Source organism: Bradyrhizobium sp. i1.15.2, from assembly GCF_040548425.1.
GTDB lineage: Bacteria > Pseudomonadota > Alphaproteobacteria > Rhizobiales > Xanthobacteraceae > Bradyrhizobium > Bradyrhizobium canariense.
In genome coordinates, this window is the sequence record NZ_JBEPRQ010000005.1 from 1 (window position 1) to 53,925 (window position 53,925).

At 63.7% G+C, this 53,925-nt stretch carries 58 protein-coding genes (1 of these 58 only partly in view); 30 read left to right on the forward strand and 28 right to left on the reverse strand.

Features of this window, described 5'->3' with window-relative positions:
- Positions 1-269: 269 nt before the first annotated feature.
- Positions 270-677, reverse strand: a complete 408-nt coding sequence (locus tag ABIB80_RS11650; protein ID WP_007593543.1) for a DUF4332 domain-containing protein — start codon at positions 675-677, stop codon at positions 270-272.
- Between the two features lie 26 nt (positions 678-703).
- The gene (locus tag ABIB80_RS11655) at positions 704-1,069 is read right to left on the reverse strand and encodes a hypothetical protein (protein WP_007593542.1); all 366 of its coding nucleotides are present in this window, start codon (positions 1,067-1,069) and stop codon (positions 704-706) included.
- Positions 1,070-1,414: 345 nt separating this feature from the next.
- On the opposite strand from ABIB80_RS11655, the gene ABIB80_RS11660 reads away from it, so the two are divergent.
- The 3 genes from ABIB80_RS11660 (at position 1,415) to ABIB80_RS11670 (ending at position 5,948) form a co-directional block, all read left to right on the forward strand.
- Entirely contained in the window at positions 1,415-3,037 is a 1,623-nt protein-coding gene (locus ABIB80_RS11660; protein ID WP_007593540.1) for a helicase HerA-like domain-containing protein, read from the forward strand.
- Positions 3,038-3,170: 133 nt separating this feature from the next.
- Positions 3,171-4,499 carry a glycosyltransferase family 87 protein gene (locus tag ABIB80_RS11665; protein ID WP_354127448.1) on the forward strand — a complete coding sequence of 443 codons (1,329 nt, stop codon included), beginning with the start codon at positions 3,171-3,173 and terminating at the stop codon, positions 4,497-4,499.
- 54 nt (positions 4,500-4,553) lie between these two features.
- On the forward strand, positions 4,554-5,948 hold the full coding sequence (locus ABIB80_RS11670) for a M20/M25/M40 family metallo-hydrolase (RefSeq protein ID WP_219684872.1): 1,395 nt from the start codon (positions 4,554-4,556) through the stop codon (positions 5,946-5,948).
- A gap of 223 nt (positions 5,949-6,171) precedes the next feature.
- Here the strand turns inward: ABIB80_RS11670 and ABIB80_RS11675 are convergent, their stop codons facing one another.
- Both ABIB80_RS11675 and ABIB80_RS11680 read right to left on the reverse strand, forming a co-directional pair.
- The gene (locus ABIB80_RS11675; RefSeq protein ID WP_354127449.1) at positions 6,172-6,951 is read right to left on the reverse strand and encodes a class II aldolase/adducin family protein; all 780 of its coding nucleotides are present in this window, start codon (positions 6,949-6,951) and stop codon (positions 6,172-6,174) included.
- 180 nt (positions 6,952-7,131) lie between these two features.
- Positions 7,132-8,781 carry a glycosyltransferase family 39 protein gene (locus ABIB80_RS11680; protein ID WP_354127450.1) on the reverse strand — a complete coding sequence of 550 codons (1,650 nt, stop codon included), beginning with the start codon at positions 8,779-8,781 and terminating at the stop codon, positions 7,132-7,134.
- 312 nt (positions 8,782-9,093) lie between these two features.
- Here ABIB80_RS11680 and ABIB80_RS11685 point away from each other — a divergent pair, with 312 nt between their 5' ends.
- On the forward strand, positions 9,094-9,957 hold the full coding sequence (locus tag ABIB80_RS11685) for a DUF308 domain-containing protein (RefSeq protein WP_354127451.1): 864 nt from the start codon (positions 9,094-9,096) through the stop codon (positions 9,955-9,957).
- Positions 9,958-10,117: 160 nt separating this feature from the next.
- The gene (locus ABIB80_RS11690; RefSeq protein ID WP_007593528.1) at positions 10,118-10,534 is read left to right on the forward strand and encodes a Ros/MucR family transcriptional regulator; all 417 of its coding nucleotides are present in this window, start codon (positions 10,118-10,120) and stop codon (positions 10,532-10,534) included.
- A 5-nt stretch (positions 10,535-10,539) separates the two neighbouring features.
- Here the strand turns inward: ABIB80_RS11690 and ABIB80_RS11695 are convergent, their stop codons facing one another.
- Both ABIB80_RS11695 and ABIB80_RS11700 read right to left on the reverse strand, forming a co-directional pair.
- Positions 10,540-10,971 carry a SufE family protein gene (locus ABIB80_RS11695; RefSeq protein WP_007593527.1) on the reverse strand — a complete coding sequence of 144 codons (432 nt, stop codon included), beginning with the start codon at positions 10,969-10,971 and terminating at the stop codon, positions 10,540-10,542.
- A 67-nt stretch (positions 10,972-11,038) separates the two neighbouring features.
- Positions 11,039-11,464, reverse strand: a complete 426-nt coding sequence (locus tag ABIB80_RS11700; protein ID WP_007593526.1) for a DUF5330 domain-containing protein — start codon at positions 11,462-11,464, stop codon at positions 11,039-11,041.
- A 384-nt stretch (positions 11,465-11,848) separates the two neighbouring features.
- On the opposite strand from ABIB80_RS11700, the gene ABIB80_RS11705 reads away from it, so the two are divergent.
- From ABIB80_RS11705 to ABIB80_RS11715, 3 genes are read left to right on the forward strand one after another with little or no spacing between them, the layout of a single operon-like run.
- The gene (locus tag ABIB80_RS11705; protein WP_088940909.1) at positions 11,849-13,780 is read left to right on the forward strand and encodes a PAS domain-containing sensor histidine kinase; all 1,932 of its coding nucleotides are present in this window, start codon (positions 11,849-11,851) and stop codon (positions 13,778-13,780) included.
- A complete protein-coding gene (locus ABIB80_RS11710) occupies positions 13,773-14,483 on the forward strand; it encodes a peptidoglycan-binding domain-containing protein (RefSeq protein ID WP_007593524.1) in 711 nt (236 codons plus the stop codon). Before ABIB80_RS11705 ends, ABIB80_RS11710 begins: the two co-directional genes overlap by 8 nt.
- Positions 14,484-14,540: 57 nt before the next feature.
- Positions 14,541-14,885 carry a DUF1491 family protein gene (locus ABIB80_RS11715; RefSeq protein WP_007593522.1) on the forward strand — a complete coding sequence of 115 codons (345 nt, stop codon included), beginning with the start codon at positions 14,541-14,543 and terminating at the stop codon, positions 14,883-14,885.
- Here the strand turns inward: ABIB80_RS11715 and ABIB80_RS11720 are convergent.
- Positions 14,882-15,868, reverse strand: a complete 987-nt coding sequence (locus tag ABIB80_RS11720) for a DUF2336 domain-containing protein (protein ID WP_007593514.1) — start codon at positions 15,866-15,868, stop codon at positions 14,882-14,884. The genes ABIB80_RS11715 and ABIB80_RS11720 overlap by 4 nt on opposite strands.
- Before the next feature lie 253 nt (positions 15,869-16,121).
- On the opposite strand from ABIB80_RS11720, the gene ABIB80_RS11725 reads away from it, so the two are divergent.
- Together ABIB80_RS11725 and ABIB80_RS11730 are read left to right on the forward strand one after the other, a co-directional pair.
- Complete coding sequence (locus ABIB80_RS11725; protein WP_007593508.1) at positions 16,122-16,310, forward strand: hypothetical protein; 189 nt, start codon at positions 16,122-16,124, stop codon at positions 16,308-16,310.
- A 15-nt stretch (positions 16,311-16,325) separates the two neighbouring features.
- Positions 16,326-17,087, forward strand: a complete 762-nt coding sequence (locus ABIB80_RS11730; protein WP_354127452.1) for a hypothetical protein — start codon at positions 16,326-16,328, stop codon at positions 17,085-17,087.
- 111 nt (positions 17,088-17,198) lie between these two features.
- Here the strand turns inward: ABIB80_RS11730 and ABIB80_RS11735 are convergent, their stop codons facing one another.
- The 3 genes from ABIB80_RS11735 to ABIB80_RS11745 all read right to left on the reverse strand — a co-directional run bounded on the left by ABIB80_RS11735 (position 17,199) and on the right by ABIB80_RS11745 (position 19,471).
- On the reverse strand, positions 17,199-17,777 hold the full coding sequence (locus ABIB80_RS11735; RefSeq protein ID WP_354127453.1) for an amino acid synthesis family protein: 579 nt from the start codon (positions 17,775-17,777) through the stop codon (positions 17,199-17,201).
- 36 nt (positions 17,778-17,813) lie between these two features.
- Complete coding sequence (locus ABIB80_RS11740; RefSeq protein WP_219684864.1) at positions 17,814-18,677, reverse strand: fumarylacetoacetate hydrolase family protein; 864 nt, start codon at positions 18,675-18,677, stop codon at positions 17,814-17,816.
- A gap of 92 nt (positions 18,678-18,769) precedes the next feature.
- Complete coding sequence (locus ABIB80_RS11745) at positions 18,770-19,471, reverse strand: GntR family transcriptional regulator (RefSeq protein ID WP_035995051.1); 702 nt, start codon at positions 19,469-19,471, stop codon at positions 18,770-18,772.
- Positions 19,472-19,582: 111 nt separating this feature from the next.
- Here ABIB80_RS11745 and ABIB80_RS11750 point away from each other — a divergent pair, with 111 nt between their 5' ends.
- The 4 genes from ABIB80_RS11750 (at position 19,583) to ABIB80_RS11765 (ending at position 24,086) form a co-directional block, all read left to right on the forward strand.
- Positions 19,583-20,575, forward strand: coding sequence for a zinc-dependent alcohol dehydrogenase family protein (locus ABIB80_RS11750; RefSeq protein ID WP_354127454.1), 993 nt, complete (start codon positions 19,583-19,585; stop codon positions 20,573-20,575).
- 16 nt (positions 20,576-20,591) lie between these two features.
- A complete protein-coding gene (locus ABIB80_RS11755; RefSeq protein WP_354127455.1) occupies positions 20,592-21,497 on the forward strand; it encodes a VOC family protein in 906 nt (301 codons plus the stop codon).
- Positions 21,498-21,572: 75 nt separating this feature from the next.
- A complete protein-coding gene (locus ABIB80_RS11760) occupies positions 21,573-22,550 on the forward strand; it encodes a tripartite tricarboxylate transporter substrate binding protein (RefSeq protein WP_219684860.1) in 978 nt (325 codons plus the stop codon).
- A gap of 129 nt (positions 22,551-22,679) precedes the next feature.
- Positions 22,680-24,086: a carbohydrate porin gene (locus tag ABIB80_RS11765; protein WP_376707532.1), complete on the forward strand. Its 1,407-nt coding sequence runs from the start codon at positions 22,680-22,682 to the stop codon at positions 24,084-24,086.
- Positions 24,087-24,120: 34 nt separating this feature from the next.
- Here ABIB80_RS11765 and arsC read toward each other — a convergent pair whose 3' ends face one another.
- From arsC to ABIB80_RS11780, 3 genes are read right to left on the reverse strand one after another with little or no spacing between them, the layout of a single operon-like run.
- Positions 24,121-24,522, reverse strand: coding sequence for an arsenate reductase (glutaredoxin) (gene arsC / locus ABIB80_RS11770; RefSeq protein WP_007593493.1), 402 nt, complete (start codon positions 24,520-24,522; stop codon positions 24,121-24,123).
- Complete coding sequence (locus ABIB80_RS11775) at positions 24,519-25,223, reverse strand: aquaporin (RefSeq protein WP_354127456.1); 705 nt, start codon at positions 25,221-25,223, stop codon at positions 24,519-24,521. The genes arsC and ABIB80_RS11775 overlap by 4 nt, the downstream gene beginning before the upstream one ends.
- Positions 25,216-25,578: an ArsR/SmtB family transcription factor gene (locus tag ABIB80_RS11780; protein ID WP_354127457.1), complete on the reverse strand. Its 363-nt coding sequence runs from the start codon at positions 25,576-25,578 to the stop codon at positions 25,216-25,218. Before ABIB80_RS11780 ends, ABIB80_RS11775 begins: the two co-directional genes overlap by 8 nt.
- A 129-nt stretch (positions 25,579-25,707) precedes the next feature.
- On the opposite strand from ABIB80_RS11780, the gene ABIB80_RS11785 reads away from it, so the two are divergent.
- The 3 genes from ABIB80_RS11785 (at position 25,708) to ABIB80_RS11795 (ending at position 28,738) form a co-directional block, all read left to right on the forward strand.
- Complete coding sequence (locus ABIB80_RS11785; protein WP_007593490.1) at positions 25,708-26,025, forward strand: ArsR/SmtB family transcription factor; 318 nt, start codon at positions 25,708-25,710, stop codon at positions 26,023-26,025.
- 51 nt (positions 26,026-26,076) lie between these two features.
- Positions 26,077-27,444 (forward strand): NAD(P)-binding domain-containing protein, encoded by a 1,368-nt coding sequence (locus ABIB80_RS11790; RefSeq protein WP_354127458.1) that lies wholly within the window; start codon positions 26,077-26,079, stop codon positions 27,442-27,444.
- Positions 27,445-27,556: 112 nt separating this feature from the next.
- A complete protein-coding gene (locus ABIB80_RS11795) occupies positions 27,557-28,738 on the forward strand; it encodes an MFS transporter (protein WP_354127616.1) in 1,182 nt (393 codons plus the stop codon).
- A 12-nt stretch (positions 28,739-28,750) separates the two neighbouring features.
- Here ABIB80_RS11795 and ABIB80_RS11800 read toward each other — a convergent pair whose 3' ends face one another.
- Genes ABIB80_RS11800 through ABIB80_RS11810 form a run of 3 tightly spaced genes read right to left on the reverse strand, consistent with a single transcriptional unit; the run spans position 28,751 to position 31,182 of the window.
- A complete protein-coding gene (locus ABIB80_RS11800) occupies positions 28,751-29,551 on the reverse strand; it encodes an ABC transporter permease (protein ID WP_354127459.1) in 801 nt (266 codons plus the stop codon).
- Positions 29,548-30,144 carry an ABC transporter ATP-binding protein gene (locus ABIB80_RS11805; protein ID WP_354127460.1) on the reverse strand — a complete coding sequence of 199 codons (597 nt, stop codon included), beginning with the start codon at positions 30,142-30,144 and terminating at the stop codon, positions 29,548-29,550. Before ABIB80_RS11805 ends, ABIB80_RS11800 begins: the two co-directional genes overlap by 4 nt.
- 3 nt (positions 30,145-30,147) lie before the next feature.
- Positions 30,148-31,182: a Cj0069 family protein gene (locus ABIB80_RS11810; protein WP_354127461.1), complete on the reverse strand. Its 1,035-nt coding sequence runs from the start codon at positions 31,180-31,182 to the stop codon at positions 30,148-30,150.
- 479 nt (positions 31,183-31,661) lie between these two features.
- On the opposite strand from ABIB80_RS11810, the gene ABIB80_RS11815 reads away from it, so the two are divergent.
- Genes ABIB80_RS11815 through ABIB80_RS11830 form a run of 4 tightly spaced genes read left to right on the forward strand, consistent with a single transcriptional unit; the run spans position 31,662 to position 34,026 of the window.
- Positions 31,662-31,895 (forward strand): hypothetical protein, encoded by a 234-nt coding sequence (locus ABIB80_RS11815; protein ID WP_007593473.1) that lies wholly within the window; start codon positions 31,662-31,664, stop codon positions 31,893-31,895.
- A 17-nt stretch (positions 31,896-31,912) separates the two neighbouring features.
- Positions 31,913-32,821, forward strand: coding sequence for a DUF1259 domain-containing protein (locus ABIB80_RS11820; protein WP_007593472.1), 909 nt, complete (start codon positions 31,913-31,915; stop codon positions 32,819-32,821).
- Positions 32,822-32,836: 15 nt separating this feature from the next.
- Positions 32,837-33,496, forward strand: a complete 660-nt coding sequence (locus tag ABIB80_RS11825; RefSeq protein ID WP_157158569.1) for a hypothetical protein — start codon at positions 32,837-32,839, stop codon at positions 33,494-33,496.
- A 29-nt stretch (positions 33,497-33,525) separates the two neighbouring features.
- Positions 33,526-34,026 (forward strand): GlcG/HbpS family heme-binding protein, encoded by a 501-nt coding sequence (locus ABIB80_RS11830; protein ID WP_007593468.1) that lies wholly within the window; start codon positions 33,526-33,528, stop codon positions 34,024-34,026.
- 130 nt (positions 34,027-34,156) lie between these two features.
- On the opposite strand, the gene ABIB80_RS11835 is transcribed toward ABIB80_RS11830, so the two are convergent.
- On the reverse strand, positions 34,157-34,396 hold the full coding sequence (locus tag ABIB80_RS11835) for a YjiS-like domain-containing protein (RefSeq protein WP_007593466.1): 240 nt from the start codon (positions 34,394-34,396) through the stop codon (positions 34,157-34,159).
- Between ABIB80_RS11835 and ABIB80_RS11840 the strand changes: the two genes are divergently transcribed.
- On the forward strand, positions 34,308-34,595 hold the full coding sequence (locus ABIB80_RS11840) for a hypothetical protein (protein WP_198288337.1): 288 nt from the start codon (positions 34,308-34,310) through the stop codon (positions 34,593-34,595). The two genes, ABIB80_RS11835 and ABIB80_RS11840, sit on opposite strands and share 89 nt — an antisense overlap.
- The gene (locus tag ABIB80_RS11845; protein WP_354127463.1) at positions 34,582-34,929 is read left to right on the forward strand and encodes a hypothetical protein; all 348 of its coding nucleotides are present in this window, start codon (positions 34,582-34,584) and stop codon (positions 34,927-34,929) included. Before ABIB80_RS11840 ends, ABIB80_RS11845 begins: the two co-directional genes overlap by 14 nt.
- A 147-nt stretch (positions 34,930-35,076) precedes the next feature.
- Here ABIB80_RS11845 and ABIB80_RS11850 read toward each other — a convergent pair whose 3' ends face one another.
- Positions 35,077-35,352, reverse strand: a complete 276-nt coding sequence (locus tag ABIB80_RS11850; RefSeq protein ID WP_007593462.1) for a hypothetical protein — start codon at positions 35,350-35,352, stop codon at positions 35,077-35,079.
- Positions 35,353-35,846: 494 nt separating this feature from the next.
- On the opposite strand from ABIB80_RS11850, the gene ABIB80_RS11855 reads away from it, so the two are divergent.
- Positions 35,847-36,605, forward strand: a complete 759-nt coding sequence (locus ABIB80_RS11855) for an alpha/beta fold hydrolase (RefSeq protein ID WP_354127464.1) — start codon at positions 35,847-35,849, stop codon at positions 36,603-36,605.
- A 636-nt stretch (positions 36,606-37,241) separates the two neighbouring features.
- Here the strand turns inward: ABIB80_RS11855 and ABIB80_RS11860 are convergent.
- The 3 genes from ABIB80_RS11860 to ABIB80_RS11870 all read right to left on the reverse strand — a co-directional run bounded on the left by ABIB80_RS11860 (position 37,242) and on the right by ABIB80_RS11870 (position 38,675).
- Positions 37,242-37,436: a hypothetical protein gene (locus ABIB80_RS11860; RefSeq protein WP_354127465.1), complete on the reverse strand. Its 195-nt coding sequence runs from the start codon at positions 37,434-37,436 to the stop codon at positions 37,242-37,244.
- Positions 37,437-38,027: 591 nt separating this feature from the next.
- Positions 38,028-38,495 carry a hypothetical protein gene (locus ABIB80_RS11865; protein ID WP_007593451.1) on the reverse strand — a complete coding sequence of 156 codons (468 nt, stop codon included), beginning with the start codon at positions 38,493-38,495 and terminating at the stop codon, positions 38,028-38,030.
- Positions 38,496-38,510: 15 nt separating this feature from the next.
- On the reverse strand, positions 38,511-38,675 hold the full coding sequence (locus ABIB80_RS11870) for a DUF2933 domain-containing protein (protein ID WP_245286078.1): 165 nt from the start codon (positions 38,673-38,675) through the stop codon (positions 38,511-38,513).
- Between ABIB80_RS11870 and ABIB80_RS11875 the strand changes: the two genes are divergently transcribed.
- Together ABIB80_RS11875 and ABIB80_RS11880 are read left to right on the forward strand one after the other, a co-directional pair.
- On the forward strand, positions 38,613-38,828 hold the full coding sequence (locus ABIB80_RS11875) for a hypothetical protein (RefSeq protein WP_245286123.1): 216 nt from the start codon (positions 38,613-38,615) through the stop codon (positions 38,826-38,828). The two genes, ABIB80_RS11870 and ABIB80_RS11875, sit on opposite strands and share 63 nt — an antisense overlap.
- Positions 38,829-38,919: 91 nt before the next feature.
- Positions 38,920-39,090 carry a hypothetical protein gene (locus ABIB80_RS11880; protein ID WP_007593448.1) on the forward strand — a complete coding sequence of 57 codons (171 nt, stop codon included), beginning with the start codon at positions 38,920-38,922 and terminating at the stop codon, positions 39,088-39,090.
- A 322-nt stretch (positions 39,091-39,412) separates the two neighbouring features.
- Here ABIB80_RS11880 and ABIB80_RS11885 read toward each other — a convergent pair whose 3' ends face one another.
- Genes ABIB80_RS11885 through ABIB80_RS11895 form a run of 3 tightly spaced genes read right to left on the reverse strand, consistent with a single transcriptional unit; the run spans position 39,413 to position 42,886 of the window.
- Positions 39,413-39,997, reverse strand: a complete 585-nt coding sequence (locus ABIB80_RS11885; RefSeq protein ID WP_007593446.1) for a DUF1254 domain-containing protein — start codon at positions 39,995-39,997, stop codon at positions 39,413-39,415.
- The gene (locus tag ABIB80_RS11890) at positions 39,994-40,572 is read right to left on the reverse strand and encodes a DUF1214 domain-containing protein (RefSeq protein ID WP_007593444.1); all 579 of its coding nucleotides are present in this window, start codon (positions 40,570-40,572) and stop codon (positions 39,994-39,996) included. The genes ABIB80_RS11885 and ABIB80_RS11890 overlap by 4 nt, the downstream gene beginning before the upstream one ends.
- A gap of 25 nt (positions 40,573-40,597) precedes the next feature.
- Positions 40,598-42,886, reverse strand: a complete 2,289-nt coding sequence (locus ABIB80_RS11895) for a transglycosylase domain-containing protein (RefSeq protein ID WP_027516951.1) — start codon at positions 42,884-42,886, stop codon at positions 40,598-40,600.
- 294 nt (positions 42,887-43,180) lie between these two features.
- On the opposite strand from ABIB80_RS11895, the gene ABIB80_RS11900 reads away from it, so the two are divergent.
- Both ABIB80_RS11900 and ABIB80_RS11905 read left to right on the forward strand, forming a co-directional pair.
- Positions 43,181-43,696 (forward strand): YcgN family cysteine cluster protein, encoded by a 516-nt coding sequence (locus ABIB80_RS11900; RefSeq protein WP_007593435.1) that lies wholly within the window; start codon positions 43,181-43,183, stop codon positions 43,694-43,696.
- A 155-nt stretch (positions 43,697-43,851) separates the two neighbouring features.
- Entirely contained in the window at positions 43,852-45,432 is a 1,581-nt protein-coding gene (locus ABIB80_RS11905) for an MDR family MFS transporter (RefSeq protein ID WP_354127466.1), read from the forward strand.
- Positions 45,433-45,435: 3 nt separating this feature from the next.
- Here ABIB80_RS11905 and ABIB80_RS11910 read toward each other — a convergent pair whose 3' ends face one another.
- From ABIB80_RS11910 to ABIB80_RS11920, 3 genes are all read right to left on the reverse strand, one after another.
- A complete protein-coding gene (locus ABIB80_RS11910) occupies positions 45,436-47,073 on the reverse strand; it encodes an alpha/beta hydrolase (protein WP_354127617.1) in 1,638 nt (545 codons plus the stop codon).
- Positions 47,074-47,151: 78 nt separating this feature from the next.
- Complete coding sequence (locus ABIB80_RS11915; protein WP_354127467.1) at positions 47,152-49,653, reverse strand: GAF domain-containing sensor histidine kinase; 2,502 nt, start codon at positions 49,651-49,653, stop codon at positions 47,152-47,154.
- A 112-nt stretch (positions 49,654-49,765) separates the two neighbouring features.
- A complete protein-coding gene (locus tag ABIB80_RS11920) occupies positions 49,766-51,421 on the reverse strand; it encodes a thiamine pyrophosphate-requiring protein (RefSeq protein ID WP_354127618.1) in 1,656 nt (551 codons plus the stop codon).
- Between the two features lie 440 nt (positions 51,422-51,861).
- Between ABIB80_RS11920 and ABIB80_RS11925 the strand changes: the two genes are divergently transcribed.
- Positions 51,862-52,074 (forward strand): hypothetical protein, encoded by a 213-nt coding sequence (locus ABIB80_RS11925; RefSeq protein ID WP_157158568.1) that lies wholly within the window; start codon positions 51,862-51,864, stop codon positions 52,072-52,074.
- Positions 52,075-52,227: 153 nt separating this feature from the next.
- Positions 52,228-53,673 carry a hypothetical protein gene (locus ABIB80_RS11930; RefSeq protein ID WP_354127468.1) on the forward strand — a complete coding sequence of 482 codons (1,446 nt, stop codon included), beginning with the start codon at positions 52,228-52,230 and terminating at the stop codon, positions 53,671-53,673.
- Position 53,674: 1 nt separating this feature from the next.
- Here the strand turns inward: ABIB80_RS11930 and ABIB80_RS11935 are convergent, their stop codons facing one another.
- Positions 53,675-53,925: the 3' portion of a class I SAM-dependent methyltransferase gene (locus ABIB80_RS11935; RefSeq protein WP_007593418.1), read on the reverse strand. It continues 433 nt past the right edge of the window; only the last 251 of its 684 coding nucleotides appear in the window; its start codon lies beyond the right edge, outside the window; its stop codon occupies positions 53,675-53,677.

Genomic DNA, 53,925 nt, shown 5'->3' on the forward strand with positions numbered 1-53,925 from the left:
TCGCCAGTTGGCAGGTCGCATCAATCGACTTGACCAATGGCCAACCTGTCAGTGATGTGTCCGAACAAGCGTCAGCTATGTCTCCGGTCTAAACAGAAGGCGGGCAATCCAGTATTCCAGTGACGGCACCGCGATACGGAGGAGCCGCGGCGTACTGGATACCCCGCTTTCGCGGGGTATGACGGCAGAGTTGGGGGATGCATTGTTGCCCATCGGGCAAAACGATGCCGAGAGAGTAGCGCCCACTCCGTATGCGGAGAGGGGCAACCCTAATATGAAATCTTCGGGGGCAGCTTTTTCGCCTTGGCGATGATGTCGCCGACCGACTTCTCCGAGGGCAGGATGCGGAGCAGCTTTTTCTTCTCGTTGGCGTCCCGCATGCTCTGGGCGAGCCTTGCCGGATTTCGGTAGGCGAGCTCGCGCACGGTGGTGACGCCGGCAGCGCGGACCAGGCCGACCTTGGCCCTGCCCATGCCGGGAATGCGCATGTAGTCGGAGACGTTGGCCCATTCCAGCAGCAACTGCTCGCTGATGCCGGTCTTGGCGGAGAGCGCCTTGCGGCCCTTTACGGTCGAGGCCGCCTCGAGCAGCGCATCGGTGGTGCGGATACCGTGCGCCTTCAACTTGTTGGCGGCAAAGGCCGACAGGCCCTCAATCTCGGAGATCGGATATGTCATGATACTCGATGTGAAATGCGCAGGCGTCAGGCGAACTGGCTGAGGCCCGGGGTCCCCGCGATGATCTTGCCCATCTGATCCGCTCCGATTTTGTCTCGGCCGAAGCGAAAAAGTTCACGGGCGACGTTCTGAATCTCGGACATGCCGAGTCCCATGCCCATCAGGCGCGTGCCGACCGCCATCAGGCCGCCGCCCATCAGCCGCGACAGTCCTCCGCCGCTGCGGGATGCCTCGATTGCCGCTTCTGCACCTGGAATCTGGTCGATGAGTACCTGGACGCTGTCGGAAGGACCCTCGTTGCGGAGGAAGCCCAGAATAATGCCGACGGTCTTTTCAGCGACAGCACTATCTATGCTGGCGTTTGTCGCCAGCCGCCCGATTAGCTCGTCCATATGGCCGCCCCTCAGCCGGTTCACATGCCGGAGTATTGCTTTCGAAAATGATCTTGAGCCGGTGTGATGTGAAATACAAGCGATGAACGCCACCAACGTTCCGATTCAGTCTCGAACGCGCGAGAAGTGTTGCAGCGATGCAAGAGCGGAGATGAAATCGGCAAAAAAATGCCGCGGTGCGAATGCGTCGTTCCTACTTTCGGCGGATGTCACCCGCATGTTTCCGACGATGTCGCATGCCCGAGCGCGTTGAATGGTTTCAATCAGCGCGCGATATGCGTTAAACTACGGAACTGGTGCATTCGAGTTTCGATATGCGAAACAGGGCAGAGAGATCAGGGAATAATGACCGCACAGGACAGCAAGCTCGGTGATACCGACGACAAGATCTTCGTCGGTAAAGGAAACGAGCAGGCATGGCTGACGTTGGCATTCGCCAATCGCCATGGCCTCGTCACGGGTGCAACCGGAACCGGCAAGACGGTCTCGCTGCAAGTGATGGCGGAAGGATTTGCGCGCGCCGGTGTTCCGGTCTTCGCGGCCGATATCAAGGGCGACCTCTCGGGCATCTCGGAGGTCGGCGAAGCCAAAGATTTCATCGTCAAGCGCGCCACCGAGATGGGACTGACGTTCGAGCCCGACCAGTTCTCGACGGTGTTCTGGGACGTGTTCGGCGAGCAGGGCCACCCGGTGCGGGCGACCGTCACTGAAATGGGCCCGCTGCTGCTCGCACGTATGCTCGACCTGAACGACGTGCAGGAAGGCGTGCTCAACGTCGCCTTCCGCGTCGCCGACGACAACGGGCTGACGCTGATCGACATGAAGGATCTGCGCGCGCTGCTCGATGCCATCGTGCCCGATGCCGGCAAGAAGGGGGCGGATGCCGAGGAGAGTCCGCTTGCCGAGATCAAGAAGGCGGCGCAGGGTTTTGGCAACGTCACCAAGGCCACGGTCGGCACCATCCAGCGCCAGCTTCTGGTGCTGGAGAACCAGGGCGCCACCAAATTCTTCGGCGAACCGGCGCTGACGCTGAAAGATTTCATGAAGACCGACCGCGACGGCCGCGGCATGGTCAACATCCTCGTCGCCGACAAGCTGCTGCAGAGCCCACGGCTTTACGCGACATTCCTGCTGTGGATGCTGTCGGAATTGTTCGAGGAGCTGCCCGAGGCCGGTGACCTGCCCAAGCCGAAGCTGGTCTTCTTCTTTGACGAGGCGCATCTGTTGTTCAACGACGCGCCTAAGGCGCTGATGGACAAGATCGAGCAGGTGGTGCGCCTGATCCGCTCCAAAGGCGTCGGCGTCTATTTCGTGACGCAAAACCCGGTCGACGTACCCGACCGCGTGCTCGGACAATTGGGCAACCGGGTGCAGCACGCGCTCCGCGCCTTCACTCCGCGCGACCAGAAGGCGGTCGCCGCCGCGGCCCAGACCTTCCGTCCCAACCCGAAGCTCGACACCGCCCAGGTGATCATGGAGCTCGGCAAGGGCGAGGCGCTGGTGTCCTTTCTCGAAGGCAACGGCACGCCGGCGATGGTCGAGCGGGTGATGATCCGGCCGCCATCGGCCCGGATCGGACCGATCACGTCCGAAGAGCGCAAGGCGATCATGGATGCAAGCCCGGTGAAGGGCAAATACGATACCGCCGTCGATGCAGAGTCCGCCTACGAGATGATCCAGAAGCGCATTGCCGGCACGGCTGCGACTGCGGATGCTTCGGCGGGCGGCGGAGGCGGCGGCATCCTCGGCCAGATCGGCTCGATCGTCGGCACCATCTTTGGCACCAACGTCAAGCGCGGCCGCCTGTCGACGGGCCAGGTCATCGCGCGCGACATGACCCGATCGGTCACCAATCAGGTGATCGGGGGGATGGCCGCCAATATCGGCAAGTCGGTCGCCGGCCAGCTTGGTGGCTCGATCGGCCGCACGCTGGTCCGCGGCGCGCTCGGCGGCTTGCTGCGCAGGTAGGCAGAAAGCCTCGTTTGAGGCAATTCCTCCGCAAACCCGCCGCTTGTGCGCGGTGGGTACAAATTCGGGTGATCAGGACTCTCCAAGCGTCCGTCGGTCTGCTAGGTGCTATGGCCCCTGACTGGACCACACCGTGACCTCACCTGAATCTTTCGTTCGACCCGGCACATTCCGAAGACTGTCGCTACGTGCGCCGCTCGACCTGCTCTTCCTGCTCTGCTGCTTCATCCTGGCTGCCGATGTCCTTGGTCCCGAGATCTTCGGGCACGGCAAAACCAAGGACTACGGCCTGTGGTACTGGGCCGGGCAGCAGGTCTTGAAGGGTGGGCCGCTCTATCCCGGCGACATCCACCAGTACTTCGAGTTCATCTACCCACCGCTGCCGGCGATCCTGCTGGCAGTCCCGAGCTGGTTCGGCAAGATCGCGCTCTACAGCGTGCTGTCGGTCCTGAATATTGCGGCGTGGTGGTACACCGGGATGCTCTCCAATGCCATGACCGGTTCGGGCCGCACGCCTGGCCCCTGGCTGGAGGCACTACCAGCTGCCGTGACCGTGACCTTCGTGTTTGACATGTTCGATCTTGGACAGCCGAACCTCGTCCTGCTGGCGATCATGCTCTACGGCTTCTGGAGCTTGCAGCATCAGCGCTCCTGGCTCGCAGGCTTCATGTTCGCGCTCGCCACCGCCATCAAGGTGTTTCCCATTGCGGTGCTGCCCTATCTGGTCTGGCGGCGAAAGTGGGGAGCCGCCGTCGCTACGGTCGCCTTCACCGGGATACTTCTCTACATCGTGCCGGCTCCCATTCGCGGCTTCGAGCGCAACGCCGCCGAGGTCAAGACCTGGTATCAGGGCATGGTCGGGTCGAGCTCGGAAAAAGGATTTGGCCAGCGCGACGAGCAGAACTGGTCGTGGGTGAACCAGTCACTCATTGCTGTCACGCACCGGCTGGTCCGGCCAATCAACTACAATCAGGAGGATCCCAACAAGCCGCCGCGCACGATGAATGTCATCGACGTCGATTACAGGACGGCGAACTGGATCGTGCTGGCGCTGTCGGCGTTGCTCGGACTCGGCTTCGTCGCGGTCATGCCAGGGCAAGCGCGGCGTACGGCGCGCTCGGACGCCGAGGAGCTCGGCATCCTGTTCTGCCTGATGACGGTGGCATCGCCGCTGGCGCGACAATACTATTTCATGTGGCTGTTCTTCCCGATGACGGTGCTGATGCATCGTGCCGCCTTCGACGAGCGGGCGAACGTACGCCTGGGAACCTGGCTCGCCCTTGGCGCCGCCGGCATCCTCATGCTGCTGGCGCTGCCGTGGTTTCCCAATGTCTTCCAGGCCTGGGGCAATAACCTCGTCGCCACGGCGATCCTCGCAGCTAGTCTCGCATGGCACATCCGGCATCCGCCGGTTGCGGCTGGCCCCGACGCCGCGGCAGCGCTAAAAGCCGATAGTTCTTGAGAAGACATCTTTGAGTCCCGACGTCTTGGGATTCGAACGCAGGGAATACGACCAATGGCAAATGCGCAGCTTCAATCCGTGCTCGACCACATCGACAAGGAGTTCGACAACAGCCTGGAGCGTCTGTTCTCGCTGTTGCGGATCAAGTCGATCTCCGCCGATCCGGCCTTCGCGGCCGATTGCAAGGCGGCGGCCGAGCATCTTGCCAGGGACATCGCGAGCCTCGGCGTTGCGACTGAAGTGAGGCCGACCGCCGGCCATCCCGCGGTCGTCGGCAAGAGCGTCGCGGGCGGCCGGCCGCATGTGCTGTTCTACGGCCACTATGATGTGCAGCCGGTCGATCCGCTCGAACTCTGGCACCGTCCGCCATTCGAGCCTGTTGTCACCGACCATGCCGACGGCCGCAAGATCATCGTGGCGCGCGGCGCCGAGGACGACAAGGGCCAGGTCATGACCTTCGTCGAGGCCTGCCGCGCCTGGAAGAAAGTGACGGGGTCACTGCCGATCGACGTCACGTTCCTGATCGAAGGCGAGGAAGAAGTCGGCTCGAAGAACTTCGTGCCCTTCATCGAAGCCAACAAGGACGAGTTTAGGGCGGACTACGTGCTGGTCTGCGACACCGGCATGTGGGACCGCAACACGCCGGCGATCACGACCTCGCTGCGCGGTCTGCTCTATGAGGAGCTCAAGATCACCGCCGCCAATCGCGACCTGCATTCCGGCGTGTTCGGCGGCAGCGCGATGAACCCGATCCGGGTGCTGACCAAAATTCTCGGCGGGCTGTTCGACGACGACAATCGCATCACCATTCCGGGCTTCTACGATGGGGTAAAGGACACGCCGCCGGACATTCTCGCGCAGTGGAAGAAGCTCGACTTCACGCCGGACACGTTCCTCAAGCCCGTTGGGCTATCGATACCGGCCGGCGAGAAGGGCAGGCTCCTGGTCGAGCAGGCTTCCACGCGTCCGACCTGCGACGTCAACGGCATCTGGGGCGGCTATATCGGCGAAGGCTCAAAGACGGTGATCCCGTCGCATGCATCGGCCAAGGTCTCGTTCCGGCTGGTCGAAGGGCAGGATCCGCAAAAGATCCGCAAGGCTTTCCGTGAGTACGTGACGGCGCGCATTCCGGGAGACTGCAAGGTCGAGTTCGGCGATCACTCTGCCGGGCCTGCGATTGCGCTCGACTGGAACATGAAGCCGCTCGCCGCGGCCAAAACCGCGCTGACCGAGGAATGGGGCAAGGAGACCGTGCTGATGGGCTCGGGCGCCTCGATCCCGATCGTCGCCGACTTCAAGCGCGCGCTGGGGTTGGATTCGCTGCTCGTCGGTTTCGGCCTCGACGACGACAACATCCACTCGCCGAACGAGAAGTACGACCTCCGCAGCTTCCAGAAAGGCATCCGTTCCTGGGCGCGCATCCTCGCGGCGCTGGCGGAGGTGAAGTAGGGCGCTCTTTATCCTCGTCGTTGTGAGTGCGTAGGGCGGGCAAAGGCGCAAAGCGCCGTGCCCACCATCTGTCCCGGATCGCGATCGGCAATGGTGGGCACGCTTCGCTTTGCCCACCCTACGAGACCTTACAAATAAAAACGCCGCCCGGAATTGGGCGGCGTTTCATTCCAAAAGGCGTAGAGGTTCGTTGAACGCTACCCTACACCAAATCTCGAAAATTTCAAGACCGGTAGCCCGGCAGCTCGCGGTCCAGCTTGCGCAGCAGTGGCGGCCACACCAGGTTGGTGGCGCGCAACTCGGCGCGGTCGCGGTTGGCGAGCAGCTCGGTATTCTTGTCGATCGCGACATCGTCGACCGGATAGACCGGCGTGCCCAGCGCGCGCGTACGTACCTGCATCGAGCAGGCGCGCTCAAGGTGATACATGCGCTCGAAGGCCGAAGCCACCGAACGGCCGACCGTCATCGTGCCGTGGTTGCGCAGCAGCATGTGGTTGTGGTCGCCGAGGTCCTTCTGCAGCCGCGGCCGTTCGTCGTGGTCGAGCGCGATGCCTTCGTAGTCGTGATAGGCGAGGTCGTGGGTGACGAGCTGGGCGGTCTGGTTCAGCGGCAGCAGGCCTTCGGCGCTGCTCGATACCGCGGTGCCGTCGAGGGTGTGGAGATGCAGCACGCACATGGCGTCCTCGCGCACCTCGTGGATCGCCGAGTGGATGGTGAAGCCGGCGGGGTTGATGCTGTACTCGCTCTCGGAGAGCTGGTTGCCGTGCAGATCGACCTTGACCAGGCTCGACGCCGTGATCTCGTCGAACATCAGCCCGTAGGGGTTGATGAGGAAATGATGGTCAGGGCCGGGCACGCGCGCGGAGATATGGGTGTCGACCAAATCGTCCCAGCCGTAGAGCGAGACGAGACGATAGCATGCGGCGAGATTGATCCGTTGCTGCCACTCGGCCTCCGTCATGTTCGACGGCACTTCCTTCAGGCGCGCTTCCGCTGGCGACATGGTTGATCTCTCCGAACATCGTTGTTGCGGGGAGGGAGCGTAGTCCTGCCGCGAGCTGCCAGCAAGGCACGCAAAGCGCGGCAGTCCAGCGTAGCCCGCATGAGCGAAGCGACATGCGGGGCTGCCTGATAGGCCCCGGATGTCGTTGCGCTCATCCGGGCTACGGTCCGGAGGAATTTATTACGGCGCCGGGATCGAGAGCAGGCTCGAAATGCTGCTGCCGCGGATGTCGTAGACGCGGGCGAATACCACGTCGTCGCGCTTGATCTCGACCAGCACGGGCGCGGTGAGGCCCTTGCAGTAGAACTCGCCGAGCGTCATGGCGAAATCGGCGGCATTGGAATCCCAGCCGATGGTGAAGTCGGGCCCGAGCGCGACCTGGGCGGGGCGCTGCGGACCGCACACCGCGACCTTCCATTTGCGGTTTCGCGGCGGCACTTCCTGGCGTTCGACCAGCTGCTCGCGCAATTCGTCCGAGGCCTGCTTCAGCGCCAGACCCCAATAATCCAGCATGAAGCGGTCGTCGGCGCCGCGCACGGTGCCGGCGATGTGGTTGAAGTGGGTGTATTGATAGGGATGCAGGCGGATCATCTCGGCGAGCGAGAGCGCCAAGCCAAAGCAGAAGGTGGCGAGCACGACCGGCTGCCAGGTGCGGTGATTGGCGCGCAGGCGCTCCATGGCCCAGCCAAAGGCAACGCCGCCGAGCACCGCCATCGGCGGGATCACGAAGACGAAATGGCGGATGCCGTTGTACAGCGCCGGCCGCTTCACCATTGCGATCGCCAGCGGCAGCGTCGCGGCGAGCGTGAGCATCAGGAGAATGGCCTTGCGGCGGGCGGGAACCTCGCGGCGCGGCAGCAGTGCGAAGGTGCCGATCACGGCGCCGAACATCAGCACCAGCATCACCTCGGGCAACTGAAGCGCGAACAGCGTCGGCAGATAGGACCAGGGCATGTCGGGCACGGAAACGATCGCGCCGTCGAACATCTCCTTCCAGGGTTTCTCGAAGAAGTGCGAGAAGTAGGTCAGCGCCTCGAAGGGATTGCCGGGCTCCATGATCGACCACGGCCAGATCAGCCCCATCACGATGTAGCCGAGCACGAGGCCGGGCAACAGCACGTAGACGACATAAGCGAAGCGTCGGACCGATTCACGCAGGCCCTCGGTGCGCAGTTCCTCCAGGAACAGCGGCATGAAGCCGATCACGGCATAGACCAGCGCAAGGCCGCCGAGGATGCGGGTGCCGAGCGAGAGGCCGGCGCCAAGGCCGACGATCAGGATCGTGCGCGGCGACGGCTGCGGATATTCCTCGGCAAGGCGGACGAGGCCCAGCATCAGGATGATCATGGCCACCGCGAAGGGCGCATCCTTCGGGTTCATGAACATGTGGCCGTAGAAGATCGGGCAGAGCGCGAGCAGCAAGAGTGAGGCAAGTCCCGCAAGGGGACCACCGACACGGCGGCCAAGCCGCCACGTCACCGCAAGTCCGATCACGCCGACTACGGCGCCGAGCAGCCGGCGCGTCTCGAACAGCTCGAGCGGAATCACCTTGTGCAGGAGGGCCGCGACCATGTCGAAGCCGCCGCCATACATGTAGAGGTTGGCAAAGGAGAGGGCCGCGGTGTCCTTGAAACCGGAACCGAACATGCGCAGCAGCAGATCGGCGTATTCGGCGTGGGTGTAGTCGTCCCAGCCGAGCCCGTAGTCGCGGAAGGTCAAGCCTGCAATGACGGCGACCGCAGCCAGCACCAGCATGGCGAGATCGTCGCAAGTCCGTTCAACCGAGCGCCGCAGGGGCGTGTCGATCGCCGAAGTCGTGATGGATGTCATGGCTATTGGTGACCCGGAATCCCCTCTTGGCCCTGCTGGTGCGCGCGGGCCTGCTCCCCGGAATCCCTATAGCGCAGTTCCATTAGCAAGTAATTGGGCATTATGGCTAATTCCTGATGCGACGCAGCAAATCCGGCCAAACTTGAGAGCGGCCTAAAGTAGCGAGCCGTAGCTGAAGGGAATGTGAATAAGTCCCTGATTTCCTTTCCTTAAGGAACGCAGGTTATAATTCGACGTTGGCGTGGAACACCGGATGACGGTATCGTGGCGTGACGAGGGTCGCGTGTGGCTGCGCGGCCAGGGGTGAGTTCGATGGCGTTGGCATTGTTGATCGCGGGGATTTTCGCCGTTTTGGCGGGCCTCCTTGCGATCCTGTTCGGCTTCACCGTCAGGGAATTCAGTCTCGGCAGTACCCTCCTAATCGCCGGTACCATCGGCGTCTGCTCCGGAATGTTACTGGCCGGCCTCTACGTCGTGGTCGCGGAATTGAAGGGCATGGCCCGCCGGCTGGCTGGATCCATCGCACCGTCCGACGTTCGGGTCAGGCCCGTGCTGCCGGGTCTCGGGATGGCTGGAACGCCTGGCCCCGCGCCTGAGCCGGGCGCAGAGAAGATCGAGCCGGCGCCGCCATTGCCGGCCGCAGGACCGCCGCCCTGGCAGAACGAAGCAGCCGCGCGCGAGCGTCCGCGCGCCGAGCCTCCGCCACCGCCGGAAGCTCCGAGCCCGCCTGAGGTTCCGGAACCGCCGCGCCGCCGCAACCTGATGTTCGCATCGACCTCCCGCAAGGAGCGCGAGCGCGCGGAGGCGAAGACCGGCGAGGTGCTGCCGCATGCCGAGCTGTCGGCGGATACTGCCTCCCCGGAGACGCCGCCTGCGAGCTTTGACGACGCCTGGCCAAAGCCGGACCGTATGAGGCCTGCCGAGGCGCCGGCCGCCTCGCGGCGTCCGTCACCGCGCTCGCCGTCGACCTTCGCGGAGACTGCTCCGCCGCCCGCACCGGAGCCGGCGGCCGCGGCCGAACAGGCGCCCGTGACCGTGCTCAAATCCGGCATCGTCGACGGCATGGCCTATTCGCTCTACTCCGATGGCTCGATCGAAGCCCAGATGCCGGAAGGGATGATGCGCTTTGCCTCGATCGACGAGCTGCGCTCCCACCTCGACCAGCGTGGGGCTTGAGAGAGCTGGCGCAGGCAAGTAAAGCGCTGGCGTTCTTGTTGCTTCGTCAGTAAATCAGCCCATATTCCTCAGTCATTCCATTCAGTCGAACGTATTGTTGACACGGAATACTCTGACGTCGTCTCTCCCGTGAGACGCAAGGTGGAGAAAGGCGGGGCCGATGTCGGATGCCGGGGCTAAGAATTTCATTGAGCTGACGGCGGGCATCGTGTCGGCCTATCTCAGCAACAACCCGACGCCTGCAACTGAGATTCCGAACCTGATCAGCCAGGTGCATGGCGCGCTTGTGCGCGTTTCATCGGGTCGCACCGAGACGGTGCCGCTCGAGCCCGCGAAGCCGGCGGTCTCGCTGAAGAAGTCGATCGCGCCTGATTATCTGGTCTGTCTGGAAGACGGCAAGCGCTTCAAGTCGCTGAAGCGCCATCTGCACACCCGGTACAACATGACGCCGGAGCAATATCGCGAGAAATGGGGCCTGCCGGCCGACTATCCCATGGTCGCGCCGAACTATGCAGTGGCCCGCTCACAGCTTGCGAAGCAGATGGGACTGGGACAGCAGCAGCGCAAGCGGAAGTAGGATTTCTACGACGCTTCCGCGAGCGCTTCTTTCGCGTCGGTCTTGATGCGCTCGACCATCGAGCGCAGGCCGTTGGAACGCTGCGGCGTCAGATGGTCGCGAAAACCGAACTCGTCGAATACGGCAATGGCGTCGGTCGCAAGAATCTCCTGAGGCGTGCGGCCGGAGTAAAGCGACAGCACGATCGCGACCAGCCCGCGCACGATGTGGGCGTCACTGTCGCCGCGATATGTCAGGACCGGCGGCCCGCCATCGCGACGATCGATCAGCTTCTGAAGCCAGACCTGGCTGACGCAGCCATTCACCTTGTTCTCGGCCGAATGCTCGGCCTCGGACATCGGTTCCAGGGTGCGGCCGAGCTCGATGACGTACCGATAGCGGTCGTCCCATTCGTCCAGAATCTCGAAATTATCCCTGATTTCGTCGATCGTCGTCATGCTGGCCCAAGTTCCCGTTCAGGCCAATATAGGGACGCAAAGCGCCGAAATCGATAGGGTTTGGGCGCTAATTCGCCGTCGCGGGCGCCGGGCCGCGCCATTCCAGCGCGAGGTCGTCCTGGGACAGGGTGTCGCGCGGCGCCTCGCTGGTTGCGGTATCGCCTTCGCCGGCCAGCGCGATCGAGCCGGTGTGGTCGGGGGTCTTCTTGTCGGGCTTCTCGAGCTGCTCTTTCTTGTCGTTGATGATCTGGTAGATCTTCTTCGCGCCGTCCTGCGCGCGCTGGCCGATGATGGTCGCGGCCTGTCCGCCGACCTCGCACGCCGCCGGCTGGCGCTTGCAGAACTGGGTCATGTCGGAAACAGCCGCGGTCGCAGCCTGCACCGCGTCGGCAGCGCCGATCTGCGGCAGCTTGTCCGATTCGGGCGTCTTGTCTCGCGGCAGGAGCACCAGCACCAGCCCGAGCCAGAATGTGATGCGAAGCAGAAAGCGCATCTTGCGACCTGTATGTTAGATCCCGCCGCGGCGATCTCCACGGATGTCGGGCCTAGCAACTCTCGATAAATCGCAAGTGATTGCCTTCCGCTTAATTCGCGGAAAATTGACTCAAGAATCTTTGCAATCGACCGTGTCGTAAATTTTCGATTGACGACCACGCCCGTGATTCTGCCGCCACGCCCGTCCACCATTTCGAAACCATGCGGATCACGGTGAAACCCTGTGTTCACCATCCCCGCTGATGACGTCGTCAAATCGTCTAAAAAGCCCTGCGATGACGCGGTGTCTGGCGGCGCGCCGCGCTGCCTTAGTGTTCGTTTAAGGTCGCTCTGACACGGTGGCTCAACGATAAGGAGGCGTTCCGGCGCGTCTTCCCGACGAATGAGCCGAAGCGCGAGACCCGTGACAGTTTTGAGTATCATCCGCGATTGTCTCGATGCGCTGCTGCATCCCTCCGCGCGTTACGACGCGCTGACGCGAGCGCGCCATCGTGCCTTCATGGCCCCGCGGCTGCTCGGCAGCCTGGCCGCCTTTGCCGCATTCCCGGTCTATCTCGCCATGCGCGGCGCGCCGAGCGCGATCGAGGTCGCGGCCTTCGCCTGGCTGATTGCGCCGATCCTGTTGTCCTGGTTCCTGTCGCGCACCGGCCGTTACGAAGGCGCGCATGTGCTGTCGTCGCTGGCGCTGTCGGGCCTGATCATGGCGGTGGCGGTGACGACCGGCGGCATCGAATCGTTCGCCGCGATCTGGCTGGTCGTGGTTCCCCTCGAAGCTGCGCTGTCGGCCTCGCGCCGCGTCGCGGCCTTTGCCTCGCTGCTGGCGCTGTCCTGCGCCGGCATTCTCATCCTCGTCAGCCAGCTCGGCTGGCTGTCGATTGGCGACACCAGCGCTGCGGAACGCGGCGTGCTGATGGCGTTCGGCGTCGCCTCGGCGACGCTCTATGCGGCAGGTCTGGCCTTCGGTGCGGAATCGCTCGCGCGCACCAGCGTTGCGCTGCTGTCGCGTGAGGAAGAGCGTTACCGTCTCCTGGCGCGGAATATGAGCGACGTCATCTCGCGGCATCAGCGCAACGGCGCGGTGCAGTTCATTTCACCGGCGGTGGAAGCCATGCTCGGTGTGCCCGTCGCGCAACTGCTCGGCCACGGCCTGTTCGATCGCGTCCATGTCGCCGATCGCCCGGCGTATCTGACGGCGCTGTCCGATGCCGCGCGCGGCGAGGTGCGCAGCGTCGAGTTCCGGTTGCGCCGGGAGCGTGCCGGCTCGGAGCGCGGCCAGGTTGATTTCATCTGGGTCGAGATGCGCTGCCGCCCGCTCGATCAGGATATGGGCCGTGATACCACGCGCGAGGCCGATGTTGTCGCCGTGATGCGCGATGTCACCGACCGCAAGCTCGGAGAGCAGGCGTTCGATCAGGCGCGCAGCGCTGCAGAGGCGGCCGACGCCGCCAAGACGCGCTTCCTTGCCACCATGAGCCATGAGCTGCGCACGCCGCTCAACGCCATCATCGGCTTCTCCGAGATGATCACGCAGGAGCAGACCTTGATGCTGGGCGCAGCCCAGCGGAGGGAATACGCCCAGCTCATCAACGATTCCGGCAAGCATCTGCTCTCGGTCGTCAACGGCATCCTGGACATGTCCAAGATGGAATCGGGTAATTTCGAGATGGCGTCGGAACCGTTCGCGCCGCGTGCATCATTGATGCACTGCTGCAATCTGCTGGCGCTGAAGGCGCGGGAGAACGGCGTCGATCTCGTCACCGATGCGCCGCAGGACCTGCCTGTGATGACCGGCGATCCGCGCGCTTTCAAGCAGATCGTGCTCAACCTCGTCGCCAACGCCGTCAAGTTCACCGAGCGCGGCGGTCAGGTCACTGTAACAGCGGCGGTCTCGGGCTCGCAGCTTGCGCTACGCGTCAGCGACACCGGAATCGGCATCGCACCTGACGATCTCAAGCGCATCGGCGCGCCATTCTTCCAGGCCGGAAAAACCTATCAGCGTCGTCACGAAGGCACCGGCCTCGGACTTTCGATCGTCAAGAGCCTGGTGGCGTTGCATCTCGGCGAATTGACGGTACAAAGCAGGCTCGGCGAGGGAACTGCCGTCACCGTCAAGCTGCCGCTCGTCTACACGCCGCAGGCCAAAACTTCTGATACCAAGATTTCTGAGGCCAAGATGTCCGACAGCAAGGCGAGCGAGAGCAAGATCGCGACCTTGACGCCGGTGCTGCGCCAGGAACTTCAGCACCAGGAACTGCAGGACCATCCTCACGACCAAGTTCAGGACCAACCCGCTCTGGTGAAGAAAAGTGCCTAAGAAGTCTGCCAAGGACCAAGCCGCGCCGCGCCGCCGTGGCGCCAAGGTCGCAGTCATCGATGTCGAGACCGAGCGCAATCTCGTGCTGCGCGTGCTGCTGCATAGCCCCAAGGATACGCTCGCCGGTTTCGTCGCCGTGGCCGCTATCGGCGCGATCGTTGCCAACGCGCTGTTCCTCCAGACCGGGCGGCATCCGGCGCCGATGTTCGGCACCGTGATCAATCTTCCCGCGCCCTCGTCCCTGCCGCTGTCGAACCCCTTGCCCCGTTCGCGTCCGGTCGGGGCCGATACCTCGCCGCTCGAGCCGAGAGCGACGGAGTTTCGTGCCGAGCCCAGACCTGCCGAGCCCAGACCTGCGGACAAGCCGCCGGAGAGGCCTGTCGAGGCGACCGCATCGACGCCGCGCTCAGGCGATCCCATGACCAATCTGGTCAAGCAAACGATTTCGGCGCCGCCCTCCGTTGCGCGTCCGCCGGCGCCGATCCCCGTGCAGCAGAGCGCGGCGGCGCGGCGCATCGCCGGCGTGCAGCGCGCGCTGTCCGAATATGGCTACGGGAACTTGAAGATCACGGGCGCGATGGGTGGCGAGACCCAGTCCGCGATCCAGAAATTCGAGCGCGAGCACAAGATGCAGGTCACCGGCCAGCTGTCCGACCGCCTGCTCCGCGAGCTCGGCGCCGCGATCGGCCACCCCGTCGAATAGTCGTTGCTGTTGTGCGAAGGCTGGTGCTGATTGCAGCGCTGTCCTATCGTGGCCACCATGCGTTTGAAATCGAACATCTGGGTCTCAGCCTATCTGCGCCGGTGCCAGACCGAGGGCGTGTACGGCGCGGTGCGTCGTCGCGGTGCGGAGGAGGCGGGTGCGGTGTTCGTGAAGATCTCGCTGCTTGACGGCAATGCGATGCTCTATGTGCCGGCGCCGCAGACCTCTTATGACGACGGCCGGCCGGTCGATCGCTTCTTCGTGCCGTTTGCGCCGCAGCCGATGCCGGAGCCCGCGGTGGAGGAGCGCCTGACCAAAGAGATCCGCTTCGATTCCGACATCTGGATCGTCGAGACCGAAGACCGCGCCGGGCGGCATTTCCTCGAATTGGCGAAGACCTAACGATCCGATCCGTCAGTCCCCGTCCGCACCGCGGGCGCGGAGCCGGGCTGCACGCCCGGGCGTGTCTGGCTTGCGCCCGCACGCGCGCGCTGGCGCTCGCTGTCATGCAGCGACGGCTGGTACTTTGCGCGGGTGACGGCGAGCGTCGAGCCGCGCCAGGCGGCCAGCATCACCAGCGCCGCGCGGTCGCTGAGGCGATCGTAAAGACGCGACAGCCGGTACACGTCGGTCACGGAGTTGCCGATCTCCGGCTTGAAGAACAGCAGGATGCGCTGGAACACCGGGCTCGGCATGTCGAGCGCGCGCGCGGCGACCGCGAGCGCTTCGCCGCTTGCATCGTCGACGATCTGGGCTGCGACGCGCGAGGGCAGGATCAGGCTGTCGCCGAGCTCGAAGGCGAAATTCTCGACATCGCCCGCGATCGCCGCCATCTCGAGGATCTGGATTGCGCGCTTGGCGCGCACGGTCGGAATCCGCGGCGCGGCCTTCAGCGGGGTCTCCGCCAGATTGTGCAGGATCAGCGCGCGCTCGGAGGCGCCGGCGCGGAAGAACATGTCGTAGATATCGGCCGCGTCCTTTGGCTGCATCGCCATGTTCGAGGCCATGCGCAGCTCGGCGTCGGTTGGCGTGCGAACCGGCAAGGGGGCAGGAGGGGGGGCAGAGGCGGGCGCCTGGATTTCGCGCGCGAGCGGAACCCTGCGGCCCTCCTGCGCGGCTGACAGTCCGAGCTTCTGCATGATCGGGGCGGGCGTCGACGGATAGATCGCAAGCCGGGCCTTGACCGCTGCGCGCGTCGCGTCGTCGACCTGGTCGATCAGTCGTGTGGCGAGCTCGACGAACTGGCGCTGCTCGTCGTCGCTATGGGTGCTCGACTGGACATAGAGGTCGGTCAGCACGCGCAGCAGTGTCGGACGAACATCGACGCCTTCGCGACGGGAGAGGGTCATCAGCCCGTCGAATCCTGGAAACAACGACTTGGTCATGGAGAGATACGCGACCTGGAAGAGATACTCGCCGCCAGCCTATCGCGGGCTCCTTTAAAGGCTCGTTAAGGAAAACGAGGCGTGAAGCCGAACGCTTGCTTTGAAGCGTTCTCGTGCCGCAACGGGACGGCGGGTCGCGCCCGTGCGGTTACGGTCCCGCCGGCACGTTTACACCCCGTTAACCATGAACTGATCTTAATGAATGCATGTTGCAGAGGCGCGCCGGGTCGCGCGGCAATTGAAGAGAGCTGATATGGGGACCATCATCGAATTTCCGGCCGGTCGCCGGGTGAGCGCGTCGGGGGACGTGGCTCCGCGCGCGGACATGGGCACGATTTTGATCCTTCCCGTGATCCGCATCGAGCGCGAGAGCGACGAGCCAAGCGGCGATCACGGGCCGGAGCAGGGCACAGCGCCGGGGCGCCGTCGTCGTCGCCGTTAGCCTTCGGCCTTTGCAATGCCGGAGAACCTCCGCCAGATCCGGCCCGTCGTAACGGCCATCATGCTCGCACTGCTGGGTGCGACGCTTGCCGCCTGTAGCGGCGGCGATTTCGGCCGCACCCGCGCCGACATGCGCAGCGACGACATGCATCGCTGGCTGGGCGCGGAAGTCACCTCCAGCGTTGGCCTGAAGCCATCCCAATTCCAGCTCACCGACGAGGAGCGCCAGCTTCGCGACCTCGCCTATCCCCTGATAGAGCCGCCATTGTCGCGGCCCGCCTGGAAGAGCGTGTTCGGCGACTACAAGGCGCTGCCCTCGCCCTGGCGGCAAAAGATCGTGTTCGACCGCACCATGTACGGTCGCACGCTGATCGACGAGCCGCACCGTTCGCATTCTTCGCGCTATACGCAGCTGATGGAGGACGTGCGCAACGACATCACCCGCTTCGAGCCGTTCTTCGCCTCCGCGATCCGCGTCATCGACCTCGACAAGAAGCGCAATGCCAGCATGGCGCGTGTCTCTTCCCTCTCGCCGCAGGAGAAAGAGGACGCGATCGAGCGCATGCAGGAGAATTCGCTGATCATCCAGTGGGTGCAGCAGTGCCTCGAGCAGCGCGTCTCGTCCTATCGCTGGGGTCTGGAGCGGCTGGTGATCCAGGCGCCCGACGGCATGGCCGCCGATGCCGACCGCCTCATCGGCGAGCTCGCCGCCCAGACCGCCAACCCGCCGGTCGCGGCCCAGCCGCCCTACGGCCGCGCGGTCGTCTCCAAGGGCTGATCGTTTCAAGGGTTGATCATTTTACGGCAGTGCGCCGGCGCTTGATTGCGTCGGTCTAGCGCGCTGCTTCAGCAGGTTTCCGACAAAATCCTTCAGCGCATCGTGCGCCCGTCAGCGCTGTCCGTCGTGCACGGAGATCGCGGAAGCCGCGAGGCCCCCGATGCGCGCGTGAGGCCGGCCGCCGGTGGCCATCACGAGCCCGAAGGCGATCTCGTCGCGCCGTGGTGAATCCCACAGCGTCATCTCCGCGGTGCCGAAATGGCTGCGGACATAGGCGGCGTGAATGTGCCCGAGCGGAACCATGAGCCGCGTGCCCGGACCGCCGATGGTCTTCGCCGCCGGAACGATCGCCTTGGGCTGACCGAGCACCTCGCGCATGCCCTGGCCGCCGGCCTCGTGCCAGACCGCACCGTGCTCGAGCTCGCCGTCCTCGCCGATGATGATGCCCTTGCCATAGGCTTCGATCTGCGCGGCACCGCCGAGCTGCGCGATCAGCCGTGTTGCGAGTTCTCGCCCGAGCTCGCGCAAGGATGCCTGAAACGGCATCAGGTCGGGTTCGAAGCGGCCCGCGAAGGGATTGCGGATGACCGCAATGGCCGTCCCGACCAGCAGCGGCATCTCCAGCCGGGGACCGCGTTCGTGCCAGATGGTCTCGACGCTGAGCGCGGTCTTGCGGATGTCATGGGACATGTCTTGAACCACCTCTTGGGAGGACATGCGCTGGCTCTATGCTTCATCGACGACGGGATTGCGCAGCACGCCGATGTTCTCGACCTCGACCTCGACCACGTCGCCGGGCTTGAGGAAGACCGGCGGCTTGCGGGTGAAGCCGACGCCGGCCGGCGTGCCGGTGGCAATGACGTCGCCGGGGACGAGGTCGAAGATGGTCGAGCTGTACTCGATCAGCCGCGGGATCGAGAAGATCAGCATCGAGGTGTCGGAGGATTGCACCACCGCACCGTTGACGCGCGTCTCGAGCTTCAATTTGGTGGGATCGCCGATCTCGTCCGGCGTGACCAGCCAGGGACCGAACGGGCCGGTGCCGACGAAGTTCTTGCCGGAGGCGATCTGCTGGGCGTGACGCTGCCAGTCACGCACGCTGACGTCGTTGTAGATCGAGTAGCCCGCCACGTGATCCCAGGCGTCGGCCTGGCTGATGTGACGGCCACCCTTGCCGATGACGACGGCCAGCTCGCCCTCCCAGTCGAAATTGTCCGAGACCTTTGGCCGGACTACCGGCGCGTTGTGCGCGACCTGGGAGCGCCAGACCCGGAGGAAGATCGGCGGAAACTCCGTGATCTCACGCTTCATCCCGAACGCCACGGCTTCATTGTGGTGGTCGAGATAATTGCGCACGGCGCAGACGATCTTCTCCGGACGCGGGATCACCGGCAGATATTTGACGTCACTGAGCGCCATCGTGGGCTTGTGCCCGGCGACGATGGCCTCGCGCCGCGCATAATCATCGCTGCCGAGGAAGTCCGCGAGAACAGGGTATTGGGGCAGGGCGCGGCCGAGATCCACGACGCCATTTTCGACAACGGCGCCCCAGCTTTCCCGATTTCCGTCCAGAAATGACAGTAGTTTCATGGTCCCGCCCCAAAGGTTGGCATTTTCGATCTTGCTCATTATTTTCGAAAATGTGGTGAAACGCAAGCCCACGGTGATAAAAAGCGTGCCGCCTATTCGGTGTCGAGCAGGTGCCCGGCGTAGGTCGCGACGTTGTCAGCCGTGGTGCGGATATGCGTCTCGATCAGCTGCACCGCGAGATCCGGATTGCGCGAGATCGCGGCCTGCATGATCGCCTGGTGCTCGCCGGCCTTGTCGCGCGGACGCGGCCGGAAATTGGCCGACAGATGCCGATAGCGCTCGGCGCGATCGAACAGATCGCCGCGAATGGCGAGGAGTGTCGCGGAGCCGCAGGCGGACACCAGGGCCTGGTGGAATTGGCGGTGGGCGATCTTCCATTCGGGATCGCGCAGCGGATGTTCGGGATCGCGCTGCTCGATTCGCTTCAATCTATGCAGTGTCGAGATGACGGCGATTTCCCAATCGTCGTCGCCCCGCTCGATCGCGCGGCGGATCAATTCCACCTCGATCAACACCCGCGCATCGGTGACCTCCACCAGATCCTGGCGGCTGACCGGCGCCACGCGAAACCCGCGCTGCTCCTGCGCGTCGACCAAGCCTTCGGCGGTAAGCGCCGTCAGTGCCTCGCGCAGCGTCGTGAAACTGACGCCGAATCGTTCGCGCAGGACGTCGAACCGTAGCGGTTCGCCCGGCGCCAGGCCGCAGGCAATGATCTCCTCGCGCAGCCGATGGGTGATGTCGGCGGCAACGGTCTTGCCGAATTCCTTGCGGGGGCGAATGGCGCTTTCGGACATGGTTTCTGTCATTGAATCGATGGCTCAACATGCCGCGCCAACGACCATCTTGCAATAATTTTCGTAAACGGTATGATTTTCGAAAATATGGCTTGGGAGGCGTGTGACATCATGAGAGCGGTGCTGGTGCGTCAGCCGGGTGGGCCGGATGCACTCGAACTGGTCGAGCTTCCGGTGCCTATGCCCGGACCCGGCCAGGTGCAGATCCGCGCCGAAGCATTCGGGGTGGGGCAGCCCGATGTGCTGATCCGGCGTGGCGTCTACAAATGGATGCCGCCGCTGCCGGCTAATCCCGGCAACGACGTCGCCGGCCGCATTGCCGCGCTCGGGTCTGGCGTCGAGGGGTTTGCGGTCGGCCAGAAGGTGCTGCTGAGCGCACGCGACCTGTCGCAGCGCGGCGGCTGCTACGCCGACTATGTGGTCGCGCCCGCCGACGCCATTCATGCGCTGCCCGACAATGTCGATCTGCAAGCGGCCGTGTGCCTGTCGAACTACCAGGTCGCCTACGCGCTGCTGCACGAGTGCCGCCATCCGCGCGCACCGGCGAGCGTGCTGGTGATCGGGGCGGCGGGTGGTGTCGGCACTGCGCTGGTGCAGCTCGCCAAGCTCGCGCAGATGAAAGTCATCGGCACGGTCTCCACCGAAGAGAAGGCCGCATTTGCGCGGGGCAACGGGGCCGATCATGTCATCTACTACCGCCGCGAAGACGTGGTGGCGCGGACCCGCGAGCTGACCAATGGCGAGGGCGTTGGCCTCGTGCTCGATCACGTCTGTGGGCCCGAGTTCACCGGCTATCTCGGCGCGCTCGGCAAATGGGGGACGCTGCTGTCGTACAACGCCTTCGCCGGATTGCCGGAGGAAAACCTGATGGCGGCGATGCGCGACCATCTCGACATCTGCCCGGCGATACGCTGCTTCTCATTCCACATCTACGACCACGATCGCGACGAGCGTCGCGCGCTCATGCGCAACGTGATCGACGCGCTGAGCCGCAATGCGATCAAGCCGGCGATCTCGGCGGTCCTGAAACTCGACGAGGTCAGGCAGGCCCACACGCTGCTCGAGCAGGGCTCGGCGCTCGGCAAGATCATCATGACGCCATGAGGGGGTGGATTGCACGATGACGACACAAGCACCCATTGCACGCTTCACCCGGCTGCGGCACGCGAGCTTTGCCTCGCCCGATCCCGAGCGGTTGCTCGACTATTACCGCGCCGTGATCGGTCTTGGCCTCGTCGGCCGCGACGGCAACCGCATCTTCCTCGCCAACGATGCCGAGCAGCTTTCGCTGGTGATCGAACCCGGCGACGCGGCGTTGACGAGCATCGCCTTCGAGATATCGCCTGATGTCCAGATCGAGGCGCTCGGCGCCGCGCTGAAGCAGGCCGATCTGCGGCCCGAACTTCAGAGCGATCCCCTGCCTGGCGTTTCCAGGCTGCTGTCGTTCAGCGATCCCGAAGGCACGCGCTTCGAGTTGATCCAGGGCTGGACGCCGACGCCCGCGCAGGAGCGGATCGCTGCGCTTGCCGTCACCAAGCTCGGCCATGTCGCCCTTCGCACGCCCGATCCGCGCGCCGCCTCGGAGTTCTACGCGAACATGATGGGCCTGCGGGTCTCCGACTGGATCGAGGACCGCTTCGTCTTCATGCGCAGCGGCTATGAACATCACACGCTGAACTTCGCGCGCGCGCCCGGCCGCGGCCTGCATCATGTCGCGTTCGAGCTGCGGGGGCCGACCCACATGCAGCAGGCGTGCGACCATCTCGCCCGACATAAGCTCCCGGTGCTCTGGGGACCGGTACGTCACGGCCCCGGCCACAACACGGCGATCTATCACCGCAATCCCGACGGGCATCTGGTCGAGCTGTTCTTCGACCTCGACCGCATGACCGACGAGGAGCTCGGCTATTTCGAGCCGCGTCCCTGGCATCGCGATCGACCGCAGCGGCCAAAAGTCTGGGTCGGTCTGCCGCGCGACGTTTGGGGCATGCCGCCATCGCCTGAATGCACGGAGTTCGCCCGCTAGCGGATTCAAACTCGACTTGAAGAACGCCGCCTCGCTGCGGCCAACGATAGAACAATCAAAAGGGAGGACGCATCCATGCGAAGGATGAAGCGGCTTGCTGCGGCGATTTTTCTGTTTGGCGGTTTTTTAGCAATCACTTCGGCGTCGGCGGACAATTATCCGTCGCGCCCGATCCGGCTGCTGCATGGATTTGCCGCCGGCGGCGCGGCCGACACGCTGTCGCGCATCATCGCCGACGGGCTCTCGAAGAAGCTCGGACAACCGATCATCGTCGAGGCCAAGCCCGGTGCCGGCGGCAACATCGCCGCGGATGCCATCGCGAAAGCGGCGCCCGACGGCTACACGCTCGGGCTCGTCACCGGCGCCCACGCGATTTCCGCGGCGACCTACAAGAGCCTCGCCTACCAGCCGGCCGAGAGCTTCGAGATGATCTCGACGCTGGTCTATTACGCGCTCGTCATTGCCGTGCGTAGCGATTATCCGGCAAAATCGCTGGGCGAGCTCGTCGCCATGGCAAAGCAGAAGCCGGGCGCGCTCTCCTTCGGATCGGTCGGTTTCGGCAGCACGCATCATCTGGCAGGAGAGCTGTTGAACGCAGCCGCCGGCGTCGAGATCGTGCACGTGCCCTATCGCGGCGATTCTCAAGCGGTCACCGCGCTGCTCGGCGGAGAGGTTCCGGTGATCGTCGGCACCCCGGTCCTGCTCGCCGCGCAGATCCAGGGCGGTGCGATCCGCGGCCTGGCGGTGACCTCGCCGACGCGCACCGCATTGCTGCCCGACGTGCCGACGGTTCAGGAAGCCGGGATCAAGGGATATGACGTGCGCACCTGGGCCGGCCTGCTGGCGCCGAAGGGAACGCCGACTGCCATCATGGCCGCACTCAATGCGGCGACGTTGGACGCTCTTAGGGATCCCGACCTCAAGCAACGTCTGGAGACCGCCGTCGGCGGCGAGGTTCGCGGCAGCTCGCCGCAGGAGATGAAGACGCTGATCGAGACCGAGATCAGCAAATGGACCGGCGTGGTGGAGCGGGCGAAGATCCCGAAGATCTGACGATCGAAAGTATAGAAGTGAACATAGTGCCGCGCGCGGGAACAGGATTGCCGCGCCGGCTCACATTGGTCGACGACCGGCTTGAATGTCGGGCTGCGGCGTGCGTCATTGATCGCTCGGGAGGTGAGCGTGGCCGCCAGAGCAATCAGGCATTCGATGCGGGCGTTGATCGTTGCGGCTTGCCTGGTTGCGGCTGCCCAGTCCGTGGCTCAGGAAGACAAGAAAACCGACGACGACAAGCCTGCCGATCCCGACACCGGCGAGAGCACGGTCGCGGAGAAAACGCTCGGGCTGCTGCCGAACCCCTGGCAAAAGTACGGGGTGAAGTTTGCGGCCACCTATATCGGCGAGGTGCTCGGAAATCCGACCGGCGGTCTGAAGAAAGGTGCGGTCTACGAAGGCAGGCTCAATCTCGCCGTCGATCTGGATTTCGAAAAGCTCGTCGGCATCGACAAGCTGACCTTTCACGCCAACATGTTTCAGATCCACGGCGACGGCCTCTCGCGCTCGAATCTGCAGAATTTCTTCGTCGTCAGCGGGATCGAAGCGTTGCCCTCGACGCGACTCTACGAGGCCTATTTCGAGAAGCAATGGGGCGACAAGAAACTATCGCTCAAGCTCGGACAGCTGGCGGCCGACAGCGAGTTCTTCAATACCAAGTACACGGATGTTTTCACCAACGCCTCGATGGGCTGGCCGGCAATCACGTCGCTTGCTTTGCCAAGCGGCGGGCCGTCGCCGCCTTTGGCGGCCATGGGCGCGCGCCTCCTGTGGAACGTGACAGAGCAGTTGTCCATCCTTGGCGCGATTTTCGACGGCGACCAGGCCGGTCCCGGTCCCGGCGATCCGCAGGAGCGTAACCGGTATGGCGTCAATTTCCGGGTCAACGATCCGCCGCTTCTGCTCGGCCAGGTTCAATATGCCTGGAACAACAGGAAGGGTGACCCGAACTTGACCGGCCAGTTCAAGGTCGGTGGCTGGCGTCATTTCGGATCGTTCGGGGATCAGCGCTTCGCATCCAACGGCGTCTCGCTGGCCGCGCCAACGAGCAGCGGGGAACCACGGCTCTTGTCGGGCGATATTGGAGCCTGGGCGGTCTTCGAGCAGCAGATTTATCGGGTGCCGAACAGCGACGATCGGGGCATCGGCATTTTCGCACGCGTGTCGGGCGCGCCGGCTGACCGTAATCTGGTCGATGTCTATGCAGATGGCGGCGTCGAGCTGATCGGGCTTAGCAATGCGCGCCCCGACGACAAGTTCGGCATTGCCGCCGGATATGCGCATGTCTCAAAGCGGGCCCAGACGCTCGACGCCGATTATGCCAGGTTGGTCGACCCGCGCTGGCCGGTGCGAAGCTTCGAGGGGCTGCTCACGGCCGTCTATCAATACCAGATCAAGGATGGCTGGACCGTTCAGCCGAACTTTCAATACATCGTCCATCCCGGTGGCGGCGCGACGGCTCCGGCGAGTCCGCTGCCGGGAAGGGCATTGCGAAATGCCTCGGTTTTCGGATTGCGCACGACCCTGAAATTTTAAGTCGAGGCAAACGCGAGCGAGGCCATGTCGGCAATCATCGCGCTTCGACCACCTCGCCATCCTCCTTCACGAACCGGCCGACGGGGTTGTCCAGGAGATCGATGACGGCTTCCGAGGGACGACACAGGCGTGTGCCCTTGGGCGTCACCACGATCGGACGGTTGATCAGGATGGGATGCGCGAGCATCTGGTCGATCAGCTCGTCGTCGGACCATTTGGGGTCGTCGAGGCCGAGCTCCTTGTAGGGCGTGCCTTTCTCGCGCAGCAGCGCGCGAGCGGAGATGCCCAGGGCCTTGATGAGCTCGACAAGCGTTTGGCGGGATGGTGGCGTCTTCAGATATTCGATCACGACGGGTTCGACGCCGCTCTGCCGGATCATCGCCAACGTGTTGCGCGAGGTGCCGCAGGCGGGGTTGTGATAGATCGTGACGCTCATGAGGTAGTCTCCGCGATTGGGATGGGGCCTTGCGCCTGGGGCCGTCCGAGCAACCAATTCATCAACAGCATGCCGGCAAAGGCTCCGCACAGCTCCGCGAGAATGAATCCGGGCAGGTCGGTGGGACGTATGCCCGAGAACGTGTTTGTCAGCGACCTTGCGATGGCCACTGCCGGATTGGCGAATGAGGTCGAAGCCGTGAACCAATAGGCCGCCGTGATGTACAGGCCGACCAGCCAGGGGACGGCAGTCCGCTGAAACCGGATGCCGGCCAGGATTGTGACGACCAGACCGAAAGCAGCGACGGCTTCGGCGAACCATTGCGGTCCTCCGGTTCGCATTTTCGTCGAGAGATCGATCAGCGGCAGTCCGAACATCAGATGCGCCGCCATAGTTCCCGCAATGCCGCCGGCGATCTGCGCCGCCACATAAAGTCCAGCCTCGTTAACCGGCAGCTCGCGCCTGCCGGTGAAGACCAGCGTGACCGCCGGATTGAAGTGCGCGCCGGAGATCGGGCCCAACACCGTGATCAGGACAACCAGAATGGCTCCCGTCGGCAGCGCGTTGCAGAGAAGCGCAAGCGCGACATCCTTGGTCAAGGATTCCGCCATAATGCCGGAGCCGACCACCGTGGCGACGAGAATGCCCGTACCGAGCGCCTCGGCCGCGAGGCGGCGCGGAAGATCGAATTGATCAGGCACGGCTTCGCTCCTTGCGTCTTGGCTTGCAGCAGGCTTGCAGGGTTTCGACGACCGGCTCGCAAACTTCCGGCCGCCCGCCGCAGCAATCCCGCAGCAGGAAGACCGCGACGTTCCGGAATTCGGTGAGGTTGGCGCGGTAGACGATCGAACGGCTGTGCCGCTCCGAGGTGACGAGGCGCGCGCGCGTCAGGATCGACAAATGCGCCGAGAGCGTGTTCTGAGGGACCTCCAACAGCCGTGCGAGATCGCCCGCAGCGAGACCATCAGGCTCGTGCCTGACCAGTGCGCGGAAGGCCTCCAGACGGGTCGACTGGGCCAGGGCGGCGAGCGCGAGGACAGCTTCTTCCGTTTCCATATATCCAGATTTATGGAAGTAATTGAAGCGCGTCAATCCGGAATTCCCCCTGGGCGACCCAGCCCGTATTTCGAACATTCCAGAAATATGGTTTGACAGTTTGGCATCCGCCGGCACATCGTGGCACGCATGAAGATCGATGACGCAGCAGCACGCCTTGAAGCCCTGGGCAACCGGACGCGACTCCAGATTTATCGTGCCCTGGTCCGGGCCGGACACTCCGGCATGCCCGTCGGTCGGTTGCAGGACAAGCTGAAGATCCCGGCATCGACGCTGTCGCATCACATCAAGACCCTGGTCTCGGTCGGGCTCGTCAGTCAGGTCCGGGAATCGACCACGCTGATCTGCCACGCAAACTTCGACGCGATGCGGGGTCTGGTCGATTTCCTGGCGGCGGAGTGCTGCGCAGACGAAGTCGGATGCAAGACGACGCAAACCGCGGCGTGATCCTTTTTGGCTGATATTGTTCGATGATTCTAGAAATATGGGAGAAGCCGAATGAACGCTAAGACGGTCGCCATCGTCGGGGCAGGGCCTGTCGGCCTCGCAGCAGCTGCGCACGTCCTGGAGCGTGGCATGTCACCCCTCGTGCTGGAGGCAGGATCCGAAGCGGGGCACGCGGTGCGCCAGTGGCAGCAGGTCCAGCTCTTCTCACCGTGGGAATATAACATCGACAAGGCCGCGGCGCGCCTGCTGGCGCCGACGGGATGGAATTCGCCGGACCCGGGCTCCTATCCGACGGGTGGCGAACTGCTCGATCGATATCTGACGCCGCTTGCGACGCGAACGCCACTGCGCGAGGTGATCCGGACGTCCAGCCGCGTCTCGGCCATCAGCCGCGTCGGCTTCGATAAGGCGAAGACGAAGGGGCGTGAGCAGGCGCCTTTCGAAATCCGCTACCAGAACGGCAAAGGTCCTGAAGTGCCGCGCGCGGATGCCGTGATCGATACATCAGGCACATGGTTCTCGCCCAATCCCGCCGGAGCTAATGGCCTGCCCGCGATCGGCGAGCGCGAATGCGCCGGCCACATCGCCTATGGCATGCCCGATGTCCGTGGTGCCGGCCGCGCCAGATATGCCGGGAAGACTGTTGCGGTGCTCGGCGCCGGCCATTCCGCGGTGGGCACGCTGATCGATCTCGTGCATCTCGCCGAGGAAGTGCCGGGGACGCAAGCGATCTGGCTGTTGCGGGGCGCCGATCCCGCCAAGTCTTTTGGCGGCGGCCGGAATGACAAGCTCGCTGCACGCGGAGAGCTCGGCTCCACCTTCGCCGCGCTCGTGGCCGCCGGGAAGATCAGGGTCGAAACCGGATTCAGCGTCACGCAACTGTCGGACTCCGAAGGCCGCCTCGAGATCGCGGCCGGCTCGGGTTGTGGTGCGCGAAGTGTGATCGTTGACGACCTGATCGTCTCGACGGGCTTTCGTCCCGACTTTTCATTCCTGTCCGAATTGCGCCTGCGGCTCGATCCCGCCATCGAGGCGCCGGTCGCGCTCGCGCCGCTCATCGATCCCAACGAGCACAGCTGCGGCACGGTGCGCCCGCACGGCGCGCGCGAGCTCGCGCACGATGAGCCGGGCTTCTACATGGCGGGCGTGAAGTCGTATGGCCGCGCGCCGACCTTTCTCATGATGACAGGATATGAGCAGGTGCGCTCGATTGCGGCCGATCTCGCCGGCGACAAGAAAGCCGCCGCGAGGTTGGAGCTCGTGCTGCCGGAGACCGGCGTTTGCACGCGCGGTGGCCTCGAAGCCGCCGGGGCCGCATCAGGATGTTGCGGTGGGCCGGCGAAGCAGGAACCAACGGCGTGTTGCGCCGCCGACGAAGCGGCGAAGAAGGCCGGCGCTTCGGGGTGCGGTTGTTCATGAATTTAGGTCTTGCAGGAGAAGCCGGAGAGTTGCCCATTGTGGTTGGTACGCCGTGTCGAGCTGGGGGGAGGACAGCATTCGTAAGCTGAGCGGCCGGTCCCTGATCGCGGTGATGTGCATCGGCCAGGTCGGCAATCTGCTGCCGCATGTGACGCTCTCCGCGAACTTGGCGCAGCATCTGATGCCGGCGTGGGGCCTGTCGGCGGCCGAAGGCGGCTTGATGGCGAGCGGTTACGCGTTCGGCTACATGCTCGCCGTGCCCGTGCTGACGACGTTGACCGATCGGATCGACGCGCGGCTCGTCCTGCTCTGGGGCTCGATCGTCAGCGGGTTCGCGACCGCAGCTTTCGGCATTTTCGCGCAGGGGTTCTGGTCGGCGACCGCGATCTGGTCGCTTGCAGGGCTTGGATTTGCCGGCGCCTACATGCCGGGCCTGAAGGCGCTGACAGACCGGCTTCCGGCTGGCGACACCTCGCGCGCCGTCACGCTGTACACGTCGAGCTTCTCGGTCGGGGTCGGCCTCTCGTTCCTGGTCGCGCAAGTGATCGCCGACCGTTGGGGATGGCGGACCGCTTTCCTTGTCACCGGCTTCGGTCCTATCGCAATGGTCGTCGCGTGCCTTCTGATGCAGGCGCAGCGGCCCGCGCCGAAGGCGGGACGTCTGTTGAACTTCGCGCCTGTCTTCGCCAACCGCGAGGCGCTCGGATACATCTTCGGCTACGGCGCCCATTGCTTCGAGCTCTACGGCATCCGCACCTGGCTGGTCGGGTTCTGGACCTTCGTCGTCGCGCATCAAGGTGCGCCGTCGTGGTTGAGCCCCGTCGTGCTGAGCTTCTGCTTTGCGGTGATCTCGATGCCGGCCAGCATCCTCGGCAACGAGGCCGCGCTGAAGTTCGGCCGCCATCGCGCGATCACGGTCGTGATGATCGCGTCGGCCTGCGTCGCACTGATCATCGGCCTCAACGCGACGGCGCCGGCTTGGGTGCTCGCACTGCTGCTGCTCGTCTATGGCCTGACCGTGCCGGCGGATTCCGGCGCGTTGACCGCCGGCATGTCGGCCGCGGCCGTAACCGAACATCGCGGCGCGACCCTGGCCCTGCATTCGACGGTCGGCTTCGGCCTGTCGGCCGTCGGCGCCTGGGGCACCGGCGCCGCGCTCGACGCAGCCGGCGGTCCGCAGAGCGCGACCGGGTGGCTGCTCGCGTTCGTTGTCCTTGCGGCTGGTATCGCGTTGGGTCCATTCGCGCTGCTGTGGGCGCGGAAGGGCCAGTCTGTTCGGGCGCAATCGGCGTGAGGTCGCGCAATTCTACTCGGCAGTGAGAATTCGATCGAGGCGCAATCGATGTCGATGATCGGTGAGAAGGCGAGCGCCTCCCGTCACGGCGGCGAGAGTTCCCAATCCCGTTCCGCCGGCGATCAAGAACATGATCAAGAGCTGATACTTGACGGCGTCGATCGGTTCGACGCCTGCAAGGATTTGACCGGTCATCATCCCCGGCAAAGAGACAAGGCCGATCGCGGCCATGCTGTTCATGATTGGCGTGAAGCCGCTTCTCAATGCGTCCCGCAGGACCGGCAGCAACGCCTGATAGCGGGTCCCGCCAAGAGCAAGGCAAGCTTCGACGGCGGCTCGTTCGCGGACCAGGCTATTCGTCAGCACGTCCAGGCCCAGGCTTATTCCCGTCATGGTGTTGCCCAGGATCATGCCCAACAATGGCAGCGCATAGCGCGGATGATACCACGGATCCGGGCGTACCTCCGTCAGAAGCGCGAACATCGTGACGGTCCCGGCCGCGAGCAACATGCATCCCGCCCCTAAGCCATAGCTCCAGATACCCGGCAGGCGTCGCTTTTGCCGAGCGACGATTTCCCGTGATGCGAAGAGAACCATGGCGACGGCGGCGAGGGCGGTCCAGAGCGGCGAGACCACGGCAAACAGGAACGTCAATACGTATCCGACGAGTATCAGCTGAAGCACCATCCGCACGGTGGCGATGGCCAGCTGCTTTTCAAGCTTGAGGCGGAGAGCAAGCGAGAGCGCGCCATCCATGACGACAAGGAGCGCGGGCAGAACCAAATCGCCGTATGCCAAGTGAATGTAACTCACGGCCGATTTTCCTCGATTCCACCGTCGGCATTCATCACAAGGACCCGCGACCCGACGCGGCGGGCCTGAGCGTTGTCGTGAGTGCTCCAAACGACACTCGTTCCATTCGAAATGCGTTCCGCGATCAAGGATTCAACGGCCGCCGTCGATGCCGAATCGAGGGCCGATGTCGGCTCGTCCAGGAGAAGAACCCGCGACCTCAGCATCAGCGCCCGCACCAGCCCCAGCCGTTGTCGCTCGCCGGTCGAAAGTCTTTGGATCGGCCAGGGACCGCAACTGCGCGGCAACCCCAGTCTCGTGACCAACGGTAAGGCATCATCCCAGCCGCTGAAGTGGTCTTGCACGATGTCGGACCACCAGCCCGGTTCGGCGGCGAGATAGGTCACTCGCTTGCGCCAGGCCGGGGCAGGCATCGCCTCCCTGAGCGTTCCGTCCAGTTTGACCATTCCTTCGTTGGGATCGAGATCCGCGATCGAGCGAAGGAGTTGGGTCTTCCCTACGCCGGAGGGCCCTTGCAGGGCGACGCATTCGCCGTCCTGCAAGTCGAATGAAACGGAGATGTGCAAGCGCTTGAGCGCGCGGACCGTGAGCATGTGTCAAAGCTTGCGCCGGAGCCGATCGGCAACCCGCACTGCAATTTCCGCCGGCGCCTCGTCCGGATAAGGATGCACCGAGCTGACATTGATCTCACCGAGGACATAGCTGTCGGTCCCGTCGGGACGGACCGGGCCAAGCATGAAGTCGGCGTCCCAAATCGCAGGCAGGTCAAGTCGCGGAATATCCAGCAACGACGTCAGCTGGGGCGTCCACTCGTCCTCCATCAACCGACGCAGCCGCTGGAAGCGCGGGTCTGCGTTGGACGCATAGAGCCGTGGTCCGGCCCCGGAACGGGCGGCCGGCGAGTCCACCAGGGCCTTGACCTTGTGATAGCCGAAGCCGGCACAGCGATCGCCCGCCATGTAGCAACGCAACACGCCTTCGCTCAAGCGAGGCTGGAATGGCTGATCGACCACGCTGCCATTTTCGAAATACTCCGCGCAACGGCGGACAAAATCATCCAGCGTCAGTTCCTCGGAGCCATCCCTGGTTGCGTCCAGCACCTTTATCATTGGAGAAGCCGGCAGCTTCTCGACCTTCCAGACGCCTTGGCCGCCATTGCCCCGGTTGCGCTTGATCACGCGCGGACCGGCGGCGAGCCGCGTCGGTAACTCGGCGCGCATCGCCGCAGCGGTTTGATATAGAGTGGTGTCGCTTCCCCAGCCCATCGAGCGGGTACGATACAGAACCTCCTTGGTGCCCATCTTGAGGATGACATCGGGATGAGCGCTGACCCACACGCCGCGTGCGGCGACGTCGCGCAGCAATGCGTCGAGACCAGCGCGATCCCGACCGTCTTGAATGGGGTTGACCCAGACGAGCACGCCGTCCACCCCGAGCAATTGTTCACGGACGTCCTCGGCGAAACTTTCATCATAGATCGCCGGGCGCGCCGCGATACCGACGGCGGCGAGGGCTTCGAAAAGCTGCGCGAAGCGGCTGTTTTGTGCCGTCGCGTCGCGGCGCGCGGCAGCGTCTCCGCGTGAGAGGATGGCGACGGTGTGTTGGTGAGAAGGGTGTCGTTCGGTGTCCATGCGCAAGCTCCACGAATGGCGTGCTGCGCAGAGCTTGGACCGAGGCCTCACGGGGAGTCTGCTTTGTCCCCACGCAAAGGACACTAGCGGGGCCGTCCGCGAGTTTCAAGATGTGGCTGGCGCGGTTCCGCGGAGCAGTGAATTCTTCGTGACGTTCGCCGGCCGCTTTGGTGGGCAGCCCGAAGCTCCCGCCGGTTGACAGCTCCCGCCCGGGGGCTTTTACTTGGGGCTCGGGGATATGCGATCTCCCCGTGAGGCGACATGCCCAAGCATCGCGTCCTGATCACCAAGGGCGCAGCATGTCATCATATACCCCCGATTTCATCCGTCAGACCGGCTCGACTTTTCGGCACGGCGTCCGCGCCGGTCGCATCGCTGTGCGCATCGATGCCCGCCGCCTCTTGCGCCGTGTGGGTATCGCGTAGGGCAAGATCGCGAAACGGACTTCACCTGGGGCAGGACAAACCAGGAGAATGGTCATGCGAACACGAACAATCTTCCGCACGGTTCTGCTGCTTGCGGTCGCGGGCGGGCTGTCGAGCGTGCACGCTCTGACGCAGGAGGAACTCGTCGCCAGGATCCAGGCGGCCGGCTATGCGCAAGTCAGCGACATCAAGTCGACGGCCGAGGGTATCACCGCAAAGGCGGTGAAGAACGGCAAGGCGGTGACGCTGGTCGTCGACAGCAGCGGTCAGGTCAAAGAGCGAAACTAAGCCTAGGGAGCAGCACGATGAAAAGAATCATCTGGGCCGTGGTCGGCATTGGCATCTGTCTTCTTGCATTTCGCTTCGGTCCATTCGTCCCGGCATATGCCCAAGATGCCGACTGGCAGAAGGTGGACGAGACCCTGGGCCGCAAGCCCGCCGTCTCGGACGACGTCCGCCGTTACGGCTTTCCCCGCAGCGATCTCTCCGTGACGTTGGACGGGGTTGCGATCAAGCCGGCGCTGGCTCTTGGCGGCTGGATCGCGTTCAAGCCTGCGCATGGCGGCGCAATGATCATGGGCGACCTCGTGCTGCTCGAGACCGAGATCAATCCCGTGATGGCGAAAATGATTGCGAGCGGGCTCGAGATCACAGCCGTGCACAATCATCTGCTGCGCGCGAGCCCGGCCACGTTCTACATGCACGTCGCCGGACACGGCGATCCCGTCAAACTGGCCTCGGCGCTCCATGATGCCCTGGCCGAAAGCAAAACCCCGCTGACGGTCACGGCGCCGGCGAACCCGCCGCCCGCCATCGACCTCGACACGGCGAAACTTGACCAGATCATCGGAGTGAACGGGAAAGCGAATGGCGGCGTCTACCAGTTCAACGTGAAGCGGCGCGACCCCGTCACGGAAGACGGCATGTTGCTGACCCCCGTCGCCGCGATGGGCGTCGCGATCGCCATCAATTTCCAACCGACGGGCACGGGCAGGGCGGCCATCACCGGCGACTTCGTGCTGACCAGCGACGAGGTGAACCCGGTCATCCTGGCGCTTCGAACGCACGGAATCGAGGTAACCGCGCTGCACAGCCACATGCTGGACGAACAGCCGCGGCTCTTCTTCATGCACTTCTGGGCCAACGACGATGCCCTCAAGCTCGCAGAGGGCCTCCGTGCGGCGCTCGACAAGACGGCGAGCACGAAGGGCTGATGCATGGACACGCACATGAACAAGCTCATGGGCAAGCTTGCGCTGGCATCCATGCTGGTTTTATTCGTGGGAGGGAACGCCATGGCCGAGACCCTGAATTTCGACAACGCTGCTGCCGGAACGTCGCCCGACGGATGGACCTTGACGATGACCGGCAAAGGACAGCCGAAATGGACCGTGGAGGCCGAGGCGACGGCGCCCAGCAAGCCGAACGTTCTCAAGCAATCGGGACGGGCGACGTTTCCCCTCGCCATCAAGCGCGATACGGCCATCCGCGACGGCTTTGTCGAGGTGAAATTCAAGGCCGTCGCCGGCTCCGAGGATCGCGCCGCGGGAGTTATCTGGCGTGCGAAGGATGCCGATAATTACTACGTGGTCCGGGCTAACGCGCTGGAGGACAATGTCGTGCTGTACAAGACGATCAAGGGCGTTCGAATGTCGCTTGAGATCGTGGGTCGCAAAGGCGGCTATGGCGTCAGCGCGCCGGTGTCATCCGGGCAATGGCACGTGCTGCGCTGCGACTTCGCAGGACGTCGGTTCAAGGTGAGCTATGACGGAAAGCAATTGTTCGAGGTGGAAGACGCCACCATTCCGGACGCCGGCATGATCGGCCTGTGGACCAAGGCAGATAGCGTGACCCTGTTCGATGATCTGACATATGGTGAGACCAAATAGGCGTTTGGTCACCTATGCCGGAGATTGCCATGAACGTTCGATGCCTGTCGGTCGCGACGGCCCTGCTGATTGTGTCCATCTGCCCACTGCGGGCGGAGGAAGGTCTGGTCGCCTACAAATCGCTCGGTCCGGAACTGGCGCTCGATCTTGCGCGCGCTGCGTTGGCGAACTGCCGCACCCGTGGATACCAGGTTGCAGTTGCCGTCGTCGATCGCTTCGGCGTCACGCAAGTGATGTTGCGCGACCGCTTTGCAGGTCCTCACACGCCCTCGACGGCAGCAGGCAAGGCGTGGACAGCCGCCTCGTTCAAGACCAGCACGACCGAGCTGAACGCGATCAGCCAGCCGGGCATGATGCAGGCGGGCATTCGCAACCTTCCCGGAGCGGTCGTCATCGCCGGAGGACTGATCGTCGAAGCCGGCGGCTCCCTGGTCGGCGCGATCGGCGTGTCCGGCGCTCCGGGCGGCGACGCGGACGAAGCGTGCGCGAAAGCCGGAATTGACGCCGTACGCGACAAGCTGGACTTCTGAGGCGTAAAGATCGCGGTCAAAAAGTCCTTCAGCCTTTTCGCGAGCCTGGCGGCCGTCTGATCCGCAGGGATAAGCAGACGCGCCGCCTTCGCACGCTCAGGTGTGGCCGCTCATTGACAGGATTTGACGATCACCCATCGTCGCGCCAACCTGAGAAGTAACACCGTCGAGCCTCGCCAACGATTGTTCTCGATAAGCCGATGTCCGCGAGAAGCCGGTCGTCCAGTTCGAGAAGCTCGTCGTATTGGCGGCGCCGTGTGATGCCGTCCAGCAGTGCGAGCGTGAGTTTCCAGAACCATCCAGGGTTTGGAGAAGGAACGAAGGCTGAGCTGGATGCGCCGATTGAGCCAGTGGTGCTGTCGCAAGACATGTTTCACCTCCATAATGGAGCGAAACAACGCTTGGCTCGAAAGCTGGTCGGGCGGTTGTGTTTGACCCGATGGCCTTTGCTATCATGCTCGTCCTTGCCGCACAAGCGATCCGCTGATCTGGAAGCTGAAGGTGTCGCTGAAGTGCCGGTCATGCCAAAAGCGACGATCGGCGCCGCCCGTCCACATGATTCAAGCTGACGGCGATGCAAAGCATCGCACCCTGCAAATGAGTGCATCCGATCGAGGAGCGCTGATCGGAGCGCCGCCTGATGGTAGAGATCCTCGCTCCCTCAGTGGTACAACTGAGATGGGTATGCTGCCATTTGCAAGGCAGACCCTGTTCCCGCGAGATGGTCTATGGACGCGAAATCAGCCGCACGATTTAAATGGCACGCTCGCTAAAGAGGCCTCTCCAGCAGATGAGTTTCTGAGCTTGAGGATGTCGGTGGGCGATATCATCTCTCAGATAGACGCCGTGCTTCAGGACAACATTTACAAAGATCATCCCGGTCTGGATGGCATGAAAGACTGACCGTTAACGTCCGCTTCGGGGCAAATGCGAAGAACTCAACCTGATCAAACCTGGTCCGCTATGCATCGCTTAGTGGACCTGAACGAGGTGCGCCGCTACTTCGCTGATGGGCCACGGGCTGACCTGCACTAGCAGCATCCCTTTGACTCAAAATAGACTGCGAAACTCGGCGATTGCCCTGGCTACGTCTTGCCGCCTGACGTCTTCGCGCGTTCGCTCCCCACCACGTTTGAAAGAGATCGTGACTTTGTCGGGATTCGTCCGGAGCCGACAGTCTGTCTTCCATGACAAATCGCCAAGCTTGATCTCCACCAATTCTTGATCATCATACGCGCGCTCGATCGATCGGAAGATTTGCCTGGTTTCATCGATCGAGAGCATCATCGACTGTATGACCTCGGAGCCTCCGGCACCAAATGACATCAGCCACACCTCGTCCGTCGGGAGTGAAACACGAAAGTATGTCAGTCGGGACAAATCGACTAGTTTGAAGGTGCTGAAGTGCGATAACCTCCGCGACACAAGCTTGGAAATTTCATTCCGCAAGTACCGTACAAGTGTTCGCAGGTGGAGTTGGTCGCTCTGAAACACCACGAATAGGCTCCCTGAAAACAAATCGGCAACTTAGAACAATTCCCGAGACCCAGCCAAGCTAACGGCATCCTGAGGCTCGGACTTCCGCTCAGGGTCAAGAAGCGAAGAACTCGGCCTGAGCAAATCACGTGCACCATGCATCGCTGAGCGGACCTCTCTGAGCTGGGCGGTGCGCCCCCACGAGCCGCCTTGCCGCTTTGGCGGATACTCTCTATGATCGACAACTCATAGTAGCGGATTGCCTCACGAGAGGGATACGCGTCGTGGCAGGAATTCACGTTAGTCGCCGCCGCTTGCTTCGCAGTGCTGCAGCAAGCGGTCTGATGGCAACAGCGGCATCCAGCGTGATTGGTGCCGCCCGCGCCCAATCGGCGCGAAAGACCTTCGTCTTTGTCAGCGGGGCTTTTTGCGGCGGCTGGATATGGCGCCGGGTCATTGACCGGCTCGAACAGGGCGGCCACAAAGTGTTCGCTCCGTCGCTCACGGGTTTAGCCGAGCGCTCGCATTTGCTGAGCAAGGAGTTCAATCTGGACACCCACATCGCCGACGTCGTCAACCTGATCAAATGGGAAAGTCTCGACAACGTCTGTCTTGTGGCGTGGTCCTACGCGGGCTTCGTAGGCTCGGGCGCGCTCGAAAGCATCGGCGATCGCGTCTCCTCGGTTGTATGGCTTGATGCCTACATTCCCGCAGATGGACAAAGGGTGGCGGACTTCGCAGCCGAGCCGGTTCGCAAAGGCATACAGGCGGCCATCGACAAGGGCGAGGCAGGCGTCCGTGGATCGCCGACGTATCCGCCCAGTGTCGTTGCCGAACGCGATCGGGTATTCGCCGAGTCCAAGGTTACTCCGCATCCGATCGGCACCTATCTCCAGCAGGTCAAGCTTTCCGGAGCGCTCCAAAAAGTGGCGAAGAAGACATACATCCGCCTGCCGAAATTTCCTCAGCCGGCCTTCGACAGGGCACTGGCAGACTGCAAAAGCGACAAATCGTGGGCCACGTTCGAATTGCCGGACATTGGGCACATGGCCATGCTCGATGCACCAGATCGCGTCAGCGAGTTGACAGTGCAAGCCGCGTGAGATCGACCTCCCCATGAGTTAAGGTGCAGACGTCGCGCCGGAGTGCGCTATGCCCGCTTGGGTCACAGGCGTCGGTTCGGTGCTCAGCGGCAAATTTCCGCGGTGGCCCCATCAACCAACACGTAGCTGCATCGCGTCAACGGAAGCGAAAGGCCGATTGGAGGTATTGCCGGCGCAACTGATCACCTCGTCCAGGGCGAACAGCTGGGCGGGCAGATCAAAGCGGGCACGCGGGCTCATCGTTCGCGCCTTGGCTCGTTTGCTTTCGGTTGCACGTCAATGGCACCGACGTTGGGGTGACGATTGTCGGCACGCCCTCGCTGCCTCATGCCGTCGCCTCGCATCCGTCCATCAAATAGGAAAGGCTGTGTTTCATACGCGCTGGCAGCGGCCGGCTCGTGCGATCGTCCGGACGCAGTATCTTGCGCGGTAGCAGAGGTCACAGAAAGTGCCGACACGAATAAGATCGCTAGTCTCGACATGACGGGCTCCTTGGCGGAGAGCAGGAACGCGCAGTGGGATAACTCAGTCGAAATCGTAGAGAAGGAGCTGGGCGCCAAGAAGGCGGCGAGACTATGCCGAGACCATGCAATGTCGAGAGCGGCCTGTTCAGCTACGCCATCCACCGAGGCAGCCTTAGTTCTTCGTCAAGGGCTTGGGCGGCTCTTCGGCCATGGCCTCGACATCAATGGCAGGAAGCTCGCCGGTGCGGTCTTTCAGGTCTGCCGCACGCTGTACCAAGCCAGCAGCGCCCGTGGGATCCTTTGTTGTTTTTGCCATGCGCAGCAATGCCGCTGCGGCCTCACGGGCGAACTGATTTAAGCGCGACACGGTTGGACATCCGACACTTAGCTGACATGGAATGATTCAAGGGTCGAATATTCGTTCCGAATTCGGCTTAAAATGCGCACACGACACAGAAAGGACTTCAGCTCGGAGCTGGGCCAGCTGAGGTCCTTCGTGTGTCGGCACCACGTCATTTGAGGCGCGGTGGCGAATGGTGCCCAACTCAACAAGTGGTTCTTGGTTCCCGTTATCAGCCCAAATTTCGAGAAAAAACGGGCCCCAGCTCGCGGGGATGTTGGGGGGCATGGAGCTGGGGCCACTCGGGGTCGCCCTTGGGGAAGGGCATCGGGAAAACTTGGCAATCGCAGGAATGTTCCTGCCTTTTTCCAAAGAGTAAGTGTGTAGATCAACCGCACAAGCGGGGGACAATCTCGAACGAGCCCGCCATTCTAAGCGCGAGGTCGTCGCCTGAAGTTGTTGCCTATGTTCCGCCGATGGAACAATCAGGCCTTGTGAGGAACATCAATCTGATCTCTAGCCTGATGAACCCCTCCGGCTGAGGGTGCTCATAAATGTCGGCTCACCGACGTAAAGCGGAAGTCACCCACCTTGAGCGTGATCTGCGGCTTGTGACACCTAGCGGACATCAGCAAACGGGCTGGTGTCGAACCGGCGAACTTCAGCGGCGAAGGCCGCGATGCTGGCAGCCCAGATGAGCGCAAATCCGAGCAGTACCCATTTGAAGTCCGAGTTGATCATAACGTTGACGGCCGCCATCCAGCCTATCGAGACCACACCTGCAACAATAGCACCAGCCAGCGCCAAAGTACTTCGTTGGCGAAAAGCCGTCATGGCTAGAGTGAGCGTAAGCACACCCGTCGCCATCACGTAGCCGCCCATTACGTTGAATACGTGTGCAAGCCACCTTGCCAACCTTGGACCAATCGATTCCAGCTCGACAGGCGTAAGGTTCATGTAGCGGATGTCCTCCGGCAGCAGCGCAGGCCGAAGGAAAAGGAAATACCCGCCGACACCGATCAGGATGATTCCGGAAAGCCCCAGAAGGATTGACGAAGCAGACCAGCCGAATTCTTTGCTGCGCATAGGGCGCTCCCAAATTCAGCCGTGGTGATGGCCCCCAGCTCCTCGACGCCTACCGTGCATGAAAAAATGCATAAGCGGACAAGCCAAAAGGGGCAGCCAAAGCAGAGCACCGAGTACATGAGCCTGATGCTGGGTGAACAGGAGCGCTCCGGAGATTGCCGCGATGACGGCAAGCCCCATAACGATGAGGGAATTGCGCGACAAGCCCCGGCGTGCGCCGGACTGATCGTGAACATGGTCCGGCAAGGTCATCGCGGCATCCTCAAGACGGCACCATTGCCTGATTGCCCTGTTGCCAACAGGACCAAAACCAAACTCGCAGGTTTCGCATGAAAGCCCTTGATGCAAATCAAACGTCGGGTCCCGCAACGGTCGGCAACCGCAGTTGATGTGGGTCAAATCGCGATTTCAAGAAGCTGGTTTGATGGCGGTCTTTCCCGGTTTCAAGATGATTACCGTCGGCAGCTTCATGTACGGCCTTGCAGCCAGCATGATCTACGGGTGGGCAGTTGCGATCATCTACGTCTTCTTCTTCAATCTTTGGCCGCAACTCCTTCCTGCTGTTATTAGACCGCGAGCGGTGCATCGCACCTGAAGCGGGCACCAGAAACTACCGCCGTCTCCCGCGAACATTCCGCCCGCCTGCTATGGCAACGATAGCCATCCGCGGATCATGGCAATCTGCCCCGGCATGAAAAAACCCGCGCCGGATTGCTCCGCGCGGGTGAACTTTCGATGCTCCCATTCTGCCAGTGTTTTGCCCGACGAGTCAAAGCTGAACTGCGCGACGGGCAGGGATGTATCGGTCCAAACGCCTATTTGGCACAACCAAAATGGCTAACGATTTCAATGCTAACGCTACTGTGCATGGGGTTGTTTTTCGACTTTTTGTTTTCGCGTCGCCGAAGCTGCGCGCCTCAGCGCCGTCCCCGCGGTGCTTCCGCCTTGGCGGGCGGCTCGGTTTGCGGTCCGCAGCTCGCGGCCGCGAGCGAGCCTTGCGCCTGCGGCATCAGGCCAGGCTCGGGGGCGAGCGCCTTCATCACGATCAGGCCGGTGGTGCTGGGGGAATCGATGATCAGGCGGTCGGCCGCGGTGATCTCTTCGTCCTCGGGCAGCTCGTTGTGCTGCGGCTCTGTCATCAGGTCGAGCTCGATCACCTTCTTGCCGGCCGAACGGTCGTTGATGGCGTAATAGGCGATCTCGTTGCGGGTGTAGAACGACACCGAGGTGTAGGCCTGGCTGACGGGCACCGTCAGCTTGATCGGCCCGTTCGACAGATCGTAGCGGCAGATCGCGAGTGCAAAGGCCGGGTCCATGAACGGCATCGGCGAGGTCTGCGGATCGGCGAGCGGAAGCTGCGTGACGCCGTTGAGTTTCGTCATCGGCGTCAGCCGCGAATAGGCGTCCTGGGTCGCGATCCGTGGCAACGCCAGCACGCTGACGAGATGGACCACGAGGCCCAGCACTACGCCGGCAACGATGGTGAACAACAGCCGGATCATGAGCAGCCCGCCGTCGTGATCGTGGGCATTGGTGCGTCGCGCTGGGTGCGTGTGGCAACGCCGACCGGAGTGTCGTAGAGCCGCAGCATCAGCGCGTAGCGTTCGATGCCGCCGGTCGGCAGCCAGTTGCCGGCGCGGGAGCGCGATGCGATGCGGATCTCGAACGAGCCGTCGGACTGCCGCACGATCTCCTGGCTGGTGAAGCCGTAGCGCTGCAGCGAATTCGGGACGAGATGACCCTTGCGGTCGTAGAGCGTCAGCGTCCAGAACCGTGCCGGCGGCGTCACGCCGGAGACCACGACGTCGCAGCGGCCGTCGAGCACCTTCTTCTTGTCATCGGCGGTCGCGGTGAAGGCGACGCCGTCGCCGGTGCCGATCGGCAGCTCGCCGTTGCGCACGATGGTGGCGCGCGAATAGGGATCGACGTCGGCGGTGCCGGTGCGCGGGCGCGCGGTCCACGGGCCGATGGTCAGCGCGCCGATCTCGGTGCCGCGCGTCGTCGTCATCCAAGTCGCGCCGACGCCCACCACGGTTGCGAGCAGAAGAGCCGTCAATGTGATCAGGATCAGCCGCACTTGTTTCGATCAGTTCTTGTTTCGATTAGTTCTTGCGCGGGGCGGATGCGTTCGCATTCTCTTCCGCGTAGTTCTGCGGGAAGGCGAGCGCGCTCGTGGACGATGCCGGTTTGGCTTGCTTGGGGTCGGTGGCGGCCGATTTGGTCGCGGTCCGGGCCGCGTCATCCAGCAGCTTCTCGACCCGCACCAAAACGTCAGCGCCGCGCTTGGTCAATACGGGCGGCGGACCGGGCTTAGTCTCCAGCACCTTCGGCGCCGCATTGGCCTGCGCGTTGGCGATCCGCTCGGGCGGCAGCTTCTGGCCCATGCCTATGCCGGCGATTTCCCGGACCTCGACGCCTTGATGCGCCGCGAGCATGATGTCGTGCCAGGTCTGCGCCGGCAGCGAGCCGCCGGTCATGCGGTTGGTCGGCGAATAGTCGTCATTGCCGTACCAGACCGCGCAGGTGAAATTGCCGGTGTAGCCGACGAACCAGGCGTCGCGATACGCATTGGTCGTGCCGGTCTTGCCCGCGGTCGGAATGCCGTCGAGGGCTGCGCGGCGCGCGGTGCCTTCGCTGACGACGTGGCTCATCATGCCGGCCATGTCGGCGGCCACGGAGGCGGGAATCGCCTGGCGCGGCTTCGGCCCGTCGCGGTCCCAGCGCCAGACCGGATCGCCCGCGCCGGTGCGCACTTCCAGCACGGAATGCGGCGTCACCGCCTTGCCGCGGTTGGGGAAGGTCGCGTACGCCACCGCGTGCTCGAGCACGGTAACTTCGTCCGAGCCGATCGGCAGCGACGGCGTGTCGGGCAGCGGCGCCTTGAGGCCGAAGCGGCGCGCGACCTCGACGATCTTGGCGCGGCCGATCTTGGCCGGGTTCGGCGCCTTCGGCTGCTCCTTCTGGCCGATCGCGATCGACAGCTTGACGGGTACAACGTTGATCGAGCGCGTGATCGCCTGAGTCAGCGTCACCGCGCCGGAATAGGAATGGCCATAGTTCTGCGGGCACCAATTGCCGATGCAGACCGGGCCGTCGACCACGATCGAATTCGGCGTGAAGCCGTTGAGGAGCGCGGTTGTGTAGACGTAAGGCTTGAACGACGAGCCCGGCTGGCGATAGGCGTCGGTGGCGCGGTTGAACTGGCTGGCACCGTAGTCGCGGCCGCCGACCATGGCGCGGATGCCGCCGTCGAGATCGGAGACGACGGTCGCGGCCTGCGTCGCGTGATAGTCGCGGCCGAACTGGCGCAGCTGGTTCTCGACCGCGTCTTCCGCCGCCTTCTGCACATTGGTGTCGATCGCGAGCCGGACCACGAAGACGCGCTCGGTGTAGGATTTTGGGAAGGTGTCGACCAGCTTGCGCATCTCGTCGAAGGCGTAGTCGAGATAATAATTCGGCGACGCCTCGTAGCGGCGGTCGACCGCGAAGGCGGGATTGCGGCGGGCGCCGAACACCTGGCCCTCGGTCATGAAGCCGGCGTCGACGAGGTTGTCGAGCACGACGTTGGCCCGGGCGCGGGCAGCGGGCAGGTTGATGTGGGGCGCGTATTTGGTCGGCGCCTTGAACAGGCCGGCGAGCATCGCGGCCTCGGCGAGCGTCACGTCGCGTGCCGACTTGTTGAAGTAGAAATGCGCGGCGCCGTCGACGCCGAAGGTGCCGCCGCCCATATAGGCGCGGTCGAGATACAGCTTGAGGATCTCGTTCTTGGTCAGTCGCCATTCCAGCCAGACCGCGAGGAAGGCTTCGTTGACCTTGCGCTCGATGGTGCGCTCGTTGCTCAGGAACAGGTTCTTGGCGAGCTGCTGGGTGATCGACGAGCCGCCCTGGCGGACGCCGCCGGCCTGGGCGTTGGTGACGAGCGCGCGTGCGGTGCCGGCGATGTCGATGCCGAAATGCTCGTAGAAGCGGCGGTCCTCGGTCGCGAGCGTCGCCTTGATCAGCACATCCGGAAAATCTTCCAGCGGGATCGAGTCGTTGTGCTTGATGCCGCGGCTGCCGATCGGGTTGCCGTAGCGGTCGAGGAAGGTCACCGCGAGGTCGGACTTCTTCAGCCAGTCCTCGTCCGCGGTCTCGCGGAAGGCCGGGATGGCGAGGGTCAGCATCACCACCAGGCCGCCGAGGCCGAGGGTCGCAGCTTCCGACAGCGGCTCGATGAACACCCAGCGCTTCCACCGCCCGACATAGAAGCGGTCCATGAAGGTCGAGTAGCGCTCGTAGAGCTCGCGGATGCCCTTGGCCGAGGAGAACAGCGAGGAGTCGATGCGCGCATCGAGATCCAGGAAGAAATTCCGGATCCGGGCCTTCCAATGCGGTGGTATGATCTGGCGCACCTAGAACCCTTGCGGCTTGGTTCGAAAGCGTTCAAGCACCCCGCCGGGGCGGCATCGAGACGTCTTGCGGGAGTGTTGCGGCAAACCCAAGGCGCCCGGCCAGCGACGGTGGGGACTTGCTGTTCCTTCTAGCCGAGCAGGGCCTATAAACCAATGGTCACGCTTGCGATTTTGAACAACAGGCCTAATTGACCCCGGTTCATTACGGGCCTCACGCGGGCGTCGCTTGCGGCCCCACGGCCGCACGCCCTAGATGGCACCAGCCGTAGCTCTTTCGAACTTTTGTTGAGGCGCATGACCGCAGCTCCCAAACGACCTTCAGGCCAGGAAGGATTCTTCTGGAAAACCAAGACGTTGGAAGAGATGTCGGGGCCCGAATGGGAAAGCCTGTGCGACGGCTGCGGCCGCTGCTGCCTGAACAAGCTCGAGGAAGATGGCACCGGCGACATCTATTTCACCCATGTCGGCTGCAAGCTGCTCGATGGAGTGACCTGCGGCTGCAAGGACTATGCGAATCGTTCCGACAAGGTTCCGGACTGCGTCCGCCTGACCCCGGCCAATGTCCGCACCCTGAACTGGCTGCCGCCGAGCTGCGGCTACAAGCTCGTGGCGGAAGGGCGCGACCTCTATTGGTGGCATCCGCTGGTGTCAGGCGATCCCAATACCGTGCATGAGGCCGGCGTCTCCGTACGCGGTCGGGTCGAAGGCAGCGAGGTGGAGATCCCGGACGATGAGCTCGAGAACCACATCGTGCAATGGCCGGCGCAGCTGCCGAAACGGGCCCGCCTGAAGCGACGTCCGAAGGACTGATCCGTCGCACCAGATAGATCACGTCTTCGGGATGGCCGTGGGGTGGGATGCTCCCATGCACCGCGGTGCCTGCCCGAGAAGAACTTTGCTGTCTACATTGGCTGCCTAGAACGAATCCTTCGCGGCGTTGGGCCGCCTCATGGCTTCCGATCGAGATGAACAAGTTCGAGCGGCAGAGCAGTTCTGCCGACACCCAAACATTGCCCGACGATATCGCCGAGGAATTGTCGCGCCTTTCGAGCGAGGTCTTGAGCGTCGACGACGCTCCCTCGCTCGCGCCGCCGGCGCCGCTGTCGCAGGACGAGGTCCGCACCATCGTCATCAGCCTGATGCTGACGATGTTTCTGGCAGCCCTCGACCAGACCATCGTCGCAACCGCGCTGCCGACCATTGGGCGCCAGTTCCACGACGTCTCCAATCTCTCCTGGGTCATCACCGCCTATCTGCTCGCCTCGACCGCAGTTGCGCCGGTATTCGGCACGCTCAGCGACATCTACGGACGCCGCGTGATGATCATCATCTCGCTCAGCCTGTTCGTCGCGGGCTCGGTGCTGTGTGCGATCGCGCCGAACCTGCCGATGCTGATTCTTGCACGCGGTCTCCAGGGGCTCGGTGGCGGCGGCATCATGCCTGTCGTGCAGACCGTGATCTCCGACGTCGTGAGCCCACGCGAGCGCGGCCAATATCAAGCCTATTTCTCCAGCGTCTGGATGGTCGGCGGCATTCTCGGCCCGGTCATCGGCGGCGTGTTCGCCGAGCATCTGCACTGGTCGATGATCTTCTGGATCAATGTGCCGCTCGCGGCCGCGGCGATCGCGCTGCTGCTGCCCAGGATGAAGAAGATTCCGGTGTTCCACCGCAAGCGCAAGGTCGACTGGCTCGGCGGCGTGCTGCTGATGGCCTCCGCCGTGGTCTTCATGCTGGTGCTGACCTGGGGCGGCACGCGCTTCCCGTGGCTCTCGCCAACCGTGCTTGCGATGGTGGGCGGCGCCGTCGCGCTCGCGGTCACCTTCGTGTGGCACGCACGCCGCGCGGACGAGCCGTTCCTGCCGCTGCCGCTGCTCGGAGGATCGGTTGTGCCGTTCGGGCTGACGGCCGGCGGTTGCGCGCTCGGTGCGATCACGGGCCTCACAGTGCAGCTGCCGCTCTATTACGAGGCGGTCTATCACCTCAGCGCCAGCGAAGCGGGCCTCGCGCTGATTCCGCTCGCGGCGGTCTCGACCTGCGGCGCGGCCATCGCCGGTCGCACCATGGCGCGGGCCAAGCACTACAAGCGGGTCGCCATCGTCGGAACGTCCTGGGCTGCGCTGTGCGGCCTCGGCCTCACGTTGACGACGTTGCCGCTCTGGGCACTGCTGACGCTGATGGCTGCGTTTGCGCTTGGCCTCGGCACCACCTTTCCGGTCTGCGTGGTCTCGGTGCAGAATTCGGTCGCCCGCCCGCAGATCGGCACCATCACGGGCGCGTTGAACTTCTTCCGCTCGCTGATGTCCTCGTTCACGGTCGCGGCGTTCGCGGCCATCCTGCTCATCGCGCTCGGTGCCGACGTTCCGCTCGCCGGCGAACATCACGGCGCTGTCAATGCGATTCCCGCCGATGACATGCGGCATGCGTTCCGCTACGTCTTCGGCGCCGCGACGGCGCTGATGGCCGGCGCCGCGCTCTGCCTGATCATGATGGAGGAGCGGCCGCTGGCCGGTCCGTCCGTCACGCAGCAGGTGGAGATGGCGGAGTAGGGGTTAGCCACCGCGATCGGGATCGTCGTCGCCATTGCCCGTCTTCCGCGCTTTCGCTGCGAGCTGCTGCTTGAGCCGTGCGAGCGCTTCGGCAGACCAATCGCCGACAGCTGTGACCGCGACCCAGCCATCGACGTAGTGTTCGGGTGCGTAGACATGGCCGAAACCCATCGGCGTGTTGGTTGCGACCGCCATATCGAGGGCGAGCTGCAGCATCGTCACGATAGGATACCATCGCAGCTCCGGTGATACGTCAGGCCCGCGCGGCGCATTCATCCAGGCCGGCGCCTGATAGGCATCGCGGTAGGCGAAGAATGTGATCGCGTCACTGGCGTATTGCAAATAGACCACGCGCATCGGGCCCCAGGGCGTATCCGGCGCCACCGTCGGCCCGTTCTGGTTCATGAAGCGCACGAAGCGGCCGTCGCGGAATTCCGGCAGCCAGGCCGGTGATCCTGGATTGCGGTTATCGGTAATCGAGCGCCAGATGCGGCTCTCGAATGGCGCTCCGCTCCATAGCGCGCCGGCGATGGGGTCGCCGATTGTCTCGAACAATTCTGCGGATTTTTCCGAGTTCATGGCACCGAGGCTGAGCCCGTGCAGATACAGCTTTGGCCGCTTGTCCTTGGGCAAGCTCGTCCAGTAGCCGTAGATTTCGGTGAACAGCGCACGCGAGGCCTCCACTCCGTATTCGGGCTGAAACAGCAGCGACAGCGGGCTATTGAGATAGGAATATTGCATCGCGACGCTCGCGACATCGCCATGATGGAGATATTCCACCGTATCCATCGCGGATGGATCGACCCAGCCGGTCCCGGTCGGTGTGACGACGATCAGGACCTTGCGTTCAAAGCCGTACTGGCGCTTGAGCTCGTCGAGCGCAAGCCTGGCGCGCGCCTGCGCCGTGTCGCGGCTGCCGAGGCCCACATAGACGCGCACGGGATTCTGCGCGGGCTGTCCCGAAACGGCCCTGATCTCCGTCGCGGTCGGGCCTGAGGCAATGAACCGGCGCCCCATGCGCCCGAGTTCCTGCCACTTCACCAGCGAGGCAGAACTTCCGGTTCGATCGTGGGCGGCCGGTTGCGGCCGCTCTGGCTCTTGCAGGGCGTCGAGTTCGCGGAAGGAGGAGTCGAGCGCATTGAACGCGGTCCGGACCAGGACGTTGCTGGCGATCGACCAGAACAGCAGGCCTGCGATCAGCACGCCGAGCACGTTGGCGACCTTCCGCGGAATGGCGTGCTTTATGCGCACGGCGAGGAAGCGGGCGACAAACACGAACAGCCGCCCCAGCACCAGCAGCACGGCGAACGTGATCAGGGCGATGACGCAGACCTTGAGCGGATGCGCGGTCTCGACCGGGGTCATCTTCATCACGGTGCGGATCGAATTCTGCCATTCGGCGGTTCGCCGCAGGAAGATAACGACGACCAGCAGGCAACCGGCCGTGACCAGCGCATTCGCAATCGATCTTGCCCGCGGCGAAGGTTCGGGCAATTCGAGATAATGCCACAGCTGGCGCCACAGCACGCCGGCGAAATAGCCGATCGCGAAACAGCCGCCGGCAAGCGCGCCTTGCGTGAGATAGCTCCGCGGAATCAGCGTCGGCGTCAGCGCGGCAGCAAAGAACAGAGCGCCCAGCATGAGGCCGACACCGGACAGCGAGAGCAATTGCCGTCGAACGAGCCAAGCCAGATTCGTCACGGCATCCTCCGGGCCAGTCTATCTCTTGTTCTTGTCTGAAAAGCTGCTCTGTCGCGGCAGCCAGATCGTGAATTCCGTGAACTTGCCCGGCTCCGTCGCGACGTCGATGGTGCCGCCGTGCTGCTTCACCACGATATCGTGGCTCATCGACAATCCGAGGCCGGTGCCTTCGCCGGCCGGCTTGGTGGTGAAGAACGGATCGAACATCTTTTCCTTCACCTCGTGCGGAATGCCGGTGCCGTTGTCGCGGATGCGGATCTCGATGCTGTCGCCGCGGTCGCGCGTTGCGGCGATCACCACCGGCTCGTAATCGGCGGCGCCGTCATCCGACTTGCGCTTGGCCACCGCGTGGAAGCCGTTCGAGATCAGGTTCAGCAGTACCCGGGTGATCTCCTGCGGAAACACTTCCGCTTGCCCGGCCGCCGGATCGAGTTCGCGCTTCAGCGTCACGTCGAACTGCGGCTTCTCGGCGCGGGCGCCGTGATAGGCAAGGTTGAGGCTCTCCTCGACCAGCGCGTTGATGTCGCTCAGCCGATGCTCGCCGCCGCCCTCGCGGGAATGCAGCAGCATGTTCTTGACGATGGAGTCGGCGCGCCTGCCATGCTGCACGATCTTCGCGAGATTGTCCTTCAACAGTCCGGTCAGCTCGTCGACCTCGCTGCGGACGTCGTCCGCGAGCGGGAGCGGCGCCAGCGTCTCGTTCAGCTCGTCGGTCAGCTCGGCGGAGAGCGATGCAAAATTGTTGACGAAGTTGAGCGGGTTCTTGATCTCGTGCGCAATGCCGGCGGTGAGCTGGCCGAGCGATGCCAGCTTCTCGGTCTGGACCAGCCGGTCCTGGGCAGCGCGCAAATCGTCGAGCGATTTGGCGAGGTCCCGGGTGCGATCCTGCACCTCGTTGAACAGGCGCGTGTTCTCGATGGCGATCACGGCCTGGTCGGCAAAGGTCTTGAGCAGGGCGATCGCCTTGTCCGGGAAGGGACCGGGCTCCGGCCGCGTCACGCCGATGGTGCCGATCGCGACGCCGTCGCGCAGCATCGGGATCACGAGGATGCTGCGATAACCTCGCGTCCGCGCCAGCTCTCTCATGGCGTCCGTAAGGTCGGGCTCGTTCTGCATGTCGCTGCGGAATGCGAACTCTCCGCTTCTTGCCACTCGGCTGTGAATGCCGGACGCCGATAGCGGCGCCGGGAACGAGCTGAGCAGCTCTTCGTTGCCGGCTTCGTTGTCGGTACTGAAGGCGGCGAGGTGGAGCAGGCCGTCGATGACGCGCGTGACGGTGGAGGAATGTCCGCCGACCAGGGACTTGGCGCTGTCGGAGATCGCCTGGAACACGGGTGTCACATCCGCGGGCGAGGCCGCAATCACCTTGAGGATGTCGGCGGTCGCGGTCTGCCGTTCCAGCGCTTCCCTCGTGGTGTTGAACAGGCTGACATTCTTGATCGCGATCACCGCCTGGTCTGCGAAGGTCTGCAACAGCCGCACATGATGCTCGCCGAACGCGCCGGTCGCGCGCCGCGTGGCGATGATGACGCCGATGGCCTGGCCGTCGCTCATTAAAGGCGCGAATAACATGCTGCGGTAGCCGCGGGCGCGCGCGATGTCCCGCGCCGCCGGTTCGACCTCGGTGTCGGGCAATTGCGCCGCCACACCACTGGCCACGAGCCGGTAGGGCGGGAACTGCGCGAATGGCACCGGGAACGAGGACTGCAGCACGCGATCGCCGGCCGGATCGGTCGGCGTGAACGCCGCAAGATGCGCGGCGCCGTCGATGTAGCGCAGGACTGCCGTGGAGAAGCCGCCGATCAGCCGGTTGGCGTTGGCGGCAATGGCGTCGAACACCGGCTGTACGTCGGAGGGTGAAGCGGCCATCACCTTCAGAATGTCGGCGGTGGCGGTCTGGCGTTCCAGCGTCTCGCGCGTCTCGTTGAACAGCCGCGCGTTCTCGATCGCAATCACCGCCTGGTCGGCAAAGGTCTGGAGCAGCTGCACGAGGTCGGCTGCGAACGCGCCGGGCTCGGCACGAGTTACGCTGATCATGCCGACTGGCGTCCCCCGATTCATCAGCGGCATGAACAGCACGCTGCGAAAGCCGCGCAGCCGCGCAAGGTTCCGGTTCAGCTCCGGGACCTCCGCGGCTTCGCTATCGGGAAACTGGATCGTCTCGCCGCCGCGCACCAGCGCGAAGGTCGGAAAGTCGGCAATCTTGCGCGGGAACGACGCCTTCAGCCCTTCGTCCGCCTCGGTGCTCGTTGGTGTGAACGCCACGAGGTGGAGCTCGTCATCGATGAACTGAAGCACGGTGGCGGAGAAGCCGCCGAGCAAACGCCGGGAGCTGGACGCGATCGCCTCGAAGACCGGCCGGGCATCGGACGGAGAGGCCGCGATGGTGCGCAGAATCCCGGCGCTGGCGCTTTGACGATCGCGCGCAATCGCGAGCTCACTGCGAAGCTGCGCGTTCTCGGCTGTGGCCGCCTGTAACAGGCGCTCAAGTTCCGCGATGTCGTTGGAAGGGGCGGTCATTCGCAATCCGGCTTGATGCCGGACAAGCGCGGCACCAGGGCGGATTATCACATCTCCTGCGGCCGGAGCCAGCGTCCGCGACAGCGAGTTTGCTGCCAGAATCCGGTCCGCTTCACGTGCCCGGCCGCGACACCTCGGTCTCCTTGCTGGTGATCAACTCCAGCAGCACGGGAATGCCTTCCTGCGTCTTCTGGATGCCGCGCCTGATCGCGGGGATGATGTCCTCAGGTCTCGTCACCCGCTCGCCATAGCCGCCGAAGGCGCGCGCCATCGCGGCGTAGTCGCCGGAAATGTCGGTCGACCGGTATTTCTCGGTCGAAACCGGCATCACCTTCAATTCGATCGCCATCGAAAAATTGTTCAGCAGGATCGACATGATCGGAATGCGCTCGCGCACCGCGGTCTCGAAATCCATGCCGGTGAAGCCGATCGCGGCATCGCCCCAGACATTGATGCAGAGCTTGTCTGGCCTTGCGAGCTTGGCGCCCATTGCCAACCCAAGGCCGTAGCCGAGCTGCGTCGTCTTGCCCCAGCCGAGATAGGTGAGGGGCTCGACCGACTTCCAGAACGGCGAGAGCTGGTCGCGCGGGCTGCCGGCATCGTGGGTGATGATGGTGTTGCCGATGTCGACGGTGTGCTGCAGGTCCCATAGCACGCGATAGGGGCTCAAAGGCGCATCATTGCTGGTGAGCTTCGGCATCCATTTCGCCAGCCACTCCTTGTGCGAGGCCGCGATCTCGGCCGCGACCGCCGAGGCGTCCCGATCCGCGCTGACGGTCTTGCCGATCTCCTCCAGCAGCGCGTCGAGCACGAGCCCGGCATCGCCGACGAGGCCGATCCTGGCTTCCACGTCCTTGTTGAGATGGTTCGGATCGAGCGTCGAGTGGATGATGGTTTTGTCTTTGGGCATCGCGATGCCGAAGCCTGTTTCAGTGAAAGAGCAGCCGATGCCGAAAATGACGTCGGCCTCGGCCAGGAACTTCGGCACCGCGCGCGGCACGGCGAGCCCGCCGGAGCCGAGCGAGAGCGGATGCGTTTCCGGAAAGGACGATTTGCCCCCAAGGCTGGTGGTGACGGGAATGGCGAGCCGTTCGGCCAGCCGTTTCAATTGCGGCCACGCCTGCGCGTAATGCACGCCCTGGCCGGCATAGATCACCGCGCGCTTGGCGTTGACGAGCAGGTCGGCCGCCTCCTTCACATGAACGGGGTCAGCGCCGTAGCGGGTGCGCAGCACAGGCGTGTAGTTCAGCGGCTCAGGCACCTCTTCGTTCCACATGTCGGCGGGGATCTCGACGATGACAGGCCCGCCGCGGCCGTTCTTCAGCTTGGTGAAGGCGCGGCGAAAGATGTTGGCGACTTCCGCGGCGAGGATGATCGGTTCGGACGATTTCGAAAACGCCTTCATCGCCTCGCTGGAATTGAAGTTCGGCTCGATATGCGCAAGCCTGCGCTGATAGCCCATCGGCAGCACCAGCACGGGAACGGATTCGCCGTAGCATTGCGCGACACCGCCCATCGCGTTCTCCGCACCGGGCCCGTGCTGCATGCAGAACGCGCCGATCGAGCGTCCCGATGTCACCCGCGAGATCGCATCCGCCATGTGGATGCCGACGCGCTCCTGCCGCACCATCACGGGCCGGATATCGGCCTTGGCCGCATGCTCGATCAGATGATTGACCGGATAACCGCAGAGGATCTCGATCCCCTCGCGCTTCATGATTTCCGCAATCGCGGTGCCGAGCTTCATGGCGTTTCTCTCCCTGGGCAGGCCGGTTGGTCCGGCCGATTAGGGAAGAGAGGATCAGGAATCGGGGAAAGGGTAAAGCGCGGGCGATGAGAGTCGCGGTAGGTCAGCTATGCAGCAGGTTGCCGTAGCCCGGATGGAGCGCAGCGCAATCCGGGGCCGTTCCACCGGATATACCAATGACGAATTCGCCGCGCTCCATCCGCTACGACCGCTACTTGCAGCTTTGGCAGATCCTCAGCTTGCGTTTCAACGCCTCGTCTTCTTGATCGATCAATTGCTCAGCGGCGCCTTTAGCACCCGGATCGGCCCTGGAGCCCTTCGCCGTGCGTGACCTCACAGGCGGCACCACTTGGCTCGAGGTGTCATTGCCCTCGCCGGGGCCTACGCTGAAGCCATCGTAGTCGGCGGCCGGGTTCGGCGCCGATGGAAGCCCGCCGATCACCGGCGGCGAAGCTTCTCTGATGGATGCTGCCGGCGGAGGTCTGGAATTTTTGGCGCCCGCATGCGGCGGCGATGCATTGGGCGGAGAAAGCGAAACCGGCGGGGCGGCCGAAGTCTGTCCTCTTGCGCTGTCCTGCGACCAGACGCCGACAACGATGAGGCTGAAAGCCAGGAGCATCACGCTTCTCATCCGCATCCTTCAAGCAGCTGTGGTTGGTGGATTGACAGTGTGAAGCGTATCAGGACCCACATGGTCGTCAAAGCGCCGCAGCCTGGATTTCGCAGCCGGGAGTATAGTTCACAAAGCGTGACCGGCCCGCCGCACCAAGCCAGGCGCGGTGAAGTCAAAGAGGAATTTAACGCTTGCGCCCTAACTTGCGCTCGCCATGAGTGACCAGGTCGTCCACAGCGAGGTTCAACCGTTTTCGGCGCGTGCTGCGCTTCCCTGGCTGGTGAGCCTTGGGGTATATGCCCTGTTGCTGATTCTTGGACCGCGGCTGCTCAATGATCCCGACAGCTATTCGCACATCGAAGTCGGGCGCTGGATCATCGCGCACGGCATGCTGCCGGCGACTGACCCATTTTCCTTTTCGAGGCACGGCGCGCCCTGGATCACCTTCGAATGGCTCTCGGAGATCATCTACGCCGGTGCCTACGCGCTTGCCGGCTGGCAGGGCGTCCTCGTCGTCGCTGCCGCGGCGATAGCGCTCGCCTTTGGTTTGTTGACGTTCTTCCTGCTGCGCGAGCTTTCGCCGACCCAGACGCTGCTCATGGTGATCGCGGCCGTCATCCTGTTGGCGCCGCATATGCTGGCGCGGCCACACGTGCTGGTGCTGCCGCTGATGGTGACCTGGGCGGCTGCCCTGGTGCGCTGCATGGATCGTGGTGGGCCTCCGCCGTATTGGGCCCTTCCTCTACTGGTCGTGTGGGCCAATCTGCACGGCAGTGTGGTGCTGGCGCTTGGACTGATCGGCCCTGCGGGGCTCGAGGCGCTGCTGCGCGAGAAGCGTAGCGAATGGCCACGCGTGTTCCTGCAGTGGCTGCCGTTCACCGCGCTCGCGGTCGCGGCGTCCTGCCTGACGCCCTACGGGCCGGAACCGCTGCTGATGCCGCTGACGACGCTCGGCCTCGGCCCCGCGCTCGGTTGGATCGCGGAATGGCGGCCGCAGGATTTCAGCCACATAGGCTTCTTCGAATTGCTGCTGCTGGCCGGCATCTTCGCGCTCTCGCGTGGCGTGACGCTGCCGGTCGTGCGTGCGTTGGTCGTGATCGGCTTGCTGCATTTCGCGCTGGCCCAGATCCGCAATGCGGATCTGCTGGCCATGCTGGCGCCGCTCTATCTGGCGGCTCCGCTGGCGCGGACGTTCGGCGGACCGGTGGGAGAAGATGCTCCCGGCTCGTCACGCGGCCTGAACCTGGCCACGCTGGGTGTGTTGATCGTGGTGAGCGGGGCGACGCTGGCGCGTGACATACGACCGGCTCCGGCCATTACCCCTCAGGCTGCCATCGCTGAAGCCAACCTCGCCACGGCGGGGCACGTGCTCAACGATTATTCCTTTGGCGGCTATTTGATCTTTGCCGGCATTCCCACCTTTATCGACGGTCGCGGTGAACTGTACGGGGGAGCGTTCATCAACCGCTACAATCGTGCCCTGGCGCTGGTCGATCTCGGCGACTTTCTCAAGTTGCTCGACGAATACAACATCGGCGCAACGCTGCTCGCGCCGGGAACGCCGGCGATAGCGATGCTGGACCGGCTGCCCCAATGGCAGCGCGTCTACAGCGACGACGTGGCGGTCGTGCACAAGCGGCGAGATATGCCGCAAAAATAGATCAAGCGGTCCCGAAGGCGACGTATTGGCCGCCGAGCGGCACGCCGCTCAGGGTCGCTTCGAGGCGCCGTGCCGGCTTGGTGTCCCAGGGCAGCAGCAGGAAATGGCGCGCACCGATCTCGCGCAAGCCGCCGGCAGCCATCAATTTTCGGGTTTTACCCGCCCCGAGCAGGACGGCGTCCCGGTCGAACTCACAACGCGCGACGGCAAGGCGGGTCAGCGGGTTGTATGGATTGTGCTCGATGACGCAGA

What these genes read in the sequence shown, in the direction of transcription:
- ABIB80_RS11650 (WP_007593543.1), bottom strand. Translation starts at nt 677, where the DNA reads ATGACATATCCGATCTCCGAGATTGAGGGCCTGTCGGCCTTTGCCGCC.
- ABIB80_RS11655 (WP_007593542.1), bottom strand. Translation starts at nt 1,069, where the DNA reads ATGGACGAGCTAATCGGGCGGCTGGCGACAAACGCCAGCATAGATAGT.
- ABIB80_RS11660 (WP_007593540.1), top strand. Translation starts at nt 1,415, where the DNA reads ATGACCGCACAGGACAGCAAGCTCGGTGATACCGACGACAAGATCTTC.
- ABIB80_RS11670 (WP_219684872.1), top strand. Translation starts at nt 4,554, where the DNA reads ATGGCAAATGCGCAGCTTCAATCCGTGCTCGACCACATCGACAAGGAG.
- ABIB80_RS11675 (WP_354127449.1), bottom strand. Translation starts at nt 6,951, where the DNA reads ATGTCGCCAGCGGAAGCGCGCCTGAAGGAAGTGCCGTCGAACATGACG.
- ABIB80_RS11680 (WP_354127450.1), bottom strand. Translation starts at nt 8,781, where the DNA reads ATGACATCCATCACGACTTCGGCGATCGACACGCCCCTGCGGCGCTCG.
- ABIB80_RS11685 (WP_354127451.1), top strand. Translation starts at nt 9,094, where the DNA reads ATGGCGTTGGCATTGTTGATCGCGGGGATTTTCGCCGTTTTGGCGGGC.
- ABIB80_RS11690 (WP_007593528.1), top strand. Translation starts at nt 10,118, where the DNA reads ATGTCGGATGCCGGGGCTAAGAATTTCATTGAGCTGACGGCGGGCATC.
- ABIB80_RS11695 (WP_007593527.1), bottom strand. Translation starts at nt 10,971, where the DNA reads ATGACGACGATCGACGAAATCAGGGATAATTTCGAGATTCTGGACGAA.
- ABIB80_RS11700 (WP_007593526.1), bottom strand. Translation starts at nt 11,464, where the DNA reads ATGCGCTTTCTGCTTCGCATCACATTCTGGCTCGGGCTGGTGCTGGTG.
- ABIB80_RS11705 (WP_088940909.1), top strand. Translation starts at nt 11,849, where the DNA reads ATGAGCCGAAGCGCGAGACCCGTGACAGTTTTGAGTATCATCCGCGAT.
- ABIB80_RS11715 (WP_007593522.1), top strand. Translation starts at nt 14,541, where the DNA reads ATGCGTTTGAAATCGAACATCTGGGTCTCAGCCTATCTGCGCCGGTGC.
- ABIB80_RS11720 (WP_007593514.1), bottom strand. Translation starts at nt 15,868, where the DNA reads ATGACCAAGTCGTTGTTTCCAGGATTCGACGGGCTGATGACCCTCTCC.
- ABIB80_RS11725 (WP_007593508.1), top strand. Translation starts at nt 16,122, where the DNA reads ATGGGGACCATCATCGAATTTCCGGCCGGTCGCCGGGTGAGCGCGTCG.
- ABIB80_RS11730 (WP_354127452.1), top strand. Translation starts at nt 16,326, where the DNA reads ATGCCGGAGAACCTCCGCCAGATCCGGCCCGTCGTAACGGCCATCATG.
- ABIB80_RS11735 (WP_354127453.1), bottom strand. Translation starts at nt 17,777, where the DNA reads ATGTCCCATGACATCCGCAAGACCGCGCTCAGCGTCGAGACCATCTGG.
- ABIB80_RS11740 (WP_219684864.1), bottom strand. Translation starts at nt 18,677, where the DNA reads ATGAAACTACTGTCATTTCTGGACGGAAATCGGGAAAGCTGGGGCGCC.
- ABIB80_RS11745 (WP_035995051.1), bottom strand. Translation starts at nt 19,471, where the DNA reads ATGTCCGAAAGCGCCATTCGCCCCCGCAAGGAATTCGGCAAGACCGTT.
- ABIB80_RS11750 (WP_354127454.1), top strand. Translation starts at nt 19,583, where the DNA reads ATGAGAGCGGTGCTGGTGCGTCAGCCGGGTGGGCCGGATGCACTCGAA.
- ABIB80_RS11755 (WP_354127455.1), top strand. Translation starts at nt 20,592, where the DNA reads ATGACGACACAAGCACCCATTGCACGCTTCACCCGGCTGCGGCACGCG.
- ABIB80_RS11760 (WP_219684860.1), top strand. Translation starts at nt 21,573, where the DNA reads ATGCGAAGGATGAAGCGGCTTGCTGCGGCGATTTTTCTGTTTGGCGGT.
- arsC (WP_007593493.1), bottom strand. Translation starts at nt 24,522, where the DNA reads ATGAGCGTCACGATCTATCACAACCCCGCCTGCGGCACCTCGCGCAAC.
- ABIB80_RS11780 (WP_354127457.1), bottom strand. Translation starts at nt 25,578, where the DNA reads ATGGAAACGGAAGAAGCTGTCCTCGCGCTCGCCGCCCTGGCCCAGTCG.
- ABIB80_RS11785 (WP_007593490.1), top strand. Translation starts at nt 25,708, where the DNA reads ATGAAGATCGATGACGCAGCAGCACGCCTTGAAGCCCTGGGCAACCGG.
- ABIB80_RS11790 (WP_354127458.1), top strand. Translation starts at nt 26,077, where the DNA reads ATGAACGCTAAGACGGTCGCCATCGTCGGGGCAGGGCCTGTCGGCCTC.
- ABIB80_RS11795 (WP_354127616.1), top strand. Translation starts at nt 27,557, where the DNA reads ATGTGCATCGGCCAGGTCGGCAATCTGCTGCCGCATGTGACGCTCTCC.
- ABIB80_RS11805 (WP_354127460.1), bottom strand. Translation starts at nt 30,144, where the DNA reads ATGCTCACGGTCCGCGCGCTCAAGCGCTTGCACATCTCCGTTTCATTC.
- ABIB80_RS11810 (WP_354127461.1), bottom strand. Translation starts at nt 31,182, where the DNA reads ATGGACACCGAACGACACCCTTCTCACCAACACACCGTCGCCATCCTC.
- ABIB80_RS11815 (WP_007593473.1), top strand. Translation starts at nt 31,662, where the DNA reads ATGCGAACACGAACAATCTTCCGCACGGTTCTGCTGCTTGCGGTCGCG.
- ABIB80_RS11820 (WP_007593472.1), top strand. Translation starts at nt 31,913, where the DNA reads ATGAAAAGAATCATCTGGGCCGTGGTCGGCATTGGCATCTGTCTTCTT.
- ABIB80_RS11825 (WP_157158569.1), top strand. Translation starts at nt 32,837, where the DNA reads ATGAACAAGCTCATGGGCAAGCTTGCGCTGGCATCCATGCTGGTTTTA.
- ABIB80_RS11830 (WP_007593468.1), top strand. Translation starts at nt 33,526, where the DNA reads ATGAACGTTCGATGCCTGTCGGTCGCGACGGCCCTGCTGATTGTGTCC.
- ABIB80_RS11835 (WP_007593466.1), bottom strand. Translation starts at nt 34,396, where the DNA reads ATGTCTTGCGACAGCACCACTGGCTCAATCGGCGCATCCAGCTCAGCC.
- ABIB80_RS11845 (WP_354127463.1), top strand. Translation starts at nt 34,582, where the DNA reads ATGATTCAAGCTGACGGCGATGCAAAGCATCGCACCCTGCAAATGAGT.
- ABIB80_RS11850 (WP_007593462.1), bottom strand. Translation starts at nt 35,352, where the DNA reads ATGTCATTTGGTGCCGGAGGCTCCGAGGTCATACAGTCGATGATGCTC.
- ABIB80_RS11855 (WP_354127464.1), top strand. Translation starts at nt 35,847, where the DNA reads ATGGCAACAGCGGCATCCAGCGTGATTGGTGCCGCCCGCGCCCAATCG.
- ABIB80_RS11865 (WP_007593451.1), bottom strand. Translation starts at nt 38,495, where the DNA reads ATGCGCAGCAAAGAATTCGGCTGGTCTGCTTCGTCAATCCTTCTGGGG.
- ABIB80_RS11875 (WP_245286123.1), top strand. Translation starts at nt 38,613, where the DNA reads ATGAGCCTGATGCTGGGTGAACAGGAGCGCTCCGGAGATTGCCGCGAT.
- ABIB80_RS11870 (WP_245286078.1), bottom strand. Translation starts at nt 38,675, where the DNA reads ATGGGGCTTGCCGTCATCGCGGCAATCTCCGGAGCGCTCCTGTTCACC.
- ABIB80_RS11880 (WP_007593448.1), top strand. Translation starts at nt 38,920, where the DNA reads ATGGCGGTCTTTCCCGGTTTCAAGATGATTACCGTCGGCAGCTTCATG.
- ABIB80_RS11885 (WP_007593446.1), bottom strand. Translation starts at nt 39,997, where the DNA reads ATGATCCGGCTGTTGTTCACCATCGTTGCCGGCGTAGTGCTGGGCCTC.
- ABIB80_RS11900 (WP_007593435.1), top strand. Translation starts at nt 43,181, where the DNA reads ATGACCGCAGCTCCCAAACGACCTTCAGGCCAGGAAGGATTCTTCTGG.
- ABIB80_RS11905 (WP_354127466.1), top strand. Translation starts at nt 43,852, where the DNA reads ATGAACAAGTTCGAGCGGCAGAGCAGTTCTGCCGACACCCAAACATTG.
- ABIB80_RS11910 (WP_354127617.1), bottom strand. Translation starts at nt 47,073, where the DNA reads ATGCTGGGCGCTCTGTTCTTTGCTGCCGCGCTGACGCCGACGCTGATT.
- ABIB80_RS11915 (WP_354127467.1), bottom strand. Translation starts at nt 49,653, where the DNA reads ATGACCGCCCCTTCCAACGACATCGCGGAACTTGAGCGCCTGTTACAG.
- ABIB80_RS11925 (WP_157158568.1), top strand. Translation starts at nt 51,862, where the DNA reads ATGGATGCTGCCGGCGGAGGTCTGGAATTTTTGGCGCCCGCATGCGGC.
- ABIB80_RS11930 (WP_354127468.1), top strand. Translation starts at nt 52,228, where the DNA reads ATGAGTGACCAGGTCGTCCACAGCGAGGTTCAACCGTTTTCGGCGCGT.